General features: G+C 63.5%; 44 protein-coding genes (1 of these 44 running past the window's edge). 29 read left to right on the top strand and 15 right to left on the bottom strand.

Annotated elements, in window-relative coordinates:
* Positions 1-844, bottom strand: the 5' portion of a protein-coding gene (locus ACQ4WP_RS20585) for a glucokinase (protein WP_436523869.1). The gene continues 1,070 nt to the left of window position 1, outside the view; the window shows 844 of its 1,914 coding nt (coding positions 1-844); the start codon lies at positions 842-844; the stop codon falls past the left edge of the window.
* A gap of 346 nt (positions 845-1,190) precedes the next feature.
* On the opposite strand from ACQ4WP_RS20585, the gene ACQ4WP_RS20580 reads away from it, so the two are divergent.
* From ACQ4WP_RS20580 to ACQ4WP_RS20560, 5 genes are all read left to right on the top strand, one after another.
* Complete coding sequence (locus ACQ4WP_RS20580) at positions 1,191-2,510, top strand: maltoporin (protein WP_436523867.1); 1,320 nt, start codon at positions 1,191-1,193, stop codon at positions 2,508-2,510.
* Positions 2,511-2,754: 244 nt separating this feature from the next.
* Positions 2,755-4,008, top strand: a complete 1,254-nt coding sequence (locus tag ACQ4WP_RS20575) for an ABC transporter substrate-binding protein (protein ID WP_077402988.1) — start codon at positions 2,755-2,757, stop codon at positions 4,006-4,008.
* 112 nt (positions 4,009-4,120) lie between these two features.
* The gene (locus tag ACQ4WP_RS20570) at positions 4,121-5,005 is read left to right on the top strand and encodes a carbohydrate ABC transporter permease (protein ID WP_071077887.1); all 885 of its coding nucleotides are present in this window, start codon (positions 4,121-4,123) and stop codon (positions 5,003-5,005) included.
* Positions 5,002-5,877: a carbohydrate ABC transporter permease gene (locus ACQ4WP_RS20565; protein ID WP_071077886.1), complete on the top strand. Its 876-nt coding sequence runs from the start codon at positions 5,002-5,004 to the stop codon at positions 5,875-5,877. The genes ACQ4WP_RS20570 and ACQ4WP_RS20565 overlap by 4 nt, the downstream gene beginning before the upstream one ends.
* Before the next feature lie 9 nt (positions 5,878-5,886).
* A complete protein-coding gene (locus ACQ4WP_RS20560) occupies positions 5,887-6,996 on the top strand; it encodes an ABC transporter ATP-binding protein (protein ID WP_436523864.1) in 1,110 nt (369 codons plus the stop codon).
* A gap of 195 nt (positions 6,997-7,191) precedes the next feature.
* On the opposite strand, the gene ACQ4WP_RS20555 is transcribed toward ACQ4WP_RS20560, so the two are convergent.
* From ACQ4WP_RS20555 to ACQ4WP_RS20535, 5 genes are all read right to left on the bottom strand, one after another.
* Entirely contained in the window at positions 7,192-8,427 is a 1,236-nt protein-coding gene (locus ACQ4WP_RS20555; protein ID WP_436523862.1) for a maltoporin, read from the bottom strand.
* A 92-nt stretch (positions 8,428-8,519) separates the two neighbouring features.
* Positions 8,520-9,653 (bottom strand): ABC transporter ATP-binding protein, encoded by a 1,134-nt coding sequence (locus ACQ4WP_RS20550; protein WP_436523860.1) that lies wholly within the window; start codon positions 9,651-9,653, stop codon positions 8,520-8,522.
* A 10-nt stretch (positions 9,654-9,663) separates the two neighbouring features.
* Positions 9,664-10,503, bottom strand: coding sequence for a carbohydrate ABC transporter permease (locus ACQ4WP_RS20545; protein WP_436523858.1), 840 nt, complete (start codon positions 10,501-10,503; stop codon positions 9,664-9,666).
* Between the two features lie 8 nt (positions 10,504-10,511).
* A complete protein-coding gene (locus ACQ4WP_RS20540; RefSeq protein WP_436523856.1) occupies positions 10,512-11,426 on the bottom strand; it encodes a carbohydrate ABC transporter permease in 915 nt (304 codons plus the stop codon).
* A gap of 115 nt (positions 11,427-11,541) precedes the next feature.
* Entirely contained in the window at positions 11,542-12,804 is a 1,263-nt protein-coding gene (locus ACQ4WP_RS20535) for an ABC transporter substrate-binding protein (RefSeq protein ID WP_436523854.1), read from the bottom strand.
* Between the two features lie 355 nt (positions 12,805-13,159).
* Here ACQ4WP_RS20535 and ACQ4WP_RS20530 point away from each other — a divergent pair, with 355 nt between their 5' ends.
* The 3 genes from ACQ4WP_RS20530 to ACQ4WP_RS20520 are packed head-to-tail and all read left to right on the top strand — an operon-like array spanning position 13,160 to position 16,632.
* Entirely contained in the window at positions 13,160-14,458 is a 1,299-nt protein-coding gene (locus tag ACQ4WP_RS20530; protein WP_436523852.1) for an ABC transporter substrate-binding protein, read from the top strand.
* 4 nt (positions 14,459-14,462) lie between these two features.
* Positions 14,463-15,176 carry a response regulator gene (locus ACQ4WP_RS20525; RefSeq protein WP_436523850.1) on the top strand — a complete coding sequence of 238 codons (714 nt, stop codon included), beginning with the start codon at positions 14,463-14,465 and terminating at the stop codon, positions 15,174-15,176.
* Positions 15,169-16,632 (top strand): ATP-binding protein, encoded by a 1,464-nt coding sequence (locus ACQ4WP_RS20520; RefSeq protein ID WP_436523848.1) that lies wholly within the window; start codon positions 15,169-15,171, stop codon positions 16,630-16,632. Before ACQ4WP_RS20525 ends, ACQ4WP_RS20520 begins: the two co-directional genes overlap by 8 nt.
* A gap of 19 nt (positions 16,633-16,651) precedes the next feature.
* Here ACQ4WP_RS20520 and ACQ4WP_RS20515 read toward each other — a convergent pair whose 3' ends face one another.
* The 4 genes from ACQ4WP_RS20515 to ACQ4WP_RS20500 form a co-directional block, all read right to left on the bottom strand.
* Positions 16,652-17,878, bottom strand: coding sequence for a hypothetical protein (locus tag ACQ4WP_RS20515; RefSeq protein ID WP_436523846.1), 1,227 nt, complete (start codon positions 17,876-17,878; stop codon positions 16,652-16,654).
* A gap of 285 nt (positions 17,879-18,163) precedes the next feature.
* Positions 18,164-19,186, bottom strand: a complete 1,023-nt coding sequence (locus tag ACQ4WP_RS20510) for a Gfo/Idh/MocA family oxidoreductase (protein ID WP_436523844.1) — start codon at positions 19,184-19,186, stop codon at positions 18,164-18,166.
* A gap of 28 nt (positions 19,187-19,214) precedes the next feature.
* Complete coding sequence (gene iolG, locus ACQ4WP_RS20505; protein WP_436523935.1) at positions 19,215-20,201, bottom strand: inositol 2-dehydrogenase; 987 nt, start codon at positions 20,199-20,201, stop codon at positions 19,215-19,217.
* Complete coding sequence (locus ACQ4WP_RS20500; protein ID WP_034757651.1) at positions 20,194-21,060, bottom strand: MurR/RpiR family transcriptional regulator; 867 nt, start codon at positions 21,058-21,060, stop codon at positions 20,194-20,196. Before ACQ4WP_RS20500 ends, iolG begins: the two co-directional genes overlap by 8 nt.
* A gap of 289 nt (positions 21,061-21,349) precedes the next feature.
* On the opposite strand from ACQ4WP_RS20500, the gene ACQ4WP_RS20495 reads away from it, so the two are divergent.
* The 11 genes from ACQ4WP_RS20495 (at position 21,350) to cobA (ending at position 34,314) form a co-directional block, all read left to right on the top strand.
* Positions 21,350-22,354 carry a sugar ABC transporter substrate-binding protein gene (locus tag ACQ4WP_RS20495; protein WP_092802645.1) on the top strand — a complete coding sequence of 335 codons (1,005 nt, stop codon included), beginning with the start codon at positions 21,350-21,352 and terminating at the stop codon, positions 22,352-22,354.
* A 170-nt stretch (positions 22,355-22,524) separates the two neighbouring features.
* Positions 22,525-23,646, top strand: coding sequence for an ABC transporter permease (locus tag ACQ4WP_RS20490; RefSeq protein ID WP_101484474.1), 1,122 nt, complete (start codon positions 22,525-22,527; stop codon positions 23,644-23,646).
* Positions 23,647-23,649: 3 nt separating this feature from the next.
* Entirely contained in the window at positions 23,650-24,435 is a 786-nt protein-coding gene (locus tag ACQ4WP_RS20485; protein WP_436523842.1) for an ATP-binding cassette domain-containing protein, read from the top strand.
* 8 nt (positions 24,436-24,443) lie between these two features.
* Positions 24,444-26,390 (top strand): bifunctional 5-dehydro-2-deoxygluconokinase/5-dehydro-2-deoxyphosphogluconate aldolase, encoded by a 1,947-nt coding sequence (locus tag ACQ4WP_RS20480; RefSeq protein WP_436523840.1) that lies wholly within the window; start codon positions 24,444-24,446, stop codon positions 26,388-26,390.
* Positions 26,387-28,228, top strand: coding sequence for a 3D-(3,5/4)-trihydroxycyclohexane-1,2-dione acylhydrolase (decyclizing) (iolD, locus tag ACQ4WP_RS20475; protein ID WP_436523838.1), 1,842 nt, complete (start codon positions 26,387-26,389; stop codon positions 28,226-28,228). Before ACQ4WP_RS20480 ends, iolD begins: the two co-directional genes overlap by 4 nt.
* Positions 28,225-29,145 (top strand): myo-inosose-2 dehydratase, encoded by a 921-nt coding sequence (gene iolE, locus ACQ4WP_RS20470; RefSeq protein WP_436523836.1) that lies wholly within the window; start codon positions 28,225-28,227, stop codon positions 29,143-29,145. Before iolD ends, iolE begins: the two co-directional genes overlap by 4 nt.
* A complete protein-coding gene (iolB, locus tag ACQ4WP_RS20465) occupies positions 29,142-29,939 on the top strand; it encodes a 5-deoxy-glucuronate isomerase (RefSeq protein ID WP_436523834.1) in 798 nt (265 codons plus the stop codon). Before iolE ends, iolB begins: the two co-directional genes overlap by 4 nt.
* 13 nt (positions 29,940-29,952) lie before the next feature.
* Positions 29,953-31,452, top strand: a complete 1,500-nt coding sequence (locus ACQ4WP_RS20460; RefSeq protein WP_436523832.1) for a CoA-acylating methylmalonate-semialdehyde dehydrogenase — start codon at positions 29,953-29,955, stop codon at positions 31,450-31,452.
* Positions 31,453-31,524: 72 nt separating this feature from the next.
* Positions 31,525-32,163 carry an ANTAR domain-containing response regulator gene (locus ACQ4WP_RS20455; protein ID WP_436523830.1) on the top strand — a complete coding sequence of 213 codons (639 nt, stop codon included), beginning with the start codon at positions 31,525-31,527 and terminating at the stop codon, positions 32,161-32,163.
* 157 nt (positions 32,164-32,320) lie between these two features.
* The gene (locus ACQ4WP_RS20450) at positions 32,321-33,511 is read left to right on the top strand and encodes a CmpA/NrtA family ABC transporter substrate-binding protein (RefSeq protein ID WP_436523828.1); all 1,191 of its coding nucleotides are present in this window, start codon (positions 32,321-32,323) and stop codon (positions 33,509-33,511) included.
* Between the two features lie 26 nt (positions 33,512-33,537).
* The gene (cobA, locus tag ACQ4WP_RS20445; RefSeq protein ID WP_436523826.1) at positions 33,538-34,314 is read left to right on the top strand and encodes a uroporphyrinogen-III C-methyltransferase; all 777 of its coding nucleotides are present in this window, start codon (positions 33,538-33,540) and stop codon (positions 34,312-34,314) included.
* On the opposite strand, the gene ACQ4WP_RS20440 is transcribed toward cobA, so the two are convergent.
* Positions 34,311-35,312, bottom strand: a complete 1,002-nt coding sequence (locus ACQ4WP_RS20440) for a cyclase family protein (RefSeq protein WP_436523824.1) — start codon at positions 35,310-35,312, stop codon at positions 34,311-34,313. The genes cobA and ACQ4WP_RS20440 overlap by 4 nt on opposite strands.
* A gap of 108 nt (positions 35,313-35,420) precedes the next feature.
* Between ACQ4WP_RS20440 and ACQ4WP_RS20435 the strand changes: the two genes are divergently transcribed.
* From ACQ4WP_RS20435 to recD, 5 genes are all read left to right on the top strand, one after another.
* Entirely contained in the window at positions 35,421-36,311 is an 891-nt protein-coding gene (locus ACQ4WP_RS20435) for a LysR family transcriptional regulator (protein ID WP_436523822.1), read from the top strand.
* A gap of 138 nt (positions 36,312-36,449) precedes the next feature.
* The gene (locus tag ACQ4WP_RS20430; protein ID WP_436523820.1) at positions 36,450-39,488 is read left to right on the top strand and encodes a CHASE domain-containing protein; all 3,039 of its coding nucleotides are present in this window, start codon (positions 36,450-36,452) and stop codon (positions 39,486-39,488) included.
* 75 nt (positions 39,489-39,563) lie between these two features.
* Positions 39,564-42,983, top strand: a complete 3,420-nt coding sequence (recC, locus tag ACQ4WP_RS20425) for an exodeoxyribonuclease V subunit gamma (RefSeq protein WP_436523818.1) — start codon at positions 39,564-39,566, stop codon at positions 42,981-42,983.
* On the top strand, positions 42,980-46,669 hold the full coding sequence (gene recB, locus ACQ4WP_RS20420; RefSeq protein ID WP_436523816.1) for an exodeoxyribonuclease V subunit beta: 3,690 nt from the start codon (positions 42,980-42,982) through the stop codon (positions 46,667-46,669). Before recC ends, recB begins: the two co-directional genes overlap by 4 nt.
* Positions 46,659-48,632: an exodeoxyribonuclease V subunit alpha gene (gene recD, locus ACQ4WP_RS20415; RefSeq protein ID WP_436523814.1), complete on the top strand. Its 1,974-nt coding sequence runs from the start codon at positions 46,659-46,661 to the stop codon at positions 48,630-48,632. The genes recB and recD overlap by 11 nt, the downstream gene beginning before the upstream one ends.
* Before the next feature lies 1 nt (position 48,633).
* Here the strand turns inward: recD and ACQ4WP_RS20410 are convergent, their stop codons facing one another.
* Positions 48,634-49,296, bottom strand: a complete 663-nt coding sequence (locus tag ACQ4WP_RS20410; RefSeq protein WP_436523812.1) for a thiol:disulfide interchange protein DsbA/DsbL — start codon at positions 49,294-49,296, stop codon at positions 48,634-48,636.
* 196 nt (positions 49,297-49,492) lie between these two features.
* On the opposite strand from ACQ4WP_RS20410, the gene ACQ4WP_RS20405 reads away from it, so the two are divergent.
* Complete coding sequence (locus tag ACQ4WP_RS20405; RefSeq protein WP_436523810.1) at positions 49,493-51,418, top strand: methyl-accepting chemotaxis protein; 1,926 nt, start codon at positions 49,493-49,495, stop codon at positions 51,416-51,418.
* Here ACQ4WP_RS20405 and ACQ4WP_RS20400 read toward each other — a convergent pair.
* Complete coding sequence (locus ACQ4WP_RS20400; protein WP_436523808.1) at positions 51,415-52,314, bottom strand: LysR family transcriptional regulator; 900 nt, start codon at positions 52,312-52,314, stop codon at positions 51,415-51,417. The two genes, ACQ4WP_RS20405 and ACQ4WP_RS20400, sit on opposite strands and share 4 nt — an antisense overlap.
* Positions 52,315-52,423: 109 nt before the next feature.
* Here ACQ4WP_RS20400 and ACQ4WP_RS20395 point away from each other — a divergent pair, with 109 nt between their 5' ends.
* Positions 52,424-53,356 (top strand): DMT family transporter, encoded by a 933-nt coding sequence (locus ACQ4WP_RS20395; RefSeq protein ID WP_436523806.1) that lies wholly within the window; start codon positions 52,424-52,426, stop codon positions 53,354-53,356.
* Here the strand turns inward: ACQ4WP_RS20395 and ACQ4WP_RS20390 are convergent, their stop codons facing one another.
* Complete coding sequence (locus ACQ4WP_RS20390; protein ID WP_436523804.1) at positions 53,357-54,235, bottom strand: serine hydrolase; 879 nt, start codon at positions 54,233-54,235, stop codon at positions 53,357-53,359.
* A 414-nt stretch (positions 54,236-54,649) separates the two neighbouring features.
* On the opposite strand from ACQ4WP_RS20390, the gene ACQ4WP_RS20385 reads away from it, so the two are divergent.
* Genes ACQ4WP_RS20385 through ACQ4WP_RS20375 form a run of 3 tightly spaced genes read left to right on the top strand, consistent with a single transcriptional unit; the run spans position 54,650 to position 57,127 of the window.
* Entirely contained in the window at positions 54,650-55,909 is a 1,260-nt protein-coding gene (locus ACQ4WP_RS20385) for a sensor histidine kinase (RefSeq protein WP_436523802.1), read from the top strand.
* On the top strand, positions 55,906-56,655 hold the full coding sequence (locus ACQ4WP_RS20380) for a LytR/AlgR family response regulator transcription factor (RefSeq protein WP_436523800.1): 750 nt from the start codon (positions 55,906-55,908) through the stop codon (positions 56,653-56,655). The genes ACQ4WP_RS20385 and ACQ4WP_RS20380 overlap by 4 nt, the downstream gene beginning before the upstream one ends.
* Positions 56,656-56,698: 43 nt before the next feature.
* Positions 56,699-57,127 (top strand): DsrE family protein, encoded by a 429-nt coding sequence (locus ACQ4WP_RS20375; protein ID WP_436523798.1) that lies wholly within the window; start codon positions 56,699-56,701, stop codon positions 57,125-57,127.
* 69 nt (positions 57,128-57,196) lie between these two features.
* Here ACQ4WP_RS20375 and ACQ4WP_RS20370 read toward each other — a convergent pair whose 3' ends face one another.
* Entirely contained in the window at positions 57,197-57,415 is a 219-nt protein-coding gene (locus ACQ4WP_RS20370) for a TOBE domain-containing protein (RefSeq protein ID WP_034757699.1), read from the bottom strand.
* Positions 57,416-57,671: the final 256 nt, after the last annotated feature.

The following is a 57,671-nucleotide window of genomic DNA, read 5'->3' as shown; positions in this document are numbered from 1 at the left end:
TGCCACCCAGCGCACCGAGGGTCATGGCGACGTTGCCGGCGATGGAGCCGAGGATGGCGCAAAAGCAGTCCACCGCCTCCAGGCATACATCGCATTCATTGTTCAGGGCGCGGCTGGTGATGTCGGCTGCCAGCAGTGGCGGCACGTCATGCCGGCCAGCCCGGTCGGACAGGGCGCGGTAGATCAGTTCCAGCCCGCGCCCGGAGGCGAGGCGCTCGGCCGAGACGTGCGACAGCTCGCGCCAGGCGAAGGACAGCACGTCCATCTCGCGCTGGTCGCAGGGGGCGAAGCTGACGTGGCCCCCTTCGCTGCCCAGTGCGATCCAGCGGTCTTCCGCCGGGATCATGCCCGACACGCCCAGGCCCGTGCCCGAACCGAGCAGGCCGATGACGCTGTCGGCGCGCGCCATGCCACCGCCGATCTGCAGGCGCTGGTCGGGCCGCAGATAGGGCAGGGCCATGGCCAGCGCCGTGAAGTCGTTCACCACCAGCAAGGTGTCGAGGCCCAGCGCGGCGCGCATCGCCTCGATCGAGAAGAACCAGTGATGGTTCATCATGCGGATATTGTCGTCGTCGATGGGATTGGCGATGGCGATGGCCGCATGGCGCACGCGCGCCGAACCGGCGGCGCGCGCCTCGCTGCTATCCATATAGGCGGTGATGGCGTCGAGCAGCGAGGCGTAGTCGTCGCAGGGCAGAACTGCCACCGCTTCCAGGTGGCCCTGGCGCGTTTCCAGCACGAAGCGGGCATTGGTGCCGCCGATGTCTGCCAGCAGGCGCGGCCCTTCACTGAAACGCTCCGCCGGATCGCTGCCTGCTATTTCCATTTTTTCATCAATTTTCATGGCGGTGCTTAGTCTCGTTTGCGTGCGCGGTCGTGGCGGCGCACTGTCGTTATGGGCAAAAACCAAGGATTTTAATTCGTATACGTGCCACGTGCCGAAAAATGCGGGGTGTCTGCGCAAATGCTTGCCCGCAGTGCCAGGAACGGTGGCGCCAGCGGAAAAATACAGGGCTTCAACTCGCACATCAGTACGCAAATAAAGTGTCGCAGAGTAGTCGTAGGATTACAACACAATATGTTGATATTTGTTCGTAGTATAGTTACTATGTCCCTGCTGGAAAGAATTCTGGCCAGTACATTCGGCCACGAATGACTAGATAAAAAATAAATTACTGAGGAGACTTACCATGCTGCATCGCACCATGTTGAAGGCCGTGTTGAAAACACTGCCGGCTGCCATCGTCTTAGCCATCGCCAGCGGTTCCGCTGCCGCCGACCCCATGTACCCAGGTGATGCCGAAGGCTTCCACGGCTACCTGCGCGCCGGCGCCGGCAGCAACACCTCCGGCGGCGGCGGTTCGCAAGGCTGCTTCGGCCTGGGTGGCAATACCATGAAATACCGTCTGGGCAATGAGTGCGACGCCTACACGGAATTCGGCTATACCAAGTCCGTCGCCAAGTCCGGCGGCGTGAACTACCTGGCAACCATCTGGGTCAACGCCTACGCACCGAATTCCGATTTCGGCGACAACAAGCTGGGTATCGTCAAGGCCTATGTCGAAGCGCAGGGACTCGACTTCCTGAACGGCGGCACGGCCTGGATCGGTAAACGCTTCTACTACCGTCCTGACATCCACATGCTGGATCTGCAGTACATCAATATGAACGGCACGGGCGCCGGCCTGGACCGCATTCCTGCGGGCCCGGGTAAATTCTCGTATGCCTTCTTCAAGGACAACGATATCGCCCAGCGCGATGACGACAAAGGCACGCGCAGCGGCGTACCGGGTTCCTACCTGGGCACCAAATCTGCCGTACGCCAGAACTTCATCTACGGTGAAATTCCTGTCAACACCAATGGCACGCTGGATCTGGCCGCGACCTACATCATCGGCGAAGGCAAGGATGATGCCATTCTGGGCAAGCGCAATAACGGCTGGCAGCTGTCGGCATTCCACCGTCAAGCGAAAGTCTTCGGCGGCGGCAACACCTTCGGCGTGCAGTACGGCGTCGGTCCTGGTGTCGGCGGTGCGGGCAACGGCCAGTTCGGCGCCTCGGGCGACACCGGCTACGGTTCGGACCGCAAGCGCACGCGCATCTTCAATGACATGGCGATCCAGCCGATGGCCAACTTCGGCATGGAATTCGTCGCCCTGTGGCAAAAAGACGAGTCGAATGCAAATGGTTCCTCGACCTGGACCTCGGTTGGCGTGCGTCCCGTGTACGCGTTCACCGACAACTTCAAGCTGGTGGGCGAACTGGGCACGGATCGCGTGACGCAAGCGGGCGGCTTGCCGGCCAAGCGTTTGACCAAGCTGACCATCGCACCGACGATCTCCGCCGGTCCTGGCCTGTGGTCGCGTCCTGAACTGCGCGCTTTTGTGACGTACGGCAAATGGAACGATGCGGCCACCGCGTCGGTCAATGCGTCGAACAACGGCGGCCCGATCTACAACAACAATACCAGCGGCACCTCTTACGGCTTCCAGGTAGAGACCTGGTTCTAAGTTTGCAGGCGTTGTAAGTTTAGATCAACCTGGCGCATCCTTCGCGGATGCGTTTTTGGCGCCGTCCCGTGATATAAATACAATGTAAGCATGTCATGGATCACGGCGCCGTCTTTTCACTGAAGATGATGCCCGTTTGCAAGCGGGTCTGAGCACAAGAGCGCCGGTACAGGCGCACTATCACCTTTTTCGGCCCCCGTATGCCGAAGCCCCCTAAAAGCTTGATCAAAAAAGGAATGTGGAGATGAAACTGAAATTCAAGATTACCCAACTGGCCGCACTGACCACCCTGGCATTTGCCGGCAGCGCCTTTGCGACCGACGTGGAAGTGTTGCACTACTGGACCTCCGGCGGCGAAGCGAAGTCCGTGGGCCAGCTGCAGCAAATCGTGAAAGAAAGCGGCTTCGGCTGGAAAGACTTCGCCGTGGCTGGCGGCGCTGGCGAAAACGCCGCGACCGCACTGAAAACCCGCGTCATTTCCGGCAACCCGCCAACGGCCGCCCAGATCAAGGGCCCATCGATCCAGGAGTGGGGCGCGGAAGGCGTGCTGGCAAATATCGATGATGCCGCCATTCCAGGCAAATGGGATGCCGTGCTGCCGAAAGTCGTCGCCGACATCATGAAGTACAAGGGTCACTACGTTGCCGCTCCCGTCAACGTCCATCGCGTCAACTGGATGTGGGTCAATCCGGAAGTGCTGAAAAAAGCCGGCGTGGCCACCACCCCGACCACCTGGGATGCGTTCTTCGACGCGGCCGAGAAAATCAAGAAATCGGGCGGCATCGCGATTGCCCACGGCGGCCAGCCATGGCAGGACGCCACCGTGTTTGAATCGGTCGCACTGGGCGTGGGCGGCACCGAGTTCTACAAGAAGGCCATCCTCAAGCTGGACCAGAAGGAATTGACCGGCCCGACCATGCTCAAGGTGTTCGACACCCTGGGCAAGGTGAAGACCTACATCGACAAGGACGCGGCCGGCCGCGACTGGAATCTGGCCACCGCCATGGTCATCAACAACAAGGCCGGCTTCCAGTTCATGGGCGACTGGGCCAAGGGCGAATTCACGGCCGCCGGCAAAGTGCCGGGCAAGGATTACCTGTGCGTGGCAGCTCCTGGCACCGACAAGGCTTACACCTTCAACATCGATTCGTTTGCCATGTTCACGCAAAAGGATGCGAATGCGAAGAAAGGGCAGATCGCCCTGGCCAACGCCATCATGAATCCGAAGTTCCAGTCGATCTTCAACTTGAACAAGGGTTCCATCCCCGTGCGCTCCGGCGTTTCCAAGGACAAGTTTGACGCTTGCGCCCTGAAATCGATGGAAGACATGGACGCCACCAATAAGACCGGCGGCCTGGTGCCATCGTTCGCCCACGGCATGGCGCTGGCATCGGCCACGCAAGGCGCCGTGACTGACGTCATCGCCAAGTTCATGAACACCAACATGAGCTCGAAAGACGCGGTTGCTGCCTTGGCCAAAGCGGCAAAAGTGAAGTAATCACGACGGCGCCGGCTTCCCCGCCGGCGCTCGCTGCATCGCATGCACCGCAGGCCTGCGCCCTGGCATCCGCCCAACGCAGGCCACACGCAGTTCTCTCTACGGCTCTCCTATGTCCATACGCAAGCAATTCGACCGATGGATACCGCAGATGGTGCTGGGCCCCACGCTCATCGCCAGTCTGCTGTTCGTCTATGGTTTTATCTTTTTGACCGGTTGGCTGTCGCTGACCGAATCGCGGCTGATGCCGAACTACGAGTTCGCCGGCCTGGTGCAATACGTCGAACTGTTCGACAATGAGCGCTGGTGGACCTCGCTCAAGAACCTCGGCATCTTTGGTGTCCTGTTCATCGGTTGCAGCATCGCCATCGGCCTGTTCCTGGCGATCCTGCTGGACCAGAAAATCCGCGCCGAAGGCGCGCTGCGCGCCATTTACCTGTACCCGATGGCGTTGTCCTTCATCGTCACCGGCACGGCCTGGAAATGGATGCTCAATCCCAGCCTGGGCCTGGAAAAGGTCATGCACGACTGGGGCTGGACGTCGTTCACCTTCGACTGGCTGGTGAACTCCGACATGGCCATCTACACGGTGGTCATCGCCGGCGTGTGGCAATCGTCGGGCTTCGTCATGGCCCTGTTCCTGGCCGGCCTGCGCGGCATCGATGATGAAATCATCAAGGCGGCGCAAGTCGATGGCGCGTCCTTGCCGACGATCTACTGGCGCATCGTGATTCCCGCCATGCGGCCCGTGTTCTTCAGCGTGCTGCTGATCCTCGCGCATATCGCCATCAAGAGCTTCGACCTGGTCATCGCATTGACGGCTGGCGGACCTGGCAACTCGTCGTCCGTGCCGGCCATCTTCATGTACCAGTTTTCCTTCACCCGCGGCCAGTTGGGCCTGGGCTCGGCATCGGCAATGATGATGCTGGCCACCATCGTGGCCGTGCTCGTGCCGCTGATGTACCTGGAAACGCGCAGCGCAAAGGCGATGAGATGACACACACTCCTACACGCAACAACAAACTCACCCTGGGACGGGTGGTGTTATACCTGCTGCTGATTCTATTCGCGGTGTACTACATCGTGCCACTGTACGTGACCCTGTCGACGTCGTTCAAGTCGCTCGACGAGATCCGCAGCGGCAACCTGCTGGCCCTGCCGCACGTGTGGCAATTCGATTCCTGGTCCAAGGCCTGGTCTTCGGCCTGCACGGGCGTGACCTGCGACGGCATGCAGCCCTTCTTCTGGAACTCGATCAAGATGGTGATTCCCGCCGTGCTGATCTCGACCTTCCTGGGCGCCTTCAACGGCTACGTGTTCGCGCACTGGCGCTTTCGTGGTTCGGAAATGCTGTTTGCCGCCTTGCTGGTGGGCTGCTTCATTCCGTTCCAGGTAGTGATCCTGCCGATGGCGCGCCTGCTGGGCGAATTCGGCCTGGCCAATACCACCACCGGCCTGGTCTTCGTGCACGTGGTGTATGGCACTGCCTTCACGACCCTGTTCTTCCGTAACTACTACATCGGCGTGCCGGAAGAATTGATCAAGGCGGCGCGCATCGACGGCGCCGGCTTCTTCCTGATCTTCCGCAAGATCGTGCTGCCGATTTCGGGTCCGATTTTCGTCGTCTGCATCATCTGGCAATTCACGCAGATCTGGAACGACTTCCTGTTTGGCATCGTCTTCGCCAGCGGCGATTCGCAGCCGATCACGGTGGGCTTGAACAATCTGGTCAACACGTCCACGGGCGTGAAGGAATACAACGTCAACATGGCAGCCGCGGTGATTGCCGCGCTGCCTACCCTGCTGGTCTATCTGGTCGCAGGCCGTTATTTTGTGCGCGGTCTGACCGCAGGCGCAGTCAAAGGTTAAGGAAATAATATGTCCAGTTTATCGATACGCGGTATCCGCAAGGTGTACACGAATGGCGTCGAAGTCCTCAAGGGCATCGACATCGAGATCAAGGATGGCCAGTTCCTGATCCTCGTCGGCGGCTCCGGCTCCGGCAAATCGACCTTGCTCAATATGGTGGCCGGCCTGGAAAGCGTCACCTCGGGCGAAATCCTCATCGATGGCAAGGTCGTCAACGACCTGCCGCCGAAGGACCGCGACATCGCCATGGTGTTCCAGTCCTACGCGCTGTACCCGTCGATGACGGTGCGCGAGAATATCGCGTTTGGCCTGAATGTGAAAAAGGTACCGAAGGCGGAGCAGGAAGAAATCGTTGCCCGCGTGGCAGAAACCCTGCAGATCACGCATTTGCTGGACCGCCGTCCGGCGCAGCTGTCGGGTGGCCAGCGCCAGAGGGTCGCCATGGGCCGCGCCATCTCGCGCAAGCCGTCGCTGTTCCTGTTCGACGAACCGCTGTCGAACCTGGACGCCAAGCTGCGCGTGGAAATGCGCGCCGAGATCAAGCTGCTGCACCAGCGCCTGAAGGCCACCATCGTCTACGTCACGCATGACCAGATCGAGGCGATGACCATGGGCGACCTGATCGCCGTCATGAAGGATGGGGTGGTGCAGCAACTGGGCACGCCGCAGGAAATCTACGACAACCCGGCCAACCTGTTCGTGGCCGGCTTCATCGGCTCGCCATCGATGAACTTCATCACCGTCAAGCCTGTCATCGAAGGCAACGAGGTGTTGGTCGCCATCGAGAACGCGGGCAAGAGTATGCGCCTTGCCTTGCCTTTCGACGCCGAGAAACTGCGCAGCTATGCGGGCCGCGACGTGATCCTGGGCGTGCGTCCGGAGCAGATCACGGACATGAGCAGCGCGCACGGCGACGTGGGCCAGGAACTGGGCTGTCTGATCGACCTGGTCGAGCCTACCGGCCCGGATACCCTGCTGACGACGCGCCTGAACGGCGCCGCCGTCACCTGCCGCACGCACCCGCGCGAAGCGGTGCTGCCGGGGCAGACCATGCAACTGTCGTTCAACCTGTCGAAAGCGGCCATGTTTGATCCGGCCAACGGCGAGCGTATCGCATAAAGTTTGATGTTGGTGGCAGCGGCCCGCTTGTCGAGGTGACAAGCGGGCCGTTGTCGTTTACGCTGCCGGCAACATCGCTTATTGATGGCACATGAAAAAACCTATCCTTGCGTTGGCCATTTTTGCCGACAGCGGCGGACAATCCAGATTGATGGCCGCGGCGAGCCCCCGCCCGGCAACGGCGTGCTGCCGGCCTTAGAACCAGGTTTCCACCTGCAGGCCGAACGAGGTGCCGCTGGTGCCGTTGCCGTACACGGGCCCCGATTCATTTGCCTTGTTGACGGCAGCCGTGGCGGCGTCGTTCCATTTGCCGTAGGTGACAAAGGCGCGCAGCTCCGGGCGCGACCAGTAGCCTTTGCCCGCCGTCAGGGTGGGCGCGAAGGTCAGCTTGGTCAGGCGCTGCGCGGCGCCGCCCGTGGGCGACGTCACGCGGTCCGTGCCCAGCTCGAACTGCAGCTTGAAGTTGTCGTTGACGGCATACACGGGACGCACGCCCAAGGTGGTCCAGGTCGAGCTGCCGCCCGAGGCGTTGGACTTGTCGCGCTGCACGATGGCCACCATTTCCGCGCTCCATTCCGGCGTCGGCTGTATCCACAGCGAATTGAAGATGCGCAAGCGCGTCACGTCGTTGCCATTGCGGATCGAACCCGTGGTGCCCATGCGGTCGCAGCACTGGCCGCCGGCACCCGTGCCCGGCCCCACGCCATACTGGATGCCGAAGGTGTTGGCGCCGCCCCACACCTTGTCCTGCTTGTGCAGCACGGTCGCCTGCCAGCCGCTGTGCGAGGTGCTGTCCTTCTTGTCGGGCGTGATGAGGGTGGTCAGCACTTCCAGCGTGCCGTCCTGGTTGACGGGGATGCCCTGGTAGACGAGGTTTTGCCGGATGGCCGAGTTGCCGGGCTTGTCGTTATCCTTGAAGAAGCCGTAGCTGATGCGGCCCGGTCCCAGCTTGTACTGGTCGATGCCGCCGCCCGTGCCGTTCATATTGATATATTGCAAGTCCAGCATGTGGATGTCGGGACGCATGTAGTAGCGCTTGCCGATCCAGGCCGTACCGCCGTTGAGGGTGGCAATGTTTTTCGCTTCCACGTACATCTTAGACATGCTCAGTTCCGAATCGCTGACGGCGGAGCTGGGCGTGTAAGCGGCCACCATGATATGGCCGACGAAGCTGACGCCATTGGCCGATTTGGCCATTTCCTTCTGGTACTCGAATTCGCCGTAGGTGTCGCATTCGTTGCCGAGCCGGTAGCGCATGGTATTGCCGCCCAGGCCGTAGCAGCTTTGCGGGCCGCGGCTGTCCGTGCTCGAGCCGAGGCCGGCGCGGAAGTAGCCGTGGTATTCGCCTTCGGCATCGCTGGCGTGGGCGGCGCCGCAGGCCAGCAGTACAGTGCAGGCGAGGGCCAGCGAGGTCTTGATCGGGTGTTGCATGGAATCTCCTTATCGTTATAAAAATTCGTGCTTGAGCACGTCGTACCGGATCGCTGCCGATCCAATCGGGGTGGCGGCCTGTGCGGGAAGGCTCAGGCGGCCAATATCTGTTTCGATGAAATCAGGTTGCCTGGCTGGCGCCGTGTGCGCGCCACGCCTTGCGCGTCGAACAAATGGAAGGCGCTGCTGGCGGCCGAGACCGTGAATGGCTGGCCCAGCGGCACGCGGTTGTTGCCGTCGCCGCGGATGACCAATTCCTGACCGTTGTCCAGGGTCAGGTAAATGAAATTGGCTTCGCCCAGGTGTTCCACCAGGCTGACGACGCCCTGGAACTGGGCGCTGCCATCACGGTTTTCCAGGATGTGCTCGGCGCGCAAGCCTACTGTGATGGCGTCGCTCGTCCGCAGGCCGGCCGGATCGACGAGGGCAGTGATTTCCTGGCCGCTGGCCAGCGCCACGCGCACGCCATCTTCCTGTGCTGCAAGGACTTTGCCCTCGAAGAAATTCATCATGGGCGCGCCGATGAAGCCGGCCACGAAGCGGTTGGCCGGCTGCTGGTACAGTTCCAAAGGCGTGCCCGCCTGCTGGATATGGCCGCCATGCATGACGACGATCTTGTCGCCCAAGGTCATCGCCTCGACCTGGTCGTGCGTGACGTAGACGATGGTGGCGTTCAGCTGGCGATGTAGCTTGGCAATTTCCAGCCGCGTCTGCACGCGCAGGGCCGCGTCCAGGTTCGACAGCGGCTCGTCGAACAGGAACAACTGCGGTTCGCGCACGATGGCGCGGCCGATGGCCACGCGCTGGCGCTGGCCGCCCGACAGTTCGCGCGGCAGCCGTTCCAGCAAGTGGTCGATCTTCAGGATGGCGGCAGCGTGGCGCACGCGTTGGGCGATGGCGTCCTTGCTGGCGCCAGCGATCTTCAGGCCGAAGGCCATGTTGCGAAATACGCTCATGTGCGGATACAGCGCATAGCTCTGGAAGACCATGGCGATGCCCCGTTCGGCCGGCGGCAGGTCGTTGACAACCTTGCCGCCGATGCACAGAGTGCCTTGCGAAATATTCTCCAGGCCGCACAGCATGCGCAGCAAGGTTGATTTGCCGCAGCCGGAAGGGCCAACCAGCACGACGAATTCACCGTCGCGGATGTCGAGGTCGATGCCGGCCAGCACATTGTGGTGGCCGTCGTAGGATTTGGTCAGTTGTTGCAGGCTTACATGGGCCATGGCGCACCTATTATTTGACCGCGCCGGACGTCAGGCCGCGGATCAGTTGACGAGAAAAAATGACGTACATGACGAGTACGGGAATGACGGCCAGCGACAGCGCCGCCAGCACGGAGTTCCAGTCCGTCACGTATTGGCCGATGAATTGCTGCACGCCCAGGGTGACGGTCTTGGTACGGTCCGACGGCGCCAGGATCAGCGGGAACCATAGGTCGTTCCAGGCGGGAATCATGGTGAACACGGCCACCGTGGCGATGGCGGGGCGGATCAGCGGCAGGATCACCTGGAAGAAGATGGCGAATTCGCCCACGCCATCGCAGCGCGCCGCATCCTTCAGTTCGCGCGGCACCTGGCGCACGAATTCGGACAAAATCATCACGGCCAGCGGCAGGCCCTGCGCCGTGTACACCAGCACCAGCGCCGTCAAGGTGTTGATCAGGTCGAGTCGCACCACCAGTTCCAGGATGGACACCGTGCCGAGGCGGATGGGAATCATGATGCCCAGCGCCAGGTACAGGGTCAGCAGGCGGTTGCCCGTAAACGTGTATTCAGACAAGGCCCAGGCTGCCATGGCGCCGAACAGCACGATCAGCAGCAGTGATAGCAAGGTAACGAATAGGCTGTTGCCGAAATACAGCAGGAAGTCCGAATTGGCCAGCACCTTGTGAAAGCCCACGAGGGAAAAGGTGGTGGGAGTGGGCAGGGCCAGCGGATTGTCGAAGATGGCGACCCGCGTCTTGACCGAGTTGATCAGGATCAAGACGATGGGGAACAGGGCGATGATGGCGTAGCTGGCCAGGATCGCATGCACGGCGGCGCGGCCCAGGGGGCGGGTGGAAACGTTGCGCATGGCGGCCCCTACAGTTCGTAGCGTGTCAGCTTGCGCTGCACGAAAAAGAAATACACGCCCACGCCCATCAGGATGACGAGGAACATCATGGTGGCCACGGCGGCGCCCATGGTGGGGCTGCCTAGCTGGGCCTGGTAACCGAAGAAGGTGCGGTAAAAGAAGGTGCCGAGGATGTCTGTGGCGTAATTCGGCCCCGCCAGCGCGCCTTTCACGGAATACACGAGGTCGAAGGCATTGAAATTGGCGACGAAGGTAAGGATGGTCACCAGCCCCAGGGTGGGCCAGATCAGCGGCAGCTTGATTTGCCAGAAGATGCGCATGGCGCTGGCCCCTTCCGCGTGGGCCGCCTCGATGATTTCCTCGGGTACGGCCAGCAGGGCCGCATAGATCAGCATCATGGGGATGCCGATATATTGCCAAACTGAAATGAGGGCGATGGTCAGCAGGGCCGTCGATTCCTGGCCCAGCCACGGCGCAAAGTAGCTACCGATACCGACGCCATCCATCAGCGACTGGCCTACGCCCCACAGCGGCGACAAAATCAGTTGCCAGATGAAGCCGATGATGACCACTGAAAGCAGGGTGGGCAGGAAGATCAGGGTGCGGTAGCTGCGTTCGCCTTTTAAGCCCTTGAGGCTGAAGAGGGTGGCCAGCAGCAAGCCGATGGGGTTTTGCAGCAGCATGTGGATGAGGAAAAACTTGCAGTTGTTCCACATCGCATTCCAGAAACTTTGCGACCATTGCGGGTCGAACAGGATGGTGGCGTAGTTGGCCAGGCCCGCAAAATGATGCTGGCCGCTCTCATCGGTCGTATACAGGCCGAGGCGCAGGGTGTCGGCCAGGGGCAGGGCGCTGAACAGCGAGTAAATGACCAGCGCCGGGGCCAGGAACACGAGCACGTGCCACGGGAAAGCTTTTTTCACGGCGAAACTCCAGACGAAGAAAAGCACCGGCGGCGGGGCCGCCGGCAAAACCGCGCCACCGGGCCGCTGCATCGCACTGCTCAGGCCGGTGGCGGGGGGAGGATAACGGGTTTGATTACTGCTGCGGCTTGTACCACTTGGCAAAGCCGGACTGGATCTGGCGCGCCGCGTCTTTCGGCGCCAGCTTGCCATTCAAGACCTGGGCGTTGACGTTCCACAGTTCGTTTTCCATGCTCGGTTCGCCACGGTTGAGGATTTGCGCGTTCAGGCGGATGGTCGAGGCGCAACTGGCGCGCCAGCCGTTCATCTGCTTGGCCACCGGGTCCTTGATGGAGATCAAATGGTTCGACAGCGAGAAGAAACCCGTCACCTTGTTGGTGTAGATGTCGGCGAATTCCTGCGAACCGAGCCAGGCGAGGAATTTGTAGGCGTCTTCCTTGTTCTTCGACTTCTTGTTGACGCTCATGCCGATGTCCGTGTGGTCCGAGATATAGCACTTGTCGCCCGCCTTGCGCACGGGCGGGTTGAAGGCGCCCAGCTCCAGTTCCGGATCTTGCTTGAAGTAGGCGATGTCCCAGGAGCCGGACGGGTAGATGGCGGCCTTGCCCAGTGCAAACTGGTTCTGGCTGTCGCCATAGGTTTGCGCGCTGGCGCCCTTGGACAGATAGCTGCCCAGGCGCGCTTCATATTCCCACGCGGCGACGAATTGCGGGTCGGTAAATTTGGCCTTGCCTGCGATCAACGCCTTGCGTCCATCCTCGCCCTTCCAGTAATTGGCGCCGATGCTGGTGAAGATCACCTGGTTCGCTTCCCACTGGTCGGCCGTGCCCAGCGCCAGCGGCGCATATTTGCCGCTCTTCTTGACCGTTTCCAGCACCTTGAAGAATTCCTCTTCCGTGGCGGGCGGCTGCAGTTTCAGTTCGCGGAAGATTTTTTTGTTGTACAGGAAACCATGCATGACGGAAGCGATTGGCATGCAGAAGGTATCCTTGCCATCGTCCGTTTGCCATGCCACCTTGGCCGAGGCGGGGAAGTTGTCCATGCCGGCCTTGCCGTCGAGCTTTTCCAGCTGGCCCCGCTTGTAGAGGGCCAGCGAGACGTCGAACGGGCGGCAAGCCAGCAAGTCGCCGGCCGTGCCGCCGCTCAGGCGCGCGTTCAGGGTGGAATCATATTCGGTGGGGGCGGTGGGCGAGAACTTGATCTCGATGCCAGGATGCTTTTTCTGGAAGGCGGGGATGAGCACCGTTTCCCATAGGGTCTTGTCGTCCACGCGCCAGCTTTCGATGGTGAGCGTGCCAGCTTGTGCCGAGCCGCTGGCCAGCAGCAGTGCCAGCAATGTGTTGCGCGCGGCCATGCCGCTTTTTGCATGCAGTTGCATGTCGTCTCCTTGTTGGTGTTGGTCTTGTTTGGCTGCCTGTTACGCTGCAGTTGGCGGACAGTAGCACCCTGGAAAATGTGACGCCAGCGCTAGGCGTTGCGCTGGCCTGTATCGATTATGTTGTTGATTAAAAAGGAGAATGTTGAAATGTGCAGGCGCGCTTTCTTACCTTTCCTTACCGTCGTTTGCTACCGCCGCGCGCCGCGCCGGGCGTCAGGCGGCCAGGGCGGTTTACCGGCCGCGCAAGATAGGGCAACAAAAGCTCACATTTCTTTACAAATCAAGGTACTTAATTACCAACATGCTGTTTTGTAGTTGGGCTATAGTTTGTCGCGACAAGAAAAAGGGGACAGGATTGAAGACGCCAGCGCGCAGCACTGCCGACCGCCATGCCGGGGCCGCCCGCCGTCGCGGCGTGGCGGCGCTGGCGCTGCTTGCCCTCATGTGTAGCAGCGTGCCAGCGCGGGCCGAAGCGCTGCAAGTGCTGCATTGGTGGACTTCCGCCGGCGAGCGCCGCGCCGCCGACGTGCTGGTGGCCCGCCTGGCGCAGGAAGGCCTCGAGTGGCGCGACGTGGGTATCGCGGGCGGTGCCGGGGTCGGCGCGGGCAAGGTCTTGAAGAGCCGCGTGCTGGCCGGCAATTCGCCGGAAGTCATGCAGCTGATCGGCTATACCCTGGGCGAGTGGAGCGACCTGGGCCTGCTGCTGCAGCTCGACAGCGTCGCCGCCAGCAATAACTGGCGCGCGACCATGTATCCCACCGTGTGGGGCTTGCTGCAAAACCGCGGCCATACGATGGGCGTGCCTGCCGGCATCCACCGCATCAATACCCTGTTTTACAACCGCAAGATCTTCCAGCGCCTGGGCCTGGCCGTGCCGCGCAGCTGGAACGACTTCGAGCGCGTGGCCGGCAAGCTGCGCCAGGCCGGCATCACGCCGCTGGCGCAAAGCAGCGAAGCGTGGCAAGTGGCCACCCTGTTTGAAACGCTGGTGCTGGCCGAATCGGGCCCCGCGTATTACCGCGCCCTGTTTGTCGAGAAGAAGGCCGAGGCGTATGCCGATCCCCGCCTGCGGCACGCCTTGCAACGGCTGAGGTCGTTGAAGCAATGGATGGGCACGCCGCTGCGCGAACAGGGCTGGCCCGAGATGGCGCGCCAGGTGGGCGATGGCGAGGCGGCCATGTACATCATGGGCGACTGGGCGAAAGGCGAGCTGAACGCCTGGGGCCGCGCCACGGACGAAGTGTTCGGCTGCACCGCCGCGCCCGACACGGGCGATTACCACCTGTACAGTATCGATACCCTGGCCATGTTTGCTTCCGACTACACGCACCAGGGCGCGCAGGAAAAGCTGGCGCAGGTGGTGGCTTCGCCGCCCGTGCAGCTCGAGTACAGCCAGGTGAAGGGTTCGATTCCCGCCTTGCGCCAGGTCGACCTGTCGCGCCTGGACAGCTGCGCGCGCGCCTCGGCGCAGGCATTCGCGCGTGGCGCCGCCTTTCAGGCACCGAGCCTCGTGCACCGCATGGCCACCGATGAAACCAGCAAGGATGCCATCATCGCCGAGGTACACCGCTATTTTCTGGACGAGACGATCAGCGCGGCCGAGGCCCAGCGCCGCATCGGCATTATGTTGCAGGCGCTGAATAAAAAAGGATGAGACCATGTCGCGCAAAATCCTGATCGTTGACGACGATCAAAAGACCCGCATGCTGCTGAAGGCATACTTGGAAAAGAACCAGTACGAGGTGGGCTTGGCGCACGATGGCGCCACCTTCCTGGCCGAATTCCACCGCCACGTCGACAGCCTGTCGCTGGTGATCCTCGACGTGATGCTGCCCGACACGGATGGTTTTGCCCTGTGCAAGGTGGTGCGCGCCCGCTCGAACGTGCCCATCATCATGCTGACGGCCAGTTCCGACGAGACGGACCGCGTGGTGGGGCTGGAACTGGGGGCCGACGACTACATCGCCAAGCCCTACAGTCCGCGCGAATTGCTGGCGCGCATCAAGGCCATCCACCGCCGCACGGGCATCGACGCGGCCGCCCCGCCCCGTTATTACCGTTTCGTCGGTTTCACCCTCGATACGCTGGAACGCACGGTGACGGATGCGGACGGCGAAGCGCTGCAACTGACGGGCCTCGATTTCCAGCTGCTGCGCTACTTTGTCGAGCATCCGGGCGATATCCTCGACCGCAGCGTGCTGTGCGAACAGACGCGGGGGCGCGACGCGGGGCCGCTCGACCGCTCGCTCGATGTGCAGGTGAGCCGGCTGCGCCTGCGCCTGAAGGACGACGGCAAGCAGCCTATGCTGATCAAGACGGTGCGCGGCGCCGGTTATGTGTTCTCGGCCGACGTGAGCAGTGCGCATGCCTGAGCGGGGCGTGCGCCGGCTGCTCGGGCGCCTGCTGCCGCCATCGCTGCTGGGCCGCCTGTCCGTGGTGATGGTGGCCGGCGTGCTGGCCACGCAACTGGTGGGCAACCTGATCTGGGCCACGCAGCTGCGCCGCGATTCGGCGGTGGAGGCGCGCATGGCTTCGCAGCACCTGGCCCGCAGCGCCGCCAGCACCATCCGTTTTTTTCTCAGCTTGCCGGCCAATTATCGGCCCATCCTGATCCAGCAATTTCGCGAGATGGGCGGCACGCGCTTCTTTGTCAACGTCAACCAGGGGCCGCTGGCCATCCACGAGATTGCACCGCACGCGCTGGCCGACACGGTGGTGGCCACGGTAGGCGCGGCGCTGAAGGACGACTTGCCGCAGCTGGCCGGCTACCGCGTGGGCTTTGCCTGGCCGACCGACCTGGTGGTGGCCGACAGCGGCGCGCGTATCGGCGAACTGCCGGAAAACTGGGTCCAGCATATCTTGCTGCTGAAACCGAATCCCGCGCCCGTGCTCGTCATCCAGGCCGAGCTGGAACCGGGCAACTGGCTGTACCTGGCGGCACTGATGCCGAATCCGTATTTCTTGCAAAGCAGTAATCCGTGGACCTTGGACCGGGTGCTGCTGCAAGCGTTGTCGCTGGCGGCCGTGCTGCTGCTGTCCATCCTCGTCGTGCGTTGGACCACGCGGCCGCTAGCGGCCCTGTCCGACGCGGCCGAAGCATTTGGCCGCGGCGAGACGCCGCCGCCCTTGCCGCAGACGGGCAGCCGCGAGTTTGTGCAGACGGCGCGCGCCTTCAGCGGCATGCGCGAACGCATCCAGCGCTACTTGGAAGACCGCGAACGGCTGTTCGTATCGATTTCGCACGACTTGCGCACGCCTATCACCCGCCTGAAACTGCGCACGGAATTGCTCGACGACGATGTGCAGCGTAACGAATTCCACGACGATCTGGATGAGCTGGACATGATGGTGAAGGGTGCGCTGCAATGCGTGAAGGATAGCGACATCCATGAAAATGCCACCGAGCTCCGGCTCGACGCCTTGCTGCAGCGCATGGTGCGCGGCACCCAGCTGGCCGGCCACGATGTGCATTACGTGGAGACGGACTTGAGCGTGAAGGCCAAGCCGCTGGCGCTGAAGCGCGCCATCGGCAACTTGCTCGACAATGCCTTGTTTTACGGTAAGACGGCCCACCTGTCGGCGTGTCGCGAAGGGGGGCACGTGGTTATCCGCATCCGCGATGACGGCCCCGGCGTGGACGAAGAGGCGTTCGCCAGCCTGTTCCAGCCATACGTGCGCCTGGAACATGGCCGCGAGCAAAACGCGCATGGCATGGGACTGGGGCTGGGCATCGCGCGCAGCATCGTCCAGGCCCACGGGGGCGAGCTGACCCTGGCCAACCACCGCGACGGCGGCCTGGAAGCAACCATCCGCCTGCCTGCCCAATAAACAGTGGTCAGCGCAGTGGTCAGCGAGGCGCGGCCAGCAGCGCGCTGGGCACGCGCGGCGAGGACATCAAGTCGCGGAACGCGGCCCAGTGCTGTTCGCGCGTCGTGCCTTGGCGCTCGACATAGGCTTTGGCCATGTCCTGGCCCAGGTTGTAGTTGATGACATAGGCGCCCATGGCATCGTAGAACTGCAGGCGCTGCGCGGATTTTTCGGCCGGGTACAGGCGCACGTTGACCAGCCATTCCAGCGCTTCTTCCCGGCTCAGGCTGCCTTCGAGGTACTGGCGCGCGATGTCGTTGTCGGCGTAGCCGAGCTTGGCCAGCAGCGCATTGAGTTGCGCATAGCGGGGCGCCAGCGCCGGATCGAGGCCGGCCAGCGGGTACAGCACCTGCTGTTCGAACTCCAGCCGCTCTTCATCCGTAAAACTCAGTTCGATGCCGTAATTGGCCGTGCCTTCGGCGATCAAGGATTGTGGCGAATACAGCGGATAAATGCAGTATTCCATCCAGCCCTTGCCGCGCACCAGGTCGCGCTCTAACAGCACATTGTAGACGTGGTGACCCGGATACGCTTCGTGGCAACCGAGGTCAACGGCGCGATCGATATACACGGGCAAGTCCGTATTGATCTGGATCACGCTCTGGTAATTGCCCTTGTACCAGTTGTAGCCGCTCCATGGCTTGTCGGTGACGAATTCCAGTACAAAATCTTCGCCTTCGGGCAGCGCGATGTACTGCAGGGTGCGTTCGCGGCCCGCGCGGATGGCCGCCTCCATGACGGCGCGCAGCTTGTCGGCGGGAATGACGAGTTGCGCGCGCAAGGCGTTCACGCGCTCGCTGACCGTGCCCTCGCCTGGCAGCAGGGCGTCAATCTGCGTCACCAATTCTTCGTAGTTTGCGCGGCTGTGGTGGGGCGAAACGGCATCGTACAGGCGCGCGCTTTCCGTATCGAAATCCAGGCGTACTCCTTGCAGCATGTCCACCTTGGCCAGCACGGCTTGCAATTGCTTGCGCAGGTTGACGGCGCGCAGGCAGTGCTCGTCAGCCAGCAGGGCCAGCGCTTCATTCGCAGCAGCCTTGATGCCGCTCAAATCCCGTTGTTGTTCTACCGCTGCCGCCTGCCACTCGGGCGGGCCGTAATAGGCATCTACATAGGAAGCGTCGTGCTGGCCCATGGCCAGGACCAGTTTGACGTAACGCTCGGCCACGTCGGCAAGGGAAGGGGAGTTGCTGTCGTTATTCGTCATGGCGGCAGGGTTTTTCGCGGTTGGGCAGGCGCTTATTGTATAGCGCAATGACACGCGCGTGAGGCATGTACTCGCCACATCATTTCTTTGCAGTAATTGAGGAATCGCATCTTGATATACATCAGTGATCCGGGCATTCGGTACCTGTGTCACGCGCTTTGGCGGCAAGATGGCAATCCATCGTTGAGCACGCTGACGGCCATCCGCGATGCCATGGGTTTGCGCTTGGCCGTGGAACCCAGGCAGCCGTTTCCTGCGCCGGCTGCCTGAGCTGTTTGCAAACGCCTAGAATTCCACGGGCCGCGCCTCGCGCATCGCTTGCGTCATGGCCAGGCCGATGCGCGTCGCTTCCGTCGCGTCGTGCAAGGTCAATGACAGAGTGCGCCGGCCCAGTGCCGCATCCGTAAACTCCTGCGCCTCGATCAGGAAAGCGTCGGCGAAGCGGGCATAGAAGTCCGGCGTGCATTCATTGCGCACGCCGTGCGCATCCGAGATTTCCACGCGGTTCAGGCGCGGATTGCTACCCACGGCCAGGCGGCCACCCGTGCCGAACACTTCCGTCAGGGTTTCATGGCCATGCGCCATGGTGCGCGACGCCATGAAGCTGGCCATGCTGCCATCGCTGAACTCGACCGTTGCCAAGCCGTTGTCGACGTCGCCGAACGCCTGCAAACCCGTGTGGATGGCATTCGTGCCGCTCGCATACACGCGCCTGGGCACGGGGTTGCCCAGCAGCCAGCGCGCCAGGTCGATATCGTGCACGCTGCAATCGAGGAAGATGCCGCCGCTGGTGGGGGCGAAGCGCATGAAGGCGCCGCTGGGGTCGTTCTGGTCGCAGGTTTGCGAACGCACCAGATACGGCTTGCCGATGAAACCTTGGGCGATCTTTTGCTGCGCATCATGGTAGCTGGCATCGAAGCGGCGCACGAAGCCGATCATGACGGTCAGTTGCGGGTGGCGCGCCGCTTCCGCTTCCACCTTCAGGCAGTCGGCCAGGTCCAGCGACAGCGGTTTTTCGCAAAATACGTGCTTGCCGGCGCGCAGGGCGGCGATGATCTGGTCTGCATGCAGCGAGGTGGGGGTGACGAGAAAGACGGCGTCCAGGCCCGGGTGGGCCAGCAGGGCCTCGTAATCGGCATAGCCGGTGGCGATGCCGAGCGTGCTGGCAGCCCAGTCCAGTTCGGCTTGCACGGGGCTGCAGGCGGCCACCACTTCGGCGTTTGGCACGCGCTGCGCCAGGTTGATGGCATGGCGCTGGCCCAGCCGGCCCAGGCCGACGATGCCGACTCTTAATGTTGGGGATGACATGGTGTCTCCAAGTATTTTTATTATTGGTTTATAAAGTGACCACGCGTTGTTCGCGCCACGACAGGGTGGCCGCTTCCGCCAGTTCCAAGGCCTTCAAACCATCATGGACGGTGGTGCGCAGCGGCGTGCCGTGGCTGAGGGCGTCAAAGAAATGCGCCATTTCCTGTGCGTAGGCCACGCGGTAGCGTTCCAGGAAGAAGTCTTCCGGCTTGTCCACGCTGACGTTCACAGAACCATAGGCCGTCACTTCTGTCGGCTTGTGGTTGCCCGCCTGCAGCATGCCGGCGCTGCCCAGCACTTCGAAGCGCTGGTCGTAGCCGTAGGCTGCGCGGCGCGAGGCATTGATCTGGCACAAGCGTCCTTTGGCCGTGCGGATGGTGACGACGGCCGTGTCCAGGTCGCCCGCCTCGCCGATGGCCGGGTCGACCAGGCAGCTGCCGGTGGCGTGCACGCTGACGGCTTCATCGTCGAGTATCCAGCGGAAGATGTCGAAATCGTGGATCAGCATATCCTTGAAGATGCCGCCCGAGACCTTGATGTAGCTGACCGGTGGCGGGCCCGGATCGCGGCTGGTAACCACCAGCAGCTCCGGCGTGCCGATTTCGCCCGCTTCGATGCGTTGTTTGACGGCATTGAAAGTGGGGTCGTAGCGGCGCTGGAAACCCAGCATGCACATGACCCTGGCTTCCTTGACGGCGGCGGCGCAGGCGCGTGCCCGGTCGAGGGTCAGGTCGACGGGTTTTTCGCAAAAGATGGCCTTGCCGGCGGCGGCCGAGCGCAGGATCAGGTCCGCGTGCGTGTCCGTGCTGGAGGCGATGACGACGGCCTTGATGGCCGGGTCGGCCAGCGCCGCTTCCACGGAGGCGCTGCTGCCGCCATGCAGGCCGGCCAGCGCGGCGGCCGCTTCCTGGTTGACGTCGACCACGTACTTGAACTGTACGCCGGGTTGGGCAGCCAGGTTGGCTGCGTGGATTTTGCCGATGCGTCCGGCGCCGAACAACGCTACTTCAATCATCATGTTCTCCTGGGGTGTGGATTTCTTCGATGTCGAGCTCTAATTTGTATGCCAGCGCGATGAACAGCGCCTGGCACAGGCAGATGGTGCTGGTCAGCGAGCGGAAGGCGAAGGCGCTGCCCTCGGTGACGGTCAACAGCGCGTCGGCGGCCCGCGCGAGCGGGGCCAGCTTGCTGTCGGTAATCACCAGGACCTTGGCGCCCTTGTCTTGCGCCGCCTTGATGCACTGCTGGGTTTCCTTGCCGTAAGGCGAGAAACTGATGGCGATCGCCACATCGCGTTCGCGCACGCTGCGCATCTGTTCGCGGTGCATGCCGCCCAGTCCGCTAATCAGGTGCACGCGCTTGTCCGTGTGTTCCAGTGCGTAGGCGATGTAGGAGGCGATCGGAAAGGACCGGCGCACGCCGATTACATAGATGTTTTCCGCTTTCAACAGCAGGTTGACGGCCGCTTCCAGCTGCGCGTCGTCGAGGCCGGCAGCCAGGTCGTCGAGGCCGGCGCGGCTGGCGCCGACGAATTCGCGCGTCAGGTCGCCTGCGCTGAGGGCGGCATCGCGCGTGGAAATGAGCTTGCGGATGCGCTGCTGGTAGTCGGGCGTGGCGCCGGCCTGGTCCGTATAAGCCTGGCGGAACACGTCCTGCATTTCGGAAAAGCCCGTATAGCCGAAGCGCTGCGCGAAGCGCACGATGGCGGACGGTTGCACGTCGCAAGCGGCAGCGATGTCGCTGATGCGCTCAAGCATCAGGCTGGCCCGGTGCTTTTCAATGTATTGGGCGATGACTTTCAGCTGGCGCGACAGATTGTCGTACTCGGCGGCAATGTGCTGCATCAACTGTTCGATGGGGGCGGTGGCTGCCATGGTTTTTTCCTCTGTGTGCTTGCTGGGCCGCGTCATTGCTGCGGCTGGTTCTGACGAGAATTATAGGAGCGAATCAGAAAAATAGAAATGATTTTCTATTTTAATTTATTTTGAAAATTTTATTGCATTTGTCTTTTTTGTGGCCTAAGCTGTGCACAGTGCATCGGGTCTTGCCGGTTTCCCGGTTCCCCGTTGACACGCGACAAAAGCTGGCAACTATAAAAATTAATCCTTCAAGGAGACATTCATGCAAAGCAATAAGCGTAAGGGATTTCTGAAGAGCCTGGCCATGCTGGGCCTCGGCCTGGGACTGGGTCTGGGCATGAGCGCCAGCCACGCGGCGGGCGAGAAATTCGTGTTGATCAGCCATGCGCCTGATTCCGATTCCTGGTGGAATACGATCAAAAATTCCGTCAAGCAAGCAGGCGAAGACTTCAATGTCACCGTCGACTACCGCAATCCGCCGAATGGCGACCTGGCCGACATGGCGCGCCTGGTCGAGCAATCGGCCGCCCGCAACTACGACGGCGTGATCGTCAGCATTGCCGACTTCAGCGTGCTGCAAAAACCGCTGGGCCTCGTTGCCGCCAAGAAGATCCCGTTTGTGACGATTAATTCAGGCACCCTGGCGCAAAGCGAGCAGCTGGGCGCCGTGATGCACGTGGGCCAGCCTGAATATGAGGCAGGCAAGGGCGCCGGCGAAAAAGCCAAGGCGGCCGGCATCAAATCCTTCGTCTGCGTCAACCACTACGCGACGAACCCGTCGTCGTTCGAGCGTTGCCGCGGCTTTGCCGAAGCCATCGGCGTCGATTTCAAGGCCGCCACCCTGGATGCGGGCGAAGATCCGACCACCATCGAAAGCAAGCTGAGCGCCTACCTGCGCAACAACCCGAAAACCCAGGCCGTGCTGGCGCTGGGTCCCACCTCGGCCCACGCTTCGCTGAAGGCGCTGGAAAAAATGGGCTTGAAGGGCAAGATGTGGTTCGCCACGTTCGACCTGTCCGATGAAATCTCGAAAGGCATCAAGGATGGCAGCATCCAGTTCGCCATCGACCAGCAACCCTACCTGCAAGGCTATATTCCCGTTGCCGTGCTGGCCATCATGAAGCAGGACAAGACCACGGACCTGGCCAAGGTACGCGAAAAGCTGATCAATAACGCCAAGTTCAAGGCGCGCCTGGCCGAGTATGGCCTGGCTCCATCGTATGGCCCGCGCCATATCGGTTCCGGTCCTGGGTATGTCACCAAGGACAATATCGGCAAGGTGGAGAAATACGCCGGCCAGTTCCGTTAAGCCCCCGCTTTTTAATTCAATCAATACCTTAGTCGTTGTCCCCGCGCGCAGGCCATGCTTGCCGGCGCGCGGGTCCTGCCGCCCTGGAATTGTTGTCGAGGCTGGCAGGTTGCTATAAACAAGGGAGACATAGCATGAGTACCGTGAAATTAAGCGTGGAACAGGGCGGCATGGCCGCCTCGGGCACGCCGCCGCAAAAGCAGGGCGCCGATGAGCGCGTGGGGCAGGTCAGCTGGCTCAAGCGGCTGTTCAGCCGTCCGGAATTCGCCTCGATCTCGGGCGCCATCCTGGTGTTCGCCTTCTTCATCCTGACGGCCGGCGACTCTGGCATGTTCAACCTCGACGGCGTGATCAACTGGGCGCAAGTGGCCGCCTACCTGGGCATCATCGCCATCGGCGCCTGCGTATTGATGATCGCCGGTGAATTCGACCTGTCGATCGGTTCCATGATCGGCTTTGCCGGCATGATGATCGCCATCCCTTCCGTCTACTTCCACTGGCCCGTGTGGGCCGCCATCCTGTTCGCCTTTGCCGGTTCGATGGCACTGGGCTGGCTCAACGGCTACCTGGTCATCAAGACGCGCCTGCCTTCGTTTATCGTCACCCTGGCCTTCCTGTTCATCCTGCGCGGCCTGACCCTGGCCCTGTCCATCATGTTTGCCAACCGCACCATCGTCAGCGGCATCGGCGCGCTGGCCGCCGACGACTGGCTGGCCCTGACCCTGTTCCATGGCGAAGTGGGCACCTCGCTGTTCGCCTGGATGGCCAAGGCGGGCTGGATCACGGCGCTCGACAACGGCGCGCCGCTGGTCAAGGGCATACCGAAAGTCATCGTCTGGTGGGCCGGCCTGGCGCTGGTGTCCGGCTTCGTCCTGGCCCGCACCCGCATCGGCAACTGGATCTTCGCCGTCGGCGGCGACGCCAACGCGGCCAAGAACGTGGGCGTGCCTGTGAAAACCATCAAGGTATCGCTGTTCGTCTTCACGGCCTTCTGCGCCTGTTTGTTTGCCACATTGCAAGTATTTGACGTGGGTTCGGCTGCCGCCGACCGCGGCATGCAGAAGGAGTTCGAAGCCATCATCGCGGCCGTCATCGGCGGCGCCTTGCTGACGGGCGGCTACGGTTCCGTCGTCGGCGCCTGCTTCGGCGCGCTGATCTTCGGCGTGGTGCAGATCGGCATTACTTATACCAATATCAATTCCGACTGGTTCCGCGTCTTCCTCGGCGTCATGCTGCTGATCGCGGTACTGTTCAACAACTTTGTCCGTGCCCGTGTCACGGAAGCGAGATAAGCCATGAGCGAATACATCCTTGCGCTGGAAAACATCAGCAAACGTTTCGGCTCCGTCATCGCCCTGCAAAACGTCACCCTGCGCTTGAAACCGGGCGAAGTGCATTGCCTGCTGGGCGACAACGGCGCCGGCAAGTCGACCCTGATCAAGACGCTGGCCGGCGTGCACCGGCCTACCAGCGGCGACTACCTGGTCGATGGCAAGAGCGTCAGCTTCAATTCGCCGAAAGAGGCGCTCGACCTGGGCGTGGCGACCGTCTACCAGGACCTGGCGCTGGTGCCATTGCTGTCGGTCGCGCGCAATTTCTTCATGGGCCGCGAACCGATCAGGAAAATGTTCGGCGTGCTGCCCGTGATGGATATGGAGTACGCCGCCACCACGGCGCGCGACAAGCTGGCCGAGATGGGCATCATGGTGCGCGACCCGCACCAGGCCGTGGGCACCATGTCGGGCGGCGAGCGGCAATGCCTGGCGATTGCCCGCGCCATCCACTTCGGCGCGCGCGTGCTGATCCTCGACGAGCCGACGGCCGCGCTGGGCGTGAAGCAGTCGTTCAATGTGCTGAAACTGATCTACAAGGCGCGCGAACGGGGCTTGTCCGTGATCTTTATTACCCACAATGTGCACCATGCCTATCCCGTGGGCGACTCGTTCACGCTCCTGAACCGGGGCAAGTCGCTGGGCACTTACACCAAGGAAACCGTTTCCAAGGATGAAGTACTCGACATGATGGCGGGCGGTGCGGAAATGCAAACGCTGATGGCTGAACTCGACGGTGTCACGATTTAAGGATAACCATGAATAACCCGACACAATTTGCCCAGGGCCGCGCGCTCGACGTGATCTGCCTGGGCCGCCTGGCGGTGGACCTGTATGCGCAGCAAATCGGCAGCCCGCTGGAAGACGCGACCAGTTTCGCCAAGTACCTGGGCGGCTCGTCGGCGAATATCGCCTTCGGCACGGCCCGCCTGGGCCTCAAGTCCGCCATGCTGTCGAAGGTTGGCGACGACCACATGGGCCGTTTCTTGACGGATACCTTGTCGAAAGAGGGCTGCGACGTCAGCCATGTGGGTATCGACCGCGACCGCCTGACGGCGCTGGTGATGCTGGGTATCAAGGACAAGGACACCTTCCCCCTGATCTTCTACAGGGAAAATTGCGCCGACATGGCCATCGACCTGGTGTCGGTGGATGCGGCCTTCATTGCATCGAGCAAGGCGCTCTTGATCACCGGCACGCATTTTTCCACGGCTGCCATGCACGCCGTCAGCACGCAGGCCCTCAAATTGGCGCGTGCCAACAACGTGCGCAGCGTGCTCGACATCGATTACCGGCCCGTGCTGTGGGGACTCTCTGGCAAGGCGGATGGCGAAACGCGCTTCGTCTCGAACGACGGTGTGACCCGCCACCTGCAGGCGATCCTGCCGCAGTTCGACCTGATCGTCGGCACGGAAGAGGAATTCATGATTGCCGGCGGCGGCGGCGATATCATGGCCAGCTTGCGCGCCGTGCGGGCCGCCACCCTGGCCACCCTGGTCGTCAAGCGGGGCCCGCTGGGCAGCGCCGTCATCGACAATGTTGTGCCGCACAGTCTCGACGACGCGTATAACTACCGTGGCGTGCGCGTGGAAGTGCTCAATGTGCTGGGCGCGGGCGACGCTTTTCTCTCCGGCTTTTTGAAAGGCTGGCTGCGCGGCGAGGATTACGAAGCGTGCTGCCGCTACGCGAATGGCTGCGGTGCCCTCGTTGTGTCGCGCCACGGCTGCGCGCCGGCCATGCCGTCGCCCGTCGAGCTCGACTATTTCCTGGCCAATGCAGCCAAGCTGACGCAGCCGGACCAGGACGCCACCTTGTCGCGATTGCACCGTACGACGGTGGCGCGCAAGCAATGGGATGAATTGTGCGTGTTTGCGTTCGATCACCGCACGCAATTCTTTGAACTGGCGCAACAAACGGGCGCATCCGAGTCGCGTATCTTAGCCTTGAAGCAATTGATGGTGCAAGCCGTGGCGCAGACGGAAACGGCATTGCAGCTGGCCGGCAAGACGGGTGTGCTGATCGATGGGCGCTATGGCGTCGACGCGCTCAACGATGCGACGGGGCGGGGCTGGTGGATAGGGCGTCCCGTGGAATTGCCGGGATCGAATCCGCTGCAATTCGACTGGGGCCGCTCCATCGGCTCGCATTTGCTCAGCTGGCCGAAGGAGCACGTGATCAAATGCCTGGTGCAGCTGCACCCGGACGATGCCGTGGAAAACCGCCTGGAACAGGAAGCGCAGATCAAGGCCCTGTATGACGCGGCGCAAGTGAGCGGTCACGAACTGTTGCTGGAAGTCATACCGTCGGACGCCTTGCCACAGGGCGACGATACCGTCTTGCGCGCCGTCAAGCGCCTCTACAACCTGGGCATTTATCCGGAATGGTGGAAGCTGGAAAGCATGTCGGCTGCGCAATGGCAAGCCATCGATGCCCTCGTGCACGAACGCGATCCATATTGCCGTGGCGTGGTATTGCTTGGCTTGAACGCGCCCATCGCCGCCCTGGCCACCAGCTTCGAAGAAGCCAGTGCCAGCACGACGTGCCGCGGCTTCATGGTGGGCCGCACCATCTTCCAGGAACCGAGCCGCCGCTGGTTGGCCGGCGAACTCGACGATGCAGGCCTGATCGCCGCCGTGCGCGCCAACTTCGAGCAGCTCATTAGCTTGTGGCAACGCACGCGCAACCGTCTGGAGCGTGCAGCATGAGCGCCACTGTCCGCTTGACCATGGCGCAGGCGCTGGTCCGCTATCTGGCCGCCCTGCGCACGGAAGAGGGGGATGGTAGCTTGCTTCCCCTGTTCGGCGGCGCCTTTGCCATCTTTGGCCACGGCAACGTGGCAGGCCTGGGCGAAGCGCTGTACCAGTACCGCGACAGTTTTCCCACCTACCGCGCCCACAATGAACAGGCGATGGCGCACTCTGCCATTGCCTACGCGAAAGCGCACATGCGCCGGCGCATGATGGCCGTCACCAGTTCCATCGGTCCCGGTGCCACCAACTTGCTGACAGCTGCCGCCCTGGCGCACGTGAATCGTTTACCGGTACTGCTCTTGCCGGGCGACGTGTTCGTCTCGCGCGCGCCGGATCCGGTGCTGCAGCAGCTGGAAGACGCCACGGATGGCAGCGTTTCCGTCAACGATGCATTCAAGCCGCTGTCGCGTTACTTTGACCGGATTATCTATCCGGAACAGTTGCTCACCGCCTTGCCACGCGCCATTGCCGCCTTGACGGACCCGGCCGCCTGCGGTCCCGTGACCTTGTCCCTGCCGCAAGACGTGCAGACGATGGCGTATGACTATCCCGTCGACTTTTTCGAGCCGAGGATCGTGCGTTTCCGCGCCTTGCCGCCCGTCGAGCAGGAGCTGGAAGAAGCGGCGCTGCTATTGAAAAATGCGAAACAGCCGCTGATCGTGGCCGGTGGCGGCGTGCTGTACGGCAAGGCCAGCGTCGCCTTGCAGGCGTTTGCCGAACGGCACGGCATCCCCGTGGCGGAAACCCAGGCGGGCAAGAGTGCCTTGTCATGGGACCATCCGCTGCAGCTGGGCGCCATCGGCGTGACGGGTTCGCCCGCCGCCAACGCGCTGGCGTTTGATGCGGACGTGGTGCTGGCCATCGGCACGCGCTTGCAGGATTTTACGACCGGCTCGAACTCCCTGTTTGCGCAAGCGCAACTGGTCAGCCTGAACGTCAACAGTTTTGACGCGCTGAAACGCCGTGGCCTGGGCTTGCAGGCGGACGCGACGCTGGGCTTGCAAGGACTGTCGCGGCTGCTGGGCAGCTGGAACAGCGGGGGCCTATGGCTGGACCGCGCACAGCAGGCGGGCAATGCCTGGCGCGAGACAGTCAACAGCATCACGGGCCGGCGCGAGGTGGCTGGCTTGCCGTACGACGGCGAAGTCATCGGCGCCGTGCAGCGTTCATCACCGGACTCCAGCAGCAACGATATCGTCGTTTGCGCGGCAGGCACCTTGCCGGCTGAACTGCATAAACTGTGGCGAACGGAAACACCGGGCGGCTACCACATGGAATACGGCTACTCGTGCATGGGTTATGAAATTGCCGGCGGCCTCGGCGTCAAGATGGCCAAACCCGAGCGCGAAGTGATCGTCATGGTGGGCGACGGCAGCTATCTGATGATGAATTCGGAAATCGCCACCGCCGTCATGCTGGACAAGAAACTCATCATCGTCGTGCTCGACAACCGTGGCTATGGCTGCATCAACCGATTGCAGCAGGCGTGCGGCAATGCCTCTTTCAACAATATGTTACCCGACAGCGCACCCGTGATTGACTTTGCGCTGCACGCGCAGTCGCTGGGCGCGCTCTCCGAACACGTGGGCAACATCGCCGAGCTGGAGCAAGCCATGCTGCGCGCCCGGGCAGCTTCCCGCACGTATCTGATCTGCATCAATACGGACGACACGCGTACGACCGCAGAGGGTGGTTGCTGGTGGGAAGTGGCCGTGCCTGAAGTCTCCACGCAAGCCGGCGTGCAAGCTGCCCGCATCCGTTATGAACTTGACCGCCAAGGACAAATAAAATGAACGCACCAACCTGGAATGTGAAGATCGGCATCAACCCGATCTCGTGGATGAACGACGATTTGCCCAGCCTGGGCGGTGAAACTCCGCTGGAAACGGCCTTGAAAGAGGGCGCCGGGATCGGCTACGTGGGTTTCGAGCTGGGCAACAAGTTTCCCAAGGACGCCCCGGCCTTGAACGCCGTGCTGGCCAAGTATGACCTGGCCTGCGTCTCGGGCTGGTATTCGGGTCGGCTGGCGCACCGCTCTGTGGAAGAGGAAATCGCTGCAGTTGGCGCGCATTTACGCTTGCTGGCCGATAGCGGCGCCAGCGTCATGGTCTATGGCGAAGTGGCCGACGCCATCCAGGGCGAAGCGCGCCCGCTGTACAAACGTCCCCGTTTCCAGACCCAGCAGCAGTGGCAGGCCTATGCGGACAAATTGACGGCGTTTGCCGCCCACCTGCTGGCGCACGGCGTGCGTCTGGCCTACCACCACCACATGGGCGCCTACGTGGAAACGCCGGCGGACGTGGATCAACTGATGGCCTTGACGGGGCCGGAAGTGGGCTTGTTGTTCGACACGGGGCACATCACCTTTGCCGGCGGCGACGCGCTAGCCGTTTTGAACAAGCATATCGAGCGCATCTGCCACGTGCATTGCAAGGATGTGCGCCCCAACGTGGTGAAACTGGCCCGCAATGGCCACTGGAGTTTCCTGCAGGCCGTCATCAATGGCGCCTTCAGCGTGCCCGGCGATGGCAGCATCGACTTCCCAGCCATCTTGACACGCTTGTATCTGCACGGTTACGAAGGCTGGCTGGTGGTGGAAGCGGAGCAAGACCCGGCTGTCGCCCCCAGCTATGAGTACGCGAAGATGGGCCACGATTACCTGGCTAGCCTCGTCGATGCCATTCCCCGCCTGGGCAGGGAGGCGGCATGAGCCCGCTGCTGGTCAAGGCCCGGCCTGGTTCCATCATCGTCGAGGTCACGCCCGAGTCGGCCGGCTGGACGCATGTGGGCTTTGCCGCGCACCGTCTGGCTGCCGGGGAACAGTTGAATGTGGACACGGGCAGCCGCGAACTGTGCATCGTTGTATTGACGGGCACGGTCACCGTCCAGGCGGGCGGGCAGACCTGGGAAGCCATCGGCAATCGCCAAAGCGTCTTCGAGGACCGCTCGCCGCATGCCGTGTATGTCCCACTGGATACGAAGGTCAGCATTACGGCCGTGAGCGCTGGCGAAGTGGCTCTGTGCAGCGCCCCGGCCACGACGCATCGCCCGGCGCGCCTGATCGAACCGGCCAGCATGACGCGCTCCGTGCGCGGCAAGGGCGCCAATACCCGCTATGTGTGCGACATCCTGCCGCAAACGCAAGAGGCCGATGGCTTGCTGGTGGTCGAGGTGGTCACGCCGTCCGGCCATTCATCGAGCTATCCGCCGCACAAGCACGACAGCGACAATGTGCCGCTGGAAAGTTCGCTGGAAGAAACGTATTACCACCGTCTGAACCCGGAGCAGGGCTTTGCGTACCAAAGAGTCTACACGGATGACCGTTCCATCGACGAGGCCATGGCCGTGGAAAACCACGACGTGGTGATGGTGCCCAGGGGTTACCACCCCGTCACCGTGCCGTATGGCTATGACGGCTATTACCTGAACGTGATGGCCGGCCCAAAACGCGTGTGGCATTTTAAAAACGACCCGGCCCATGAGTGGCTGATGAATACTAAATAATCAAGGACAAGATATGACTACCCCGACAATTGGCCACTTTATTGGTGGCAACCCGATGGCGTCGCGCTCCGAGCGCACCAGCGAGGTCTTCAATCCCGCCACGGGCGCCGTCTCGGCCAAGGTGTCGCTGGCCACGCCGAGCGAGCTGAACGCGGCCGTGGCCGCCGCCCATGCGGCCTTTCCTGCCTGGTCGCAAACTTCGCCCCTGCGCCGCGCACGCGTCATGTTCAAGTTCAAGGAATTGCTGGAAGAACATGCCGATCAATTGGCTGCCCTGATCACGGCGGAACACGGCAAAGTGTTTACGGATGCCAAAGGGGAAGTCACGCGCGGCATCGAAGTGGTGGAATTTGCCTGTGGCATCCCGCAGCTGATGAAGGGAGAATATTCGGAGCAAGTGGCTGGCGGTATCGACGCTTGGTCGATTCGCCAGGCGCTCGGTGTCTGCGTCGGCATCACGCCCTTCAACTTCCCTGTCATGGTGCCGATGTGGATGTTCCCGATGGCGATTGCCTGCGGCAATACGTTCGTACTCAAACCATCCGAGCGCGACCCGTCGGCCAGCCTGCTCCTGGCGCAGCTGTTGACGGACGCGGGCTTGCCCGACGGCGTCTTCAACGTCGTGCAGGGCGACAAGGAAGCCGTGGATGGCTTGCTGCATCACCCGGATGTGCGCGCCGTCAGCTTTGTCGGTTCCACGCCGATCGCCGAATACATCTACGCCACCGGCTGCGCGCAGGGCAAGCGCGTGCAAGCCCTGGGTGGTGCGAAAAACCACATGGTCGTCATGCCCGACGCGGATATTCCCCAGACGGTGGATGCCCTGATGGGCGCCGCCTTCGGTTCGGCGGGCGAGCGTTGCATGGCCATTTCCGTCGTCGTGGCGGTCGGCAATGTCGCGGATCAACTGGTCGAAGCGCTGGTGCCCCGCATCGCCGCCTTGAAAATCACGCAGGGCATGGATTTGAAGGCTGAAATGGGCCCCGTGGTCACGCAAGTACACAAGGACAAAATTACCGGCTACATCGCCACAGGCGTAAAGGAAGGCGCCAAGCTGGTGGCCGACGGACGCGGTTTCGTCTTGCCCGGCCATGAAAACGGCTTTTTCCTTGGCGGCAGCCTGTTCGACCATGTGACGCCGGAAATGACGATTTACAAGGAAGAAATCTTCGGCCCCGTGCTGTGCATCGTGCGCGTGCCTGATTTCACGACGGCGCTGGACCTCGTCAACGCCCACGAATACGGCAACGGCACGGCGATTTATACGCGCGATGGCAACACGGCGCGCGAATACACGCACCGGGTGCAGGTGGGAATGGTCGGGGTAAATGTACCGATCCCCGTGCCGATGGCCTTCCACAGCTTCGGCGGCTGGAAGCGCAGCCTGTTTGGCGACCACCACGCGCATGGCCCGGAATCCGTACGTTTTTATACAAAACAGAAGGCTGTCACCCAGCGCTGGCCCGCGTCAACAAAGGCTGGCGCCGAATTTGCCATGCCGACTCTCAAGTAAAACGCAAAACCAGCTGGTTCGTTTCTTGCTTACTGCAATGGTTAATTGTTTAGCCATTGCAGATAGCCCTCCATGACGTCCAGCCGTACCCAGCCTTTGCGCATCGTAGTCGTCAACACTATTGTCGAGCACGGCGTGCACGAGAATGCGGCATTGGCTTCGCAAGTGCTGCGCGGCAATGCCTTGCGCATCGGCTTGCTGGAATCGGGCTTTGACATCGTCGCCTCGCTTCCAGCCGACCTCTACCTTCCCGAGCGCATTGCGCAACTGCAGCCTGACCTTATCATCATCGATGCCGAATCGGATGCGCGCGATGTGCTTGAACACATCGTCATCGCCACGCGCGACGAGCGCCGTCCCATCGTCTTGTTTACCGAAGACGGCGCCACGGCCAGCATCGACGCGGCCATGGCGGCCGGCGTGTCCGCCTATATCGTTGCCGGCTTGCAGGCCGAGCGCATCTTGCCCGTGCTGAACGTGGCGCTGGCGCGCTTCCGCCAGGAAGAAAAATTGCGTGCCGAATTGCTCGACACGCGGCACAAGCTGCTCGAACGCAAGGTAATCGAGCGGGCCAAGGGCCTGTTGATGACGCATCAGGGCTTGACGGAAGAGCAGGCTTACCAGCGGCTGCGCAGCATGGCCATGAACAAGAAGCTGAAACTGGCGGAAATTGCCCAGCGCATCCTCGACGTGGAGGACTTGCTGGGATGAATCGTCCATTTCCTGACACATGTTGGTGCGGCGCACCATTGCAGTGCGTTTCCCGCCGCCCTGGACCGGGCATGCACAGGCACGGTCCTTGCTGCAGGATGGGCATGGCCTTGCCCATATCGGCGCGGAAAAACAGTATTTATCAGCAAGGAATGGTATGACAGAGCAAGCGGGCAGGCAGGCAGAACGTAGCGCCCAGGTGACGCGATCAGTACAGCCGGAAAAACAGACGATACGCATCGGCTACCTGCCGCTGACCGATTGTGCCTCGCTGGTGATGGCCTCGAAGCTGGGCCTGGATGAAAAATACGGCATCAAGATCGAACTGAGCCGCGAGATGTCGTGGGCCGGCGTGCGCGACAAATTGAATAACGGCGAACTCGACGCTGCCCACGTGTTGTACGGTCTCGTGTATGGCGTGCAGATGGGCATCGGCGGGCATCAGCACGACATGGCCGTGCTGATGAATTTGAATCACAGCGGCCAGGCCGTCACCCTGTCGGCGGCGCTGGCGCGTGAAGGCGCCCACGATGGTCCCACCTTGGCGCGGCACATGCGCGCTGCGGCGCGGCCTTTTGCGTTTGCGCATACTTTCCCGACCGGTAACCATGCGATGCTGCTGCAATACTGGCTGGCCGCGCATGGCATCGATCCGCTGCGCGATGCGCGCGTGATGACGGTGCCGCCGTCGCAAATGGTGGCCGCCTTGCGCGCGGGCCAGATGGAGGGCTTTTGCGCCGGCGAACCGTGGGGCTACAAGGCCATCGTCGATGGCGTGGGCGTGACGGCCACCACCAGCGGCGCCATCTGGCCCGACCATCCGGGCAAGGTGCTGGGCACCAGCGCCGCGTTTGCGCACCAGCATCCAAACAGCTGTCGCGCCCTGATCGCTGCCGTGCTCGAGGCGGGACGCTGGATCGACGCCAGCGACACCAACCGGATGGCCATGGCGGCCACTCTTGCCGAGCCCGCTTATCTGAATACGCCGCAGGAAACGCTGGCGCCGCGCATCCTCGGCCAGTATCAGGATGGCCTGGGCAAAACCTGGGACGAGGCGCACGGTTTGAAGTTCTACCAGGACGGCGCCGTGAATTTCCCCTACCTGTCCGACGGCATGTGGTTCATGACCCAGCACCGGCGCTGGGGCTTGCTGCGCGACGAGCCTGATTACCTGGCGGTGGCAAGGCAAGTCAATCGCATCGACCTGTACCGCCAGGCGGCGGAAATGACGGCCACGCCTTTGCCAGCGTCACCGATGCGCCGTTCGACCCTGTGCGACGACGTCGTGTGGGATGGCAGCGCGCCGGAAGCGTACGCGGCATCGTTTGCCATCGGCCACTGTTTTTGACTGAATTTCTGATTGGAGACTGCATCATGGCACAACAAGGAAGCGTGACCTTGGTCGGCGCCGGCCCCGGCGACCCGGACCTGTTGACGATCAAGGCAGTGAAGGCCATCGCGCGGGCCGACGTGGTGCTGATCGATGACCTCGTCAACCCGGCCATCCTCGCGCATGCGGCGCCCGGCGTGCGCGTGGTCGAGGTGGGCAAGCGGGGCGGCTGTGCGTCCACGCCGCAAGCCTTCATCGAGCGCCTGATGCTGGCCGAGGCGCGTGCCGGCCTGCACGTGGTGCGCCTGAAAGGGGGCGACCCCTACCTGTTCGGGCGCGGCGGCGAAGAGCGCGCCTATCTGCGCAGCCACGGCGTGGCCGTCGAGGTGATACCCGGCATCAGCAGCGGCCTGGCCGCCCCGTCGTCCATCGGCGTACCGCTGACGCACCGCAGCTGGAGCCAGGGCGCGATCTTCGTCACGGGCCATGGCAAGGATAGCGCCTCGGAGCCGAACTGGGCGGCATTGGCGCAAAGCGGCCTGACCCTGGTCATCTACATGGGCGTGGCGCGGGTGGTGGCCATCCAGGCGGGTTTGCTGGCCGGCGGCATGGCGCCCGGCACGCCCGTGGCTGTGGTGCAATCGGCCAGCTTGCCGGCACAGCGCCAGTTGCTGAGTACTTTGCACGCCTTGCCGCATGACTTGCTGACCAGCGGCCTGGGCAGTCCCAGCATCATCGTCGTGGGCGACGTGGTGCGCTGCGCCGATGCCTGGGATGACCATGGCGCTGGCGCCTTGCTGGCCGCTGCCGTCGAACGCTAGCGTATCGGCAGCGCCACGGGACGGATGGGCGCCGCGTCGCCGCCCCGGAACTTCAAGGAGGCGCCGATGAAGGCAAACTGGTACACCTTGTCGCGCGACAGCGCTTCCAGGTCGACCAGTTCCAGGATGGGCGTGCCCTGCTGCGCCAGCAAATAGGTGTGCACGGGCAGGTAGTTGCCGGCCACTTCGGAGGGAAACGCCTCGAAACTGAGGTTGTCCGCGCCCACCACCATGGCGCCGCCATCTTCCACGAGGAATTTCGCCGCATCGAGCGACAGGCCGGGCGGATTGGCCATGTAGGCCTGCGCCTGCTCATAGTGCTGCATGCGGCCCGTGCGTATCAGCACCACGTCGCCCTTTTCCAGCGTGATCTTCTGGTGCGCCAGCGCCGCGCGCAAGTCCTGCCGCGTGACCCGGTAATTGTCGGGCAGCTGTGACAGTCCCTTGGCCACGGCCACGTCGATCAGCACGCCGCGCGCGACGATGGGCGGCAGTTTTTCCGCGCCCGTCACGGTCCAGCCCCGGTCGCCCAGATACTGTTCCTCTGTAAAACCGTTCCAGATCTTGCCGTTCAAGCCGAAGTGGTTGAGGGCGTCGATATGCGTGCCCATGTGCGCATACATGGACACGGCCGAACCAGTGTAACTGACGTGGCGGTTCATGGTGACGCCCACGTGCATCGAGTCGGCCACCACATTGCCCTTTGGCGTGTGCGTCATCCACATCTGGTAGGGCGGATCGCCGGCCGCCTGCCAGCTGGGCATGCCGACATAGAAATCGACGGCCAGGTCATAGCTCTTGCCGCCGTCGATGCGCGCCAGGATGCCGGCGCGCGAGGTTGGCGTCATCAGGTTCAGGCGGCCGATTTCGTCTTTCGGCCCCCAGGGGCTGACGCCCACTTCAGGCAGGGCGGTGGTGGCCGGGGCCGCCTGCGCTGCGCCAGCCAGCAGGGCCAGCAGCAGCGGCAGGGTGTTTGACGGGGACGGGAAGGTGAACATGGGGTGCTCCTTGTGTCAGGTGAAGAATGAAGTCATCATCATATTGTTTTTCATTTGGATAATAATCAGCGATAAAATAATAATATATTCAACTGCAAGGAAAGAATCATGGATGTCCTGGCGCACATGCGCGTGTTCCGCAAGGTGGTCGAACGCGACAGCTTCAGCAAGGCGGCGCAGGACCTGAACCAGTCGGCGGCGGCCATCAGCAAGCAGGTGCGCCAGCTGGAGGCGCGTGTGGGCACCGTGCTGCTGGTGCGCACCACGCGGCGCATGAGCCTGTCAGACGGCGGCCGGGCCTACTATGCTGAATGCTGCCGCCTGCTCGACGAGGTCGATGCGCTGGAACTGGCCACGCGCGGCTGCGCCGGCAAGGTGGCGGGGCGGCTGCGCGTGAATGCGCCGCTGTCGTTTGGCCTGAAAGTGCTGTCGCCCCTGCTGCCGACCTTCATGGCGCGCTATCCGGAAGTCAACATCGAGATGACCCTGGACGACCGCCTGCGCGACGTGGTGGGCGAGGGCTATGACGTGTCGCTGCGCATCCGCGCCGCGCTGGCCGATTCGACCCTGGTGGCGCGCCGCCTGGGCGACGTCGAGCAACTGATTTGCGCGGCGCCCGCCTACCTGGCGCGGCGCGGCACGCCGCTGCAGGCGCAGGACTTGCACGGCCACGATTGCCTGGCGTATCGGCTGGCCGACAGCCCCGGCGTCTGGCAACTGGCCGGCCCGGAAGGGACGAGCAGCATCGTCCTGCCCGTGCGCTTTTCCGCCGACAGCAGCCTGCTGCTGGCCGACATGCTGGTGGCCGGCATCGGCGTGGGCGCGTTGCCGTCCTTCGTCGCCAGGCCCCTGCTGGCCAGCGGCACCCTGGTGCGGGTGCTGCCATCGCACGGCATGGCCAGGCGCGGCGTGTATGCGTTGACGCCCGATGGACGCCATGTGCAGGAAAAGGTGCGCGCCTTTTGCGACTTCCTGGCCGGTGCGCTGCAGACGGTATAGGCGCGGTGTTTTCCAGTGCAGCCATCATGCGCGCTTTTTTTCTTGCACAAGCGCGTCGGGCAGGAGCTTTGATAGTATCCTCGTACCTGTTGGGTGGCCTGTGCCGCACATTCGAGGAACCGGAATAAGCGATCGACAATGCACACTTTGAGCAAGGGCGGGACGGTAGCGGGCATCAGGATCTGGGCGGGGGGGCTGCTGCTGGCATTGGCGGTGGGCGGCGCCCTGTATGCGGGGGCGGCGCGCACGGTCAATGACGACGCCGAGCAGCGTTTCGACAATCTCACGCACGGCGCCCAGCATAGCCTGGCCACGCGCGTAAAAAGCTATTCCGACTTGCTGCGTGGCCTCGAAGCGCTGTTTCGCACCAGCGAGCAGCTGACGCGCCGCCAGTTCCACGATTACGTGGCCGGCCTCGATATCGTGCGCCAGTTCCCCGCCATCGAATCGGTCAATTATGCGGTGGCGCTGACGCAGGCGCAGCGCGCGGCCTATGTCGCCGATGTACGCCGTGACACCAGCCTGGCGCCGGGCGGCTATCCCGCATTCACCATCCGCCCGCCCGGCGAGCGGCCGGAATACATCGTGCTCACTTACCTGGAGCCCGATTCCCTGCTGTCTGAACGCATGGGCGTCGATATCGGCGCCAACCCGCTGGTGGCGCAGGCCCTGGCGCAGGCGCGCGACAGTGGCGAAGTGAGCGCGTCGGGGCAGGTGATCATGATCAAGGGACCGCCCGCGCACGTGGGCCTGGGCATGCGCCTGCCCGTGTACCGCAATGGCATGCCGCAGGGCAGCGTGGCCGAGCGTCGCGCCGCCTACCAGGGGTCAGTGGGCATCGGCTTTGGCGTGGCGCAGCTGGTGCACAGCGCGCTCGAACGCAGCGCCCTGGAGCCGCTGCACCTGACCCTGTACAGCGCCGCCGAACCTCGGCCTGCCGATGGCGCATGGCGCATCACGCCGCAGGACCGCCTGCTGTTCAACGATGACGGCGACCTGGCGACACCGCCGCCGCAACCGGGCAGCGATGCCGCTTATTTCGACCAGGTGCTGCCGGTGGCTTACCAGGGCGGCGTATGGAAAGCCCATTTCCGCGTGCGCAAGGCGGAGCTGTACAGCAGCTTCGACCGCTATTTTCCGTGGCTGGCGCTGGCCGTCGGCGTGGCCGGCACCCTGCTCATTTATGGCTATATCTTTACCCTGTACCGTTCGCGCCGCAATGCGGTGGCGCAGCGCACCCTGCTCGATACGGTGCTCGACAGCGTCGATGCCTACGTCTACATGAAGGATGCCGACCTGCGCTACCGCTACGTGAATGCGCGCACGGCGAAGATACTGGGCCGCTCGGCGGAGCAGTTGATCGGCCGCCAGGATGGCGAGTTGATGCTCGGCGATGCGGCTGCCGCCGCGCAGCTGACCGAACGCCAGGTCTTCGACAGCGGCGCCAAGTTCGTCGGCGAAGAGCGCTTCGTCGATGCGCAGGGCCAGGTGCATCACCTGTGGAGCGTGAAGGTGCCGTTGGGCTTGCCCGGTCCCGTCACGGGCCTGATCGGCCTGTCCACCGACGTGACGGAACTGCATCGCCTGAAGGAGCAGGCCGACGCGGCCAGTCAGGCCAAGAGCGACTTCCTGTCGAACATGAGTCATGAAATCCGCACGCCGATGAACAGCATCATCGGCATGGCACACCTGGCGCTGAAATCGGTGGCGGATGCGCGCCAGCGCGATTATCTGAAAAAAATCTTCCATTCGGGCCAGCATTTGCTGGGCCTGATCAACGACATCCTCGATTTTTCCAAGATCGAGGCGGGCAAGCTGGAACTGGAAGTACTGGACTTCCGTCTCGACACCCTGCTGGCGAATATCGCCAGCCAGCTCGGTGATGCGGCCGCCGTCAAGGGATTGGCGCTGCAGTTCGATATCGCGGCCGAGCTGCCGCAGCGCTGGTGCGGCGATCCGCTGCGCCTGGAGCAGGTCTTGCTGAACCTGACCAGCAACGCCATCAAGTTTTCCGACAATGGCAGCATCTTCGTGCGCGTGCGCCAGTCCGAGGAGCGCGGCAGCCACGCCATGCTGCGCTTCGAGGTGCAGGACCGGGGCATCGGCATGAAGCAGGAAGAGGTGGCGCAACTGTTCCGCTCCTTCCACCAGGCCGACCCCTCTACCACGCGCAAGTATGGCGGCAGCGGCCTGGGGCTGGTGATCAGCAAGCAGCTGGTTGAACTCATGGACGGCAAGGTGGGCGTGTACAGCCAGCCGGGCCTGGGCAGCACCTTCTGGTTCACGGCGCGCCTGGAGAAAAGCGCGCAAGCGGGCGACGAGCGCATCGCCGAGGTAGAGCCGGAAGTATTGGGGGTGATCCGCGGCGCATCCATCCTGCTGGTGGAAGATAACGTCTTCAGCCAGCAGGTGGGTTGCGAATTGCTGGAAGACGCCGGTGCTACTGTCTGCGTCGCCTGCAATGGTCGCGAAGCGCTGGAATTGCTGGCCCACCAGCGCTACGACTGCGTGCTGATGGACGTGCAGATGCCGGAGATGGACGGCTTCGAGGCGACGCGCCGCATCCGCGCCGACCCGAATCTCAACGGCCTGCTGGTGATCGCCATGACGGCCAATGCGGGCAGCGACGACCGCGCCCGCTGCCTGGCGGCGGGCATGGATGAATTCGTGACCAAGCCGATTGCCCCGAATCTGCTGTTTCACCTGCTGGCGAAATGGTTCCGCCTGCGTGGCGGTATCGGCAGTATCGGCCACGCGCGCGTGGGCGACAGGCTGGCGGCGCTGCCGAAAGCGCCGCCATCGGCCGCCTCGTTGGAGTTGCGCGACACGGCCATCCTCGACCTGGCCACCCTGGCGCTCACGTTCAGCAATGACGCCTTGAAGATGCGTAAATACACCCAGCTGTTTCTCGACACGGCGCGCGATGGCATCGCAGAAATGGAGCAGGCCATGGCGCTGGAAGACCTGGGACGCCTGGCCGACCTGGGCCACCGCAGCAAATCGTCGGCGTTGGCCGTGGGCGCCCATGCCTTTGCCAGCCTGTGCGCGTCGATCGAAGGCTTGCGTCTGGGCGGCGACTTGGCGCAGGCGCGCGCCTTGCTGACGGCCCTGGGGCCGGCGCTGGCGCAGGTGGCGGAACAAATTTCAATGGAATTTTCCGCCAGCGACGCCCCCTGACGCAAGCAGCGGCGATAATATGCCTTTGACGTCTCCGGCCACCCGGCCGGAGACGCGGCAACCCATCGGATCAGCATGCATACTCCCGTCACGCCCGGCCTCCTCATCCTGCATGGCAACCAGCTGGAACAGCTGCGCGCCGCCGTCTTCCAGTGGCTGCGCCAGCATCCGCTGGCGCCCCTGGAAACGGATATCTTCCTGGTGCAGTCGAACGGCGTGGCCGAATGGCTGAAGATCGCCCTGGCCGAGGAGATGGGCGTGTGCGCCGCCACGCGCATCGCCCTGCCGGCGCGCCTGCTGTGGGAAAGCTACCGGGGCATGCTGGGGCGCGAGCGGGTCCCGCGCGTGTCGCCGTTCGATAAATCTCCGCTGACCTGGCGTTTGATGCGTCTTTTACCCTCTTTGCTGGCCGACCCGGTATTCGCGCCGCTGCGCTACTTCCTTGCCGATGGCGATTGCGAACGCCGGCTGCAACTGGCCGAGCGCCTGGCCGATTTGTTTGACCAGTACCAGGTCTATCGCGCCGACTGGCTGGCCGACTGGGCCGCGGGGAGCGACCAGTTGCGCACGGCGCGCGGCGAGTCCGTCGTCTTGAAGGAAGACCAGCGCTGGCAGGCGCAGTTGTGGCGCGCCGTGGCGGCCGACGTGGAACCGTTCGAGCGCGACACGGGCCGCGCCGACATCCACGAGGCTTTTTTGACGGCGATCGCCGCCGGCGATGCGCCTGCCGGCAAGCTGCCGCGCCGGGTGGTGCTGTTTGGCGTGTCGGCCTTGCCGTACCAGACCTTGCAGGCGCTGGCCGCGCTGGCGCGCCACACGCAGGTGGTGCTGGCCGTACCCAACCCGTGCCAGTTTTACTGGGGCGACATCATCGACGGGCGCGACTTGCTGCGCGCGGAAAACAAGCGCCAGCGGCAGCGCAATGGCCACGACCTGGCGCAAATTCCGCTCGAAGAACTGCATGCGCACAGCCATCCGCTGCTGGCCAGCTGGGGCAGGCAAGGGCGCGATTTCATCCGCATGCTCGACGAATTCGACGAACACGCGCAAGCCGAAGGACGCGACGACAGCCTGCGCATCGACCTGTTTGGCGAGGAAACGGGCGAAACCCTGCTGCAGCAGGTGCAGGTGGCCATCCGCGAACTGCGCCCGCTGGCCGAGCATGAGCAAACGCCGCCCGAGGCGGGCGACCGCTCGATTGAATTTCACGTGGCGCACAGCGTGCAGCGCGAAGTGGAAGTGCTGCATGACCAGCTGCTGGCCATGTTTGCGCACAGTGCCGAGACGGGCTTGCGCCCGCGCGACGTGGTAGTGATGGTGCCCGACATCGATACCTTTACGGCGGCCATCCACGCCGTCTTCGGTCAGTACCGGCGCAATGACGAGCGTTTCATCCCGTTCGAGATCGGCGACGTGAAGGACCGCAGCGTCAACCCGCTGCTCGTCGCCCTCGAGTGGCTGCTGCAGCTGCCGCAGCAGCGCTGCCGCCAGAGCGAAGTGCGCGACCTGCTCGACGTGCCCGCGCTGGCTGCCCGCTTCGGCCTGCAGGCGGACGACCTGGCCACCCTGGGCGCGTGGATCGAAGGGGCGGGCGTGCGCTGGGGCCTGGACCAGGCGCACCGCGCCGGCCTGGGACTGGGCGCGGCCGGGGAACAGAATGCGTGGATATTCGGCGTGCGGCGCATGTTGCTCGGCTATGCCAGCGGCAGTGGCGCCAGCTTTGGCGGCATCGAGCCGTATGCGGAAGTGGGCGGCCTCGATGCGGCGCTGGCGGGCTCGCTGGCGCAGCTGGTCGAGGCGCTGCTGCACTGGCGCAGCGTGCTGGCCGGCGCGCGCACGCCCGCTGAATGGGGCGTGCAGGCGCGCGCGCTGCTGGCGGCTTTTTTCGATGCCGACGACGAGGGTGACCGTTTGACCTTGGCGCAGCTGGAAGGCGCCTTGCAAGGCTGGCTGGAAACCTGCGAGCATGCGGGCTTTGTCGAGCAGGTGCCGCTGTCCGTGCTGCGCGTGGCATGGCTGGGCGCGCTGGACGAGCCGACCCTGAACCACCAGTTTGTCTCCGGCGGCGTGACCTTCTGTACCCTGATGCCGATGCGCGCCGTGCCGTTCCGCGTGGTGTGCCTGCTGGGCATGAATGATGGCGATTTTCCGCGCCGCGCGCAGAAGGCCGATTTCGACTTGCTGGCGCTGCCCGGCATGGCGCGCCCGGGCGACCGCTCGCGCCGCGACGATGACCGCTACCTGATGCTCGAAGCCTTGCTGGCTGCGCGCGACAAACTGTACGTGAGCTGGGTGGGGCGCAATGTGCGCGACAATTCCGAGCAGCCGCCGTCGGTGCTGGTGTCGCAGCTGCGCGACTACCTGGCCGCCGGCTGGTCGCTGGACCGGCACCTGGCATCGCTCACTACCGAGCATGCGCTGCAGCCGTTCAGCCGCCGCTATTTCGAAGCCGGTGGCTTGCTCACGTACGCGCGCGAATGGCGTGTCGCGCATGCCGATGAGGAGGCGCAGGCCGAGGCACTGGCGCTGGGACCCTACGAACTCGATCCCGGCACGCGCTTGAAACTGGGCGAGCTGGCCAGCTTCCTGCGCCAGCCCGTCAAATACTTTTTCCGCCGCCGCTTGAGCGTCTATTTCGCCGATGCGGCCATGCTGGGCGAGGATGAAGAGCCGTTTGGCTTGAATGCGCTCGAGCGTTATCTGCTGGAAGACACCATGCTGGACGACGGCGGCGCCGTGGAAGCGCTCGATGACGTGCGCGCCAGCCTGGAAGCGCGGGCAGAGAAGCTGGCACGCGAAGGCGTGCTGCCCATCGGCCTGATCGGCCAGCAGGTGCAGGCGCAATTGGTCGAGGCGCTGGTGCCCGTGCGCAGTGCGTGGTTGTCCCTGCGGGCCTCGTTCCCGCTGGCGGCCGACAAGCGCGCCATCAACTTGCCCTTCGGCGAGCTGCAGATCGACGACTGGCTGGACAAATTGTGCAGCAATGGGCAGGAGACGGCCTGGCTGATGCAGATTTCCTCGAAAGTGACGGACAAGGGCGGCCTGGCGCGCGGCGACAAGCTGATGCTGATGTGGCTGCGCCAGCTGGCCGCCGCTGCCCTCGGTTTTCCCGTCACCGGCTACCTGGTGGCGCGCGACGCCATCGTCAGCATGGCGCCGCTCGATCCGGCCACTTCGCGTGCAGCGCTGGCCACCTTGCTGGCGCTGTGGCGCGAAGGCATGAACCATCCGTTGCCGACTGCCTGCAAGACGGGCCTGGCGCTGGTGCAGCAGGGCGACCCGCGCGCCGTCTACGATGGCGGCTTTGACATGTCGGGCGAGCGCGAAGAACTTTGCCTGGCGCGCCTGTGGCCCGAGTTTTCCGCGTTGGCCGCCGAGGAAGCATGGCAAGACTGCACGCGCGAGCTGTATGGCCCGCTGGCTGACTGGCTGCAACAGCACATCACGATCGACCCGATTAGCGCGCCCTTCGATGGCGCCGGAGAAGAACCATGACCAGCCATCTGCTCAACCCCCTGGCGTTCCCGCTGCACGGCTCGCGCCTGATCGAAGCCTCGGCCGGCACGGGCAAGACCTGGACCATCGCCGCGCTGTACGTGCGCCTCGTGCTGGGACACGGCGACGACGACAGCCGTTTCGCGCGCCCGCTGCTGCCAGCCGATATCCTGGTGATGACGTTTACGCGCGCCGCCACGCGCGAACTGTCGAACCGCGTGCGCGAGCGGCTGATCGAGGCGGCCGCTTATTTTCGCAATGAGTTCCGCATTGAATCCGGCGGCAGCGACCCGTTTCTCGATGCCTTGCTGGAGTCCTATCCGGACGAGAGCGAGCGGAAAAAGGCCGCGCACCGGCTGATGCTGGCCGCCGAGACGATGGATGAAGCGGCCATCTTCACCATCGACGCCTGGTGCCAGCGCATGCTGCGCGAGCACGCCTTCGACAGCGGCAGCCTGTTCGACGAAGAACTGGTCAGCGACGAGCAAGCCCTGTTCGAAGATGCGGCCCACGATTACTGGCGTCAGCAAGTCTATCCCTTGCCCCCGCAGGCGCTCGACGTGCTGCTGGCATGCTGGCCCGACGTGGGCGCGTTGAAGAAAGGCGCGCGCGAGCTGGCGCGCCGCGCGGACATCATGGGCATGGCGGACGAGGAACCGTTGTCCGCGCTGATCGCGCGCGAACAGCGGGCGCTGGCCGCGCAGCTGGCCACCCTGAAGGCGGGCTGGGTCGAGCGCGTGGACCGGATGGCCGCCTGGATCAACGACCACCGCGCCGTCAATCCCAAATCTTTTAACGGCGTCAAGATGAAGCCGGAGAACCTGGCGAAGTGGTTCGACGGCTTGCGCCGCTGGGCGCAAGACCCGCTCTTGCTGCAGCCAGCCATCACGGCCAAGGCGTGGGAACGCTTGACGCCGTTCGGCATCGAAGATGCGTTTGCCAAGAGTTTTACGGCGCAGGTGCCCGAGTGCTTCGAACATACGGAAGCGCTGGGGATCGCCCTGGCGGCCCTCACGCCGCTGGCGCACAAGCTGCACCTGCATGCGGCGGCGGCCATCGCGCGGCGCATGGATCAATTGAAGCGCCAGTCGCGCCAGTTCGGCTTTGCCGACATGCTGCAACGCTTGCACGACGCGCTGGCGGGCGAGAATGGCGCGGCCCTGCGCCAGCGCATCATCGATCAATACCCGCTGGCGATGGTCGATGAATTCCAGGATACGGCACCGGCCCAGTACCAGATCTTCAACCTGCTGTACCGCATCGCCGACAATGAGCCGTCGCTGGGCCTGTTCCTGATCGGCGACCCGAAACAGTCGATCTACGGCTTTCGTGGCGCCGACATCCAGAGCTACCTGGCGGCGCGGCGCGCCACGGCAGGACGCCACTACCAGCTGGGCACCAACTACCGCTCGACGGCGCCCCTGGTCGCGGCCGTCAACCAGCTGTTCCTGCATGCCGAGCGCGCGGAAGTACCGGCCGGCGCCTTTCGCTACCGGAAAGAGGGCGAGAACCCGCTGCCCTTCGAAGCCGTCGACGCCAAGGGTCGCGACGAGCACCTGGTGAACGCCAGCGGCCCGTTGCCGGCGCTGCTGGCCGCCTGCGCCAGCGATGAAGGACTGCGCGGCGACAGCTACCGCGAGTATTTCGCGCAGCATTGCGCGGAGCACATCGTTGCCATGCTGGGCGATGCGCAAGCCGGTTTCGCTGGCCCCGACGGCTTCGTGCGGCTGCAGCCGGCCGATGTCGCCATCCTCGTGCGCGACCGCAAGGAGGCGGCGGCCATCCGCCGCGCGCTGGCCCGCCGTCGGGTCGCCAGCGTCTACCTGTCCGACAAGGATTCCGTCGTCGACAGCGAAGAGGCGCAAGACGTGCTGCGCTGGCTGGCGGCGCTGGCCAATCCCCTTGACGGGGGGCTGGCGCGCGCCGCGTTTGCCACGCGCACCATCGGCCTGTCGCTGGGCGAACTGGCGCGCCTGTCGAGCGACGAACTGGAATGGGAGCGCCGGGTTGAGCAACTGAAGGCCCTGCACCTGATCTGGCAGCGCCAGGGCGTGCTGGCCATGCTGCGCCGCTTCATCCACGAACTGCAACTGCCGGCCATGCTGCTGCAGCAAACGGGCGGCGAGCGGCGTTTGACGAATCTGCTGCACCTGGCAGAACTGCTGCAATCGGCCAGCCGCCAGCTCGATGGCGAGCAGGCGCTGATACGCTGGCTGGCCGAGCAGATCGCCGGCGAAGGCGAGTGCGGCGACGAGCGCGTGCTGCGCCTGGAAAGCGATGCGGAGCTGGTCAAGGTCATCACTGTGCACAAATCCAAGGGCCTCGAATACCCGCTCGTGTATCTGCCGTTTGCCGTCACGGCGCGCAAGGTGGATAAACGCAACCGCAGCTTCTTCGAGTATGCGGGCGAGGATGGCGAGCGTCGCCTCGACCTGTCGCTGTCCGACGAGGCCATGGCGGCGGTCGAAGAAGCGCGCATCGAGGAAGACTTGCGCCTGCTGTACGTGGCCTTGACGCGCGCGCGCCACTTTTTGTGGCTGGGCGTTGCCGCCCAGGCGGCGCGCAAGGCGGGCGAGAATACCTTGCACGAATCGGCGCTCGGCTACCTGCTGACGGGTGGTGACAAGCTGCCGTCCGAGCAGCTGCTGCTGCGCTGGCAGCAGGTGGCGGGCAGCTGCGACGCCATCTACGTGGGTTCTTTGGCGCAGCCCGATGCCTGCACGGTGCTGGACCGGGTCGAGCGGCGCCCCGCCTTGCGGCCCGCACCCGTGTTCGTGGGCGAATTCGAGCGTGATTGGTCGGTGGGCAGCTTTACGTCGCTGACGCGCCAGATCGGCGCCGTGGCGGCCGCGCACGTGCCGCAGCGGGCGCTGGAAGAGACCTTGCTGGAAGACGGTGCGGGAAGTGGGGCGGGAAGCGGCGTGGCCGCGCTGCCGCCGGCGCAGACGAGCGACGCGCCCTGGCACCGCTTCCCGCGCGGTTCCGTGCCCGGCAATTTCCTGCACGAGCAGCTCGAGTGGATGGGCAGCGAAGGTTTTGCTTGCGTCCACGACGACAATTTCAACACGCGCCTGGCCGCGCGCTGCGAGCGGGCGGGCTGGGGCCACCGTCAGGAAGACGCCATCGCCTGGCTCCGGGAAACCGCCCTCACGCCGCTGCCGCTGCTCGATGCGTCGTTGTCGCAGTTGGACAGCACCCTGTCCGAAATGGAGTTCTGGTTCCCCAGCGAGCATTTGTCCACGGGCGCGCTCGATCAGCTGTGTACGCGCTTGCTGCTCGATGGCGCGCCGCGTCCCGTGCTGCCGCGGCGCCAGCTGCACGGCATGTTGAAAGGTTTTGCCGACCTGGTTATCGAACAGGATGGCCGCTACTGGGTGCTTGACTACAAGTCGAACGCGCTGGGCGCCAACGACGCTGCGTACCACACGCAAGCGCTGGCGGCCGGCATGGCGCAGCATCGCTACGATATCCAGGGCGCCATCTACATGCTGGCCCTGCACCGGCTGCTGAAAAGCCGCCTCGGTGATGCGTATGACCCGGCCGAGCACCTGGGCGGCGCCATCTTCCTGTTCCTGCGCGGTATCGCGAATGTGGATACGCATGGCTGCTACTGGCTGGCGCCGCAGCTGGAACTGCTGGACGGCCTCGATCAACTGTTAGAAGAAACGGAACACCATGCAGCATAATGAGCAGATGGATGCCTTGCAAATGAATGCCTTGTTCAGCCATGTCGACGGCGTCGCCGGGGCAGGTCATCTGCGCCGCCTGAGCGCCGCCTTTGCCCGCTTTATCGCCAGCCTGGACGAGGAGGCGCCGAATGCGCCCGCCGTTGCCGTGGCCTGCGTGGTGCTGTCCGAGCTGGAAGGGCGGGGGCACAGCTGTTTGATGCTGTTTGAGCTGGCCAGCGAACCGTCGCAACTGCTGGGCTGGAGCGAGGAACTGTGGCATGCCGTGCTGGCCGTTTCCGGTTCGCTGCCAGACAGCGCCGAGGGCTGGCGCGCGCTGCTGGCCGGCGCGCCGCAGGTGTGGCAAGTGGGTGCGCCCGATGTGCGCCAGCCGCTGGTGCTCGACGGCGACCGTCTGTACTTGCGCCGCTACTGGCGCGATGAAAGCCTGGTGGGTGAGAAAATCGCCGTGCGCGCTCAGGATTTGACGAATCTGCCGCTGGCGCAGGTGCGGCAATGGCTGGACATCCTGTTCGACCAGCCCACGCAGGATGGTGGTCCGGACTGGCAAAAGGTGGCGTGCGCCATCGCCCTGCGCGGCAAGGTGGCCATCATCACGGGCGGCCCGGGGACGGGCAAGACGTACACGGTGGCGAGCCTTTTGACTTTGCTGTTTGCCGTCTCGCCGCAGCCGGAGCAGCTGCGCATCGCGCTGGCCGCGCCGACGGGCAAGGCTGCCGCGCGCCTGAAACAGTCGATCGACAAGGCGCTCGAAGGGCTGGCGGCGAAGGCGGGCGATGCGCTTCCCTTGCTGGAACTGGCGCGGCGCATGGGCGCGGCGCGCACCCTGCATAGCTTGCTGGGCGCCCGGCCCGATACGCGCGCCTTTGCCCACCACGCGGGCAATCCGCTCGACGTCGACGTGCTGATCATCGATGAAGCATCGATGGTGCACCTGGAAATGATGGCCTCGGTGCTCGATGCCCTGCCGCCGACGGCGATATTGATACTGCTGGGCGACAAGGACCAACTGGCGTCGGTGGAAGCGGGCGCCGTGCTGGGCGACTTGTGCCACGATGCGCAGGCGGGCGGCTACACGCCCACCACCATCGCGTATGCGCAGGCGGCCAGCGGCGTGGCCATTCCAGCCGCCTTCGCAGGGTCGGCCGGCGCGCTAGGGCAGCAGACGGTGATGCTGCGCCACAGTCACCGTTTCAGCGGTCCGATTGGCGAGCTGGCGCTGGCCGTGAATGGCGGCAGGCCCGATCTGGCCAAGGCGTGTTTCGCCAGCGACAGCGGCGGCCAGCTGGCGTGGACGGTGCCGGCGCAGCAGGAGGACGTGCTGCGCCTGGCCTTGCGCGGACGTCCGGATGCGCCGGGCGGCTACCAGCCTTATCTGGCGCTGGTGAATGCCGGCGGCGAAGGCTACGCGCAGCATGACGACTGGGTGCGCGCCGTGCTGCACGCGTTCGAGTCGTTCCGCATCCTGTGCGCCGTGCGTGAGGGCGAGTGGGGCGTGGCGGGCTTGAACACGGCCATCGAACTGCGGCTGGAAAAGGACGGATTCATACGCCGCAGCGAGTGGTATGTGGGCCGTCCTGTGATGGTCACGCGCAACGACTATGGCACGGGCGTGTTCAATGGCGACATCGGACTGACCTTGCGCGACCCTGCGCGGCCCGGCTCCCTGCGTGTGTACTTCCTGGAAGGCGAGAACGTGCGCAGCGTGCTGGCCACGCGTTTGCGCCACGTCGAGACGGCGTTCGCCATGACGGTACATAAATCGCAAGGCTCGGAGTTTCGCCACACGGTGCTGGTGCTGCCGCAGGAAGGCGGCGCCATGCTGGCGCGCGAACTGGTCTACACGGGCATCACGCGCGCGCGCGACTTTTTTACCCTCGTCTCGCCCACGCAAGCCGTGCTGTTCGACGCGATCTTGCGCCGCACACAGCGCGCCAGCGGGCTGCGCGGCTTGATCGGCTGAGTTACTTCGCCAGCTTCGCCTTGGCCACCAGGGCCTGCACCACTTGCAGGGTCGCCTGCTCCACGTCCTGACGCGGCAAGCCCGGGTTGGCGCCGGCGACCATCGAGGGATTGGTCAGGTAGCGCCCGCCCACGATCAGGGTGGGCGTGCTGTCGACCTGGTAGCTGGCGGCCAGACGGGGCAGGTTTTTCAGCCTGGTCTGCACGCCAAACGACTGGTAGGCGCCTTCGAAGGTGGCCTTGTCCAGGCCATTTTTCAGCGCCCAATCGAGATTGTCCCTGTCGCTGGCCAGGCGCTTGCGTTCCACATGCCAGGTGTGCATGACTTGCGCGTGCAGCGCCTCTTCCTTCTTCAGCGCTTCCAGGGTCAGGAACAAATGCGCTTCCGGATCATTGGCCGGCGTGTGCGGCAAATGGATGCGGCGGAACGACACCGTGGCGGCATTCTCCCTGACCCAGCGCGCCAGGCTCGGCTCCAGCGCATTGCAGGCGGGGCAGTGGTACATGAAAAATTCGATCACTTCCACCTTGCCCGGCGCCGCCTGCACCGGTTGCGGCGTGGCCAACACCAGATAGTCGGCACCCGGCGCGGGCGCTTGCGGTGAGGCGAAGGCGCTGGCGGCGGCGAAGCTGGCGCAGGCCAGGATGAGGCGGTGCAAACGCATGGGTGCTCCTTTGAAAAAATTAACTATGCGGCAATCATGGTGGGGCGTCAATAGTCGGTGGTGTTGCTTTGATGTAATAAAAGTTAATTATTCCGAATATTGAATAATAATGTTCCGATTTTTGTGTGAAAATGTAAAAACAGGGGCAGGGCGACAGCGCCATGTCACACCATCAAAATCAAAACAGGAGTCCATCATGTTGTCTTCTCTTCGCACGCGGCTGGTGCTCATTTGCGTTTCCATCGTCGTGCTATCCATGCTGGCCCTCTCGGTCGCCAATTACATCACCACGCGCAGCAGCATGCTGGCGTCGGCCGACCAGCAGATGCAGCAACTGTTGCACAGCCAGTCGGCCGTGCTGGCGCAATGGGTCGATGGCAAGAAAAAGGTCATGGCATCCGTCGTGATGTCGGCCGAGACGCCCGATCCGCTGCGCGCTTTCCAGATCGCGGAAAAGGCCGGCGATTTTGCGGAGGTCTTCATCGGCTACGCGGACAAGCGCTCCGTATTTACCCATCCGGGGCGCCCGGCCGATTTCGATCCCACCGCGCGCGCCTGGTACACGGAGACCGTCAAGGCCGGCGTGCCGATGCTCACGCCGCCGTATGTGGACGCGGCCAGCCACAAGCTGGTAGTGTCGTTTACGGCGCCCGTCGGGCCGAAAGAGGCACTTAGCGGCGTGGCGGGCGCGGACGTGCTGCTCGATACGGTGATCGCCAACGTGGTGGCGATCAAGCCGACGCCGCACAGCTTTGCCTTCCTGGTCGACCAGAGCGGCACCATCATCGCCCATGCTGACAAGGACCTGAGCCTGCAGCCGGTGGCGAAACTCGATGCGGCGCTTTCGGCCGCGCAGGTCAACCGGCTGGAAAGCACGCGCACGAGCGAGGCCGTGCGCCTGAATGACCGCGACGGCATGCTGTACGTCACGCGCGTGGCGGGGACAAGCTGGCTGCTGGCCGTGGTGCTGGACCAGCAGGAAGCCATGCAAGCCTTGCAGACGATGCTGACGACGGCCACCGTGACGGCCGCGCTGCTGACCGGGCTGGCGGCGCTGCTCTTGTCGCTGCTGGTATTCAAGATGCTCAAGCGCCTGGAACTGGTGCGCGACGCGCTCGATGACATCGCCTCGGGCGAGGGCGACCTGACGCGCCGCCTCGACGCATCCGGCGTGGATGAACTGGCGCAGATCGCCGGCGCCTTCAACCGCTTCATCGACAAGATCGCCGCCGTGCTGGTGAAAATCCGCACGGCCAGCGAATCGGTGAAAGTCTCGTCGTCGGAAATCGCCGCCGGCAACCAGGACCTGTCGTCGCGCACGGAACAGCAAGCGAGCTCGCTGGAAGAGACGGCCGCCTCGATGGAAGAGCTGACCAGCACGGTGAAACAGAATGCGGACAATGCGCGCCAGGCCAACCAGATGGCGCAATCGGCGTCCGGCGTGGCCAGCAAGGGCGGGCAAGTGGTGGCGCAGGTGGTCGATACCATGGCGTCGATCAACGATTCGTCGAAGAAGATCGTCGACATCATCAGCGTCATCGATGGCATCGCCTTCCAGACGAATATCCTGGCCTTGAATGCGGCCGTGGAAGCGGCGCGCGCGGGCGAGCAGGGACGCGGCTTTGCCGTGGTGGCGACGGAAGTACGTAGTCTGGCTCAAAGATCCGCTGGCGCAGCGAAGGAAATCAAGCTGCTGATCGATGATTCGGTGGGCAAGGTCGATTCGGGCGCGCGGCTGGTCGACGAGGCCGGCGCGACGATGCAGGAAATCGTCGACAGCGTGCGCCGCGTGACCGACATCATGGGCGAAATCACAGCCGCCAGCGTCGAGCAAAGCTCGGGCATCGAACAGGTGAACCATGCCATCGCGCAAATGGACCAGGTGACGCAGCAGAACGCGGCCCTGGTGGAAGAAGCTGCCGCTGCGGCGGAAAGCCTGCAGGATCAGGCCAGCACCTTGGCGCAGGTGGTGGGCGTGTTCAAGCTCGATGAGGGGCAGGCGCCGCAGCAGCCGCCAGCCAGGCCCGTGGTGCGCGCGCCCATCGCGCCGCGCCTCGCCAGCAGTCCGGCAAGGACGGCTGCCGTCAAGCCGGAGCGCAGCGAGGAGTGGGAGACGTTCTAGGCGCGCCGTGGCGCCAGGGTCGGCGCCATCTGCTTGGCCACCTCAAAAAAAGCGTTGGTGGCGGGCGTGTTCTGGCGCCGGTCGCGCACGGCCAGGCCCACTTTGCGGCTGACGGGCGGATTTAAGGGCAGGGCCACCAGCTCCGGATACTGCTCGCGCAGGCGCTGCGGCAGGGCCAGTTCGGCGACGATGGACAGGCCGTCGCCACGGCTGACCATGTCGAGGATGGTGATCACCTGGCTGATGCGGTAGGGCACGTGCGGTTGCAGCCCTGCGTTGGCGAACAGGGGTTCGATCAGGCAGGCGCAGCCCGCCTCGGACATGATGAACGGCCCTTCGCACAATTGGGCCAGGGTGATGGCGGTTTCGCTGGATAGCGCATGGCTGCGCGGCACCAGCGCCATCATCTGGTCTTCCACCAGCGGCGCCGTATCGAAGCGCTCGTCGGGCAGCACGACGAAGCCGACATCCACGCGACGTTCGCGTATCCATTGCACCACCTCATGGTCGGCGCCTTCGTCGATGCGCAGGGTTATGCCCGGATAGCGCAGGCGGAATTGCGCCGTGATGGCCGGCAGCAGATTCAACGACGAGGTGGGACCAAACGAGCCGATGCGCAGGCTGCCCTGGCGCTGGCCCAGTACGTCGGCCGCTTCCTGGCGCATGGCTTCCGACAGACCGAGGATTTCGCGCGCGCGCACGAGCAGCTGGCGGCCCACGTCCGTCAGTTCGGCCGATGCCTGGTGGCGCACGATCAGGTCCACACCCATCTCCTTTTCCAGCGCCTTCAAGGCATGCGAGACGGCCGACTGGCTGATGCCCAGCTGCGCGGCGGCGGCGGAAAAGCCGTGCAGTTCGGCCACCAGGGTAAAAATTTCCAGTTGCGTGAAGGTCATGGTGTGGTTTCTTTGGATTATGAGTATTTGCTCATTATTTCATGAGTTGATATTAGTATTAATATATATGTGCAGCGTCCGCTGTACAAGCGACATCATAGGACTTTCCATGCGTACTTCTGCCGTACCTTCAGCCGCCTTGCCTTCCGTGCAATCGCCGCTCGTCTACCTCAAACTGATTTTCGTTGCCCTGTTCTGGGGCGGCACCTTTATCGCGGGGCGCGTGCTGGCGCAGCAGATGCCGCCCATGACGGCTGCCAGCGGACGCTTCGGCGTGGCCGTGCTGCTGCTGGTGCTACTCGCATGGAAACTCGAAGGGGGCTTGCCGCGCCTGGACCGCAAGCAATTGATGACGACGGCGGCGCTGGGCCTGACGGGCATCTTTTTGTATAACCTGTGCTTCCTGGCGGCCCTGTCGCGCATGCCGGCGGGGCGCACGGCCCTGTTCGTGGCCTTGAATCCCATCGTCACGGCGCTCGCCTCGGCCATGCTGTTCCGCGAACGGCTCGGTTCCTTCAAGTGGCTGGGCATCATGCTGGCGTTTTGCGGCACGGCCATCGTCATCACGCGCGGCGATATCGCCGGCGTGCTGCACGGCACGGACGGCGGCATCGGCATGGGTGAAGTGTTCATGTTCTGCGGCATTTCCAGCTGGGCTGCCTACACCCTGATCGGCCGTGTGGCGCTGAAGGGCCTGAGCCCGATTGCCGCCACCACGTATGCCTCGATGTGGGGCCTGGCCTTTTTGCTGGTGGGGGCGGTGGTGGAATTCCCCACCGTGCCATGGCACAGCTTCGGCTGGCAAGTATGGGCCGCCATCGGCTACCTGGGCGTGTTCGGCACGGTGATCGGCTTTGTCTGGTATTACGAAGGCGTGAAAGCGCTGGGCCCGTCGCGCACGGCCGTGTTCAACAACCTCGTGCCCGTGTTCGGCATCGTGCTGGCGGCGGCGCTGCTGGGCGAGCCGGTGCTCGCTTCGATGCTGGTGGGCGGCGCGGTGACGATAGCCGGCGTGGTGATGACCAACCGGCAAGCGAAATAATTATTTTGCGCGGCGGCGTTTACTTGGTTTTGCCGGCGCCTTCTTGTGCCGGCTGACGGAGGCGCGCACCACTTTCGGCTCTTCGATGCCATATTCGGCCGCCAGCATGCGGCGGATGTTGACGGCGTCCATGGCGCGCACGGAATTGGCGCGCGCGTTGAGCAAAATCATGGTGGCGAACTTGCCAGCCGACTTGATGCGCATGATCAGGCAACGGCCCGCCTCATTCGTGTAGCCCGTTTTCGACAGGCCGATGTCCCAGCCCTTGGCGCCCACCAGGCGGTTCGTGTTGTGGTATTCCACGTCGCGGCCCTTGATCTGGATCACGTCCTTCGAATCGGTGGTAATGCGGCTGATTTCCGGGTAGCGCGAGGCGGCCACAGCCATCTTGACCAGGTCCGCTGCCGTCGACTGGTTATTCGGCGACAAGCCCGTCGGTTCTTCGATCACTGTCTGGCGCATGCCCAGGGCCTTGATCTTGGCGTTGACGGCCACGGCAAACGCGGTCGGGCCACCGGGGAAGGTGCGCGCCAGCGAAGCGGCGGCGCGGTTGTCGGACGACATCAGCGCCAGTTGCAGCACGTCGTGGCGGCTCAGGGTGGCGCCCACGGGCACGCGCGAGGTGCTGTGTTTCAAGGTATCGACATCCTCGCGGTCGATGCTGATCTCTTCCTGCATATTGGCCTTGGAGTCGAGCACGACCATGGCCGTCATGAGTTTGGTCAGCGAGGCGATGGGCACCACCACGTTGGAATTTTTTTCAAGCAAGACTTTGCCTGTGCCATCTTCGACCACCAGTATCGACTGGGAACCGAAGGGCACGGCGATGGCCGCTGTCGAAAGCGTCATCAGCACCGCGGCGAACATTTTTTTGAGCATGGGATTGTAATGGGAAAGCAGTTTTGGGGCGCCATCGTGGGCGCTGCGCGCAAATCCGGAAGCGGGCCGCGCGGGGACGCGGCGTGTATCTCGGAGGCAATATTTGCCAAGCTTAAACAATACCATTAAAGATCAAGCGATGTCTACGGTACAAGCCCGCGACAGGCGGCGTTGCGGGCAATTTGGCAAATAAATGGGGCCAATCTTGCCGTAGTGAAAATTGTTACGCAATTATTGATTTCGCCTTGGAAACTTCGTATTATTTCAGCAATATTGGCAGCGAGGGTCTGGCAGGCCCATGTACCTCGTCGTTGATGCCTGTCCCTTCGTGCTTCGTCGCCCAACGCTATGCCCTGCCACAGGGGCGCCGTAGACTGCGTTCATGCCTGAATCACAGACCAAGGAGAACGCATCGTGTTAAAAAAATATACGGACTGGTACCGCAGCATCGACGAAGAATCGCTGCTGGTGCTGAAACATCCTGAGATGGCGGACCAGATCCAGGGACGAGTGCGCCGCTACGTCGCCATGAAGCTGGTCAAGCTGACGCCGATCGAGCGCCAGCAATTGCACGATTTCCTGCTCAAGTACCGCGGCGCCGGTTTTTACATCGCCGCGTTCAAGCTGATGCTGCTGTTCAGCGCCATCGGCGTCGCCCTGCACCTGCTGCTGCCGGCCCGGTTCGAATTGCTCAAGGCCCTGGTCTTCAGCAACGGCTTGGGTTTTGCGCTGGCGTGGGGCCTGGTGGGCGTCTGGTTCAATTACCGCAGTTCCGTGCGCTACAAGTTCAAGAAGCTTTTGTTGATCGTGTCGACCTGCGCGGCAGGGGTAGCGGCCGGTGTGCTGCTGGCCGGCTTGAGCGATACCGGTTCCATGGACATGGCCTTCGAGCGCTTGCTGCGCGTGGGCGGCATCGCCTTGCTGGTGGCCGGGTTGTTTTATATGGTGCCGCTGGCGGTCGTGACCACCTGGCGCAACCGTCAGTACGAAGCGCTGACCCTGCAGCTGCAGCAAGATGCCGAGCGCGAACGCCTGGCGCGCGAACTGAGCGAATCGCAGCTGCGCCTGCTGCGGGCGCAGATCGAACCGCATTTTCTGTTCAATACCTTGGGCGCCGTGCAGCAGCTGGCCGAGCAGGGCGCGCAAGGTGCCGGCCGGGCCGCGGCATTGACGGCCGATCTGATCGCCTTCCTGCGCGCCAGCCTGGCGGAGATGCGCAGCGAGCAAGTGCCCTTGCAAAGCGAGTTCGACATGGTGGCCGCGTACTTGCGCGTGATGCAGGCGCGCATGGGCTCGCGCCTGCGCTATGCGCTGGACTTGCCGGCCGAGTTTGCGCACGCGACGATACCCAGCATGATCTTGCTGACCCTGGCGGAAAATGCCATCAAGCACGGTATTGAACCATCGTTGCGCGGCGGCGAGATCCGCCTCTCGGCGCTGCGGGTGGACGGCATGCTGCGCCTGCGCGTGCAGGATACGGGCATGGGCTTGCCGGCCAGCGGTGCGGGCAGCGCGCCGGGAGGCTGCCTGGGCCTGGAAAACGTGCGCAGCCGGCTGTTGCTGTCCGATCCGTCCGCCAGCTTGAGCCTGCGCGACGGCGAAGAGGGCGGCGTGATCGCTGAAATAGTGCTGCCCATTAAAATTGCATCCAGCCTGAAAGAACTTGCCGCATGAAGGCCACCATCCTGATCGCCGAAGACGAGCCGCTGATGCGCGAGCGCCTGCAGACGATGCTGGCGCAAGCCTGGCCCGAGGCGCGCATCGTGCTGGTGGCGGAAAACGGCAACGATGCCTGGGACGGTTTTCTTGAGCACGAGCCGGACGTGGTCTTCCTCGACATCCGCATGCCTGGCCTGTCGGGCCTGGAAGTGGCCGAGCGCATCGGCAAGCGCGCCCACGTGGTGTTTGTCACGGCCTACGACCAGTACGCCGTCGATGCGTTCGACGCGGGCGCCGTCGACTATCTGTTGAAACCCGTGCAGGCCGAGCGGCTGCAGCGCGCGCTGGCCCGCCTGCACGACAAGCTCGGTGCCCAGCCGGCCGACATGGCACACTTGCTGCAATCGCTGCGTGCCGCGCTGCCGGCCGCGCCGCGCGAAAAACTGAAATGGATCAGGGCCAGCGTGGGCAAGCAGATCCGACTGATCGACATCGACGACGTGCTGTTCTTCCAGGCTGACACCAAGTACACGCGCGTGGTGCTGGCCGGCTCGGAAGCGCTGGTGCGCACGCCGCTGAAGGATTTGTTGGGCGGCCTCGATCCGGAACAGTTCTGGCAAATCCACCGCGGCACCATGGTCAACGTGAAAGCCATCGAGGCGGCCGAGCGCATCGACGCCGAGCGCATGCAGGTGCTGCTGCGCGGCAGCACGGAAAAGCTGCCCGTCAGCCGCACGTTTACCTATTTGTTCAGGGATTGATATGATTGCAATGTTTTTAATCTGCCACTGAAATGGACATCTCATGACAATCTTGCGCCGCTGGTTCACCACCATCCTTCTTTCCTTGCTCGCTTGCAGCGCCGTCGCGGCAGCGCAGAAGGAGGAAAAGGTGGTGTACCACGTCAATGACGCCAGCAATGCCGCCGCTGCGCTGAAGAATATCCGCAATCACCTGGACGCCAGCCCCCAAGCCACCATCGTGCTCGTCGCACATGGCCCCGGCATCGATTTCCTGCTCGACGGCGCCATCGACAAGAATGGCTCACCGTATGACGTGGTGGTGCGCGAGCTGGCCAAGCGCGGCGTGAGTTTTCGCGTCTGTAATAACACCTTGCAAGGACGCAACATCGACCGCCAGCGCGTGCTGCCCGAAGCCGTCATCGTGCCCTCGGGCTTGGCCGAACTGAGCCGCTTGCAGTGGCAGGAAGGGTATGTGTATATCAAGCCCTGACATCAAGCCCTGACGCAAACGCCGCGCCGCTGCCGGATGGCAAGGGCGCGGCGCATGGGGAGCGGGCGCTTACTGGATCTTGGCGATCGACACTTCCGTCGATTTGACCAGTGCGATGACTTCGCTGCCCACTTTCAGATCCAGGTCCTTGATCGAGCGCGAGGTGATCACCGACGTGACGATGCCGTGCGGCGTTTCCACATCCACTTCCGACACTACGGGGCCAAAGATGATTTCCTTGATCTTGCCGCGAAACTGGTTGCGTACATTCACTTCCGAGATAGCCATGATATTTCCTTTGTGCCCGTAATACGCCATGCGGCGCGACATGGCCAGAGTACGGCGCGCGCACGCTTTTGACCACGAATCGATGCGCATATCGATATGCGCAAACCGGCGCGGACATAAAAAAACCGGGACATGTCCCTAATGCCGTTCACTTAAGCAGTTTTTCGTAGAACTCGAGTGGCATAGCGCTTTGGTTTTGCCTTGACGGCCCGGTCGAATTTTCGATCGGGCCGTTCGTCATTCAGAAGACTAACCA

Origin of the sequence: Janthinobacterium lyxosi, assembly GCF_051380665.1 — a bacterium.
Classification (GTDB): domain Bacteria; phylum Pseudomonadota; class Gammaproteobacteria; order Burkholderiales; family Burkholderiaceae_D; genus Janthinobacterium.
Note: the sequence above shows the minus strand (reverse complement) of the source record. Positions and strands in the feature narration are given on the sequence as shown.

Coding starts and splice junctions, on each gene's coding strand:
- ACQ4WP_RS20400 (WP_436523808.1), bottom strand. CDS start 52,314: ATGACCTTCACGCAACTGGAAATTTTTACCCTGGTGGCCGAACTGCAC.
- recD (WP_436523814.1), top strand. CDS start 46,659: ATGCAGCATAATGAGCAGATGGATGCCTTGCAAATGAATGCCTTGTTC.
- ACQ4WP_RS20485 (WP_436523842.1), top strand. CDS start 23,650: ATGAGCGAATACATCCTTGCGCTGGAAAACATCAGCAAACGTTTCGGC.
- ACQ4WP_RS20510 (WP_436523844.1), bottom strand. CDS start 19,186: ATGTCATCCCCAACATTAAGAGTCGGCATCGTCGGCCTGGGCCGGCTG.
- recC (WP_436523818.1), top strand. CDS start 39,564: ATGCATACTCCCGTCACGCCCGGCCTCCTCATCCTGCATGGCAACCAG.
- iolB (WP_436523834.1), top strand. CDS start 29,142: ATGAGCCCGCTGCTGGTCAAGGCCCGGCCTGGTTCCATCATCGTCGAG.
- ACQ4WP_RS20525 (WP_436523850.1), top strand. CDS start 14,463: ATGTCGCGCAAAATCCTGATCGTTGACGACGATCAAAAGACCCGCATG.
- ACQ4WP_RS20520 (WP_436523848.1), top strand. CDS start 15,169: ATGCCTGAGCGGGGCGTGCGCCGGCTGCTCGGGCGCCTGCTGCCGCCA.
- iolD (WP_436523838.1), top strand. CDS start 26,387: ATGAGCGCCACTGTCCGCTTGACCATGGCGCAGGCGCTGGTCCGCTAT.
- ACQ4WP_RS20535 (WP_436523854.1), bottom strand. CDS start 12,804: ATGCAACTGCATGCAAAAAGCGGCATGGCCGCGCGCAACACATTGCTG.
- ACQ4WP_RS20450 (WP_436523828.1), top strand. CDS start 32,321: ATGACAGAGCAAGCGGGCAGGCAGGCAGAACGTAGCGCCCAGGTGACG.
- ACQ4WP_RS20440 (WP_436523824.1), bottom strand. CDS start 35,312: ATGTTCACCTTCCCGTCCCCGTCAAACACCCTGCCGCTGCTGCTGGCC.
- ACQ4WP_RS20390 (WP_436523804.1), bottom strand. CDS start 54,235: ATGCTCAAAAAAATGTTCGCCGCGGTGCTGATGACGCTTTCGACAGCG.
- ACQ4WP_RS20405 (WP_436523810.1), top strand. CDS start 49,493: ATGTTGTCTTCTCTTCGCACGCGGCTGGTGCTCATTTGCGTTTCCATC.
- iolE (WP_436523836.1), top strand. CDS start 28,225: ATGAACGCACCAACCTGGAATGTGAAGATCGGCATCAACCCGATCTCG.
- recB (WP_436523816.1), top strand. CDS start 42,980: ATGACCAGCCATCTGCTCAACCCCCTGGCGTTCCCGCTGCACGGCTCG.
- iolG (WP_436523935.1), bottom strand. CDS start 20,201: ATGATTGAAGTAGCGTTGTTCGGCGCCGGACGCATCGGCAAAATCCAC.
- cobA (WP_436523826.1), top strand. CDS start 33,538: ATGGCACAACAAGGAAGCGTGACCTTGGTCGGCGCCGGCCCCGGCGAC.
- ACQ4WP_RS20550 (WP_436523860.1), bottom strand. CDS start 9,653: ATGGCCCATGTAAGCCTGCAACAACTGACCAAATCCTACGACGGCCAC.
- ACQ4WP_RS20515 (WP_436523846.1), bottom strand. CDS start 17,878: ATGACGAATAACGACAGCAACTCCCCTTCCCTTGCCGACGTGGCCGAG.
- ACQ4WP_RS20395 (WP_436523806.1), top strand. CDS start 52,424: ATGCGTACTTCTGCCGTACCTTCAGCCGCCTTGCCTTCCGTGCAATCG.
- ACQ4WP_RS20410 (WP_436523812.1), bottom strand. CDS start 49,296: ATGCGTTTGCACCGCCTCATCCTGGCCTGCGCCAGCTTCGCCGCCGCC.
- ACQ4WP_RS20480 (WP_436523840.1), top strand. CDS start 24,444: ATGAATAACCCGACACAATTTGCCCAGGGCCGCGCGCTCGACGTGATC.
- ACQ4WP_RS20560 (WP_436523864.1), top strand. CDS start 5,887: ATGTCCAGTTTATCGATACGCGGTATCCGCAAGGTGTACACGAATGGC.
- ACQ4WP_RS20580 (WP_436523867.1), top strand. CDS start 1,191: ATGCTGCATCGCACCATGTTGAAGGCCGTGTTGAAAACACTGCCGGCT.
- ACQ4WP_RS20455 (WP_436523830.1), top strand. CDS start 31,525: ATGACGTCCAGCCGTACCCAGCCTTTGCGCATCGTAGTCGTCAACACT.
- ACQ4WP_RS20570 (WP_071077887.1), top strand. CDS start 4,121: ATGTCCATACGCAAGCAATTCGACCGATGGATACCGCAGATGGTGCTG.
- ACQ4WP_RS20545 (WP_436523858.1), bottom strand. CDS start 10,503: ATGCGCAACGTTTCCACCCGCCCCCTGGGCCGCGCCGCCGTGCATGCG.
- ACQ4WP_RS20490 (WP_101484474.1), top strand. CDS start 22,525: ATGGCCGCCTCGGGCACGCCGCCGCAAAAGCAGGGCGCCGATGAGCGC.
- ACQ4WP_RS20555 (WP_436523862.1), bottom strand. CDS start 8,427: ATGCAACACCCGATCAAGACCTCGCTGGCCCTCGCCTGCACTGTACTG.
- ACQ4WP_RS20430 (WP_436523820.1), top strand. CDS start 36,450: ATGCACACTTTGAGCAAGGGCGGGACGGTAGCGGGCATCAGGATCTGG.
- ACQ4WP_RS20370 (WP_034757699.1), bottom strand. CDS start 57,415: ATGGCTATCTCGGAAGTGAATGTACGCAACCAGTTTCGCGGCAAGATC.
- ACQ4WP_RS20380 (WP_436523800.1), top strand. CDS start 55,906: ATGAAGGCCACCATCCTGATCGCCGAAGACGAGCCGCTGATGCGCGAG.
- ACQ4WP_RS20565 (WP_071077886.1), top strand. CDS start 5,002: ATGACACACACTCCTACACGCAACAACAAACTCACCCTGGGACGGGTG.
- ACQ4WP_RS20495 (WP_092802645.1), top strand. CDS start 21,350: ATGCTGGGCCTCGGCCTGGGACTGGGTCTGGGCATGAGCGCCAGCCAC.
- ACQ4WP_RS20375 (WP_436523798.1), top strand. CDS start 56,699: ATGACAATCTTGCGCCGCTGGTTCACCACCATCCTTCTTTCCTTGCTC.
- ACQ4WP_RS20575 (WP_077402988.1), top strand. CDS start 2,755: ATGAAACTGAAATTCAAGATTACCCAACTGGCCGCACTGACCACCCTG.
- ACQ4WP_RS20435 (WP_436523822.1), top strand. CDS start 35,421: ATGGATGTCCTGGCGCACATGCGCGTGTTCCGCAAGGTGGTCGAACGC.
- ACQ4WP_RS20500 (WP_034757651.1), bottom strand. CDS start 21,060: ATGGCAGCCACCGCCCCCATCGAACAGTTGATGCAGCACATTGCCGCC.
- ACQ4WP_RS20460 (WP_436523832.1), top strand. CDS start 29,953: ATGACTACCCCGACAATTGGCCACTTTATTGGTGGCAACCCGATGGCG.